This window comes from Bacillus sp. TE8-1, assembly GCF_008368855.1.
Taxonomy (GTDB): domain Bacteria; phylum Bacillota; class Bacilli; order Bacillales; family Bacillaceae_G; genus Bacillus_A; species Bacillus_A cereus.
The window spans coordinates 1-57,671 of sequence record NZ_QPET01000024.1 but is presented as its reverse complement, the minus strand read 5'-3'; the positions used below and the strand labels follow the sequence as shown (position 1 = coordinate 57,671).

Sequence of the window (57,671 nt, the reverse complement as noted above, 5' to 3'; positions counted from 1 at the left end):
TATATCGATGTTATGTTAAGTGAGATTTCACAAATGGAATCCATCACGAGTCAATTTATGGCGATGTCTAAGCCACAAGTATTATCTATCCAAACTTGTAACATACAAACTTTAATTGAAGAGGTAGTTACATTTATTTTACCGACTGCAATTATGCATAGCGTTCATATCATCATGGATCATTTTGATTACGTATATGATATTCAATGTGACGGTAACCAATTAAAACAAGTTTTTATAAACATATTAAAAAATGCGATAGAAGCAATGCCAAATGGCGGAAATATTTTCATCCAAACAAAACCATTAGAGAATAATTTCATCTTAATACGAATTATCGATGAAGGTTGTGGCATTCCAGAAGATCGTATCTCCCGTCTAGGCGAACCTTTTTATAGTTTAAAAGAAAAAGGCACAGGACTAGGATTAATGATGTGTTACAAAATAATTGAAGAACATCATGGTAAATTACACATTTCAAGCGAATTAAATAAAGGTACAATTGTTGATATTGAGCTACCACTTTCTTCATCTCACCTTGCAATTCAGTCTTAAATAAAAAAGAAGCATCTGCTAATCGTTAGCAGATGCTTCTTTTTTAAAATGCTTTGTCATACCACTCTTTTGCTTTTTCTACTTCACCCATCGTTAATTGATGCCCTCGATTTTCCCAATGCATTGTTACATTCGCATTTGCATTTTCTAATAGTACCTTCAATTCCTCTGACTCTGCTGATGAACAAATTGGGTCATTTGTCCCAGCAGCAATAAACACAGATTTCCCTGCTAAATTTGCTAATTGCATTCCTCTTCTAGGCACCATTGGGTGATGAAGCACAGCACCTTTTAATGCATTCTCATAATGGAATAATAAGCTTGCTGCGATATTTGCCCCATTCGAATAACCGATAGCTACAATGTTATTTCTATCGAATTTATATTCTTTAGCCGCTTCATCTAAAAATTCATTTAATTCCTTCGTACGGAAAATTAAATCCTCTTCATCAAAAATGCCCTCTGCTAATCGGCGGAAGAAACGCGGCATCCCATTCTCTAACACATTTCCCCTAACGCTTAATACCGACGCTTCCGGATCAACTATTTCTGCAAGTGGTAGTAAATCTAATTCATTACCACCTGTGCCATGAAGTAATAACAACACTGGTTTTGACGTATCTTTTCCTTTTTGAAAAACATGTTTCATCATAATCCTTTTCCCCCTTCAATCACTTTAATCTAAATTTCTCACTTCAAATGGTAAAAGCGTTTGTTCAATCTGTTTTCTATGTTGTTCATATTGTTCCGGTAACTTTAATTCCTCACCCATCGTCTCTAACGATTCATCATGAGCGAAACCAGGAGGATCTGTTGCAATTTCAAATAAGATTTCACCATGTTCTCTAAAATAAATCGCATTAAAATAATTTCGATCTTGTACAGGAGTTACGTGATATCCAAAACGCGACACATGCTCTTTCCAGTCTAGCTGATCAGCATCGTCACTCGCTCTCCAGGCAATATGATGAACTGTGCCAACGCCCATTTGGCCACGACCGATTGTTGATAATTTCAAATCAATAATATTTCCAATGTCAGCAGAAGAACGGAATCGAACAAATTCACCCTCTTCTCCAATTTTCTCAAGACCCATAATATGTTCTAACAATTCAGCAGTTTTTTGAGGCTGTGTAGATAAAAGAACAGCACCTCCAAACCCTTTAATTGCTACTTCTGGTGTAACTTCTCCAAAACTCCAATTATTTAATTCGCCTTTTTCTCTTTCAACTAATTCTATATGCAAACCATGCGGATCATCAAATTCTAAATACTGCTCTCCAAAACGAGTCATTTTTGTATACGAAACATCGAATTTTTCTAATCTATTTTCCCAAAACTCCATTGCACCTTTTGGTACAACGTAAGATGTAATTCCTACTTGACCATCTCCAATAATACCTTGACGAGCACCTGCCCATGGGAAAAACGTAATAATTGTTCCAGGCTTTCCTCCTTCATTTCCAAAATAAAGATGGTACGTACCTGGATCATCAAAATTCACTGTTTGTTTCACTAAACGTAACCCCAATACACCAGCATAAAAGTCTACATTTTCTTGTGGATGCCCTACAATCGCTGTAATATGATGGATTCCCGTTGTTTTCTTTTCCATTTCTTCCACTCCTTTTTTATTTCATTATAAAAATTCTTTTACATTTAAATTCATTATTCATTTTGTCCATGCTACAAAGTAAAATCCGTCATTATAATTTTATCTCGAATTCGAGATATTAATCACAAAATTACGTATCGGCGTCTAACCTATCGAATTATCTCGAACTTAAGATTTATTATAAGTTACTTATTTTTTATTGTCAATAAGTCCTTACTTTCATTTTACATGTAAAATGAGTAAACGCTATTCACCGTTTACTCTTTTTGCAAATCATTTCTTTTCTTCTTCCAGTACTGCTTCCATCTCATTAAATTCACGATGAACTGCCTTAACGGGTTCTTTCGTTAATAAACTTACAACGATAACAGTTAATAAACTACAGAAGAATCCCGGTACCATTTCATACATAGTCGCTTTTAAACTTGGAATTTGTACCCAAGTGATAACAACTAATGCACCGACAATCATCCCAGCAAGAACGCCCCATTTGTTCGTTCTCTTCCAATATAAACTTAATAAAATTGCTGGTCCAAATGCTGATCCAAATCCTGCCCAAGCATATCCAACAAGCGTTAAAATTGTATCACTCGGATGATACGCTAAAACAACTGCAATCATCGCTACAACTAATACTGACAGCCTACCGATAAATACAAGTTCTTTATCACTTGCGTTACGACGGAAAAATGTTTTATAGAAATCTTCCGTTACTGCACTTGAAATAACAAGTAATTGTGAGGAAATACTACTCATAATCGAAGCCAAAATAGCTGATAATAAAAATCCTGTAATATACGGATGGAATAAAATATTTGAGAATGTTACAAAGACCATTTCTGGGTCTTGTAATGTCGCATTATTTTTAGCATAATAGGCGATACCAATTAGACCAGTAAGCATTGCACCTATAATTGAGATCGTCATCCAACCGATACCGATTCTACGAGAAGTTTTTAAATCTTTAATAGAGGTAATTGCCATAAAGCGGACAATAATATGTGGTTGACCAAAATATCCAAGGCCCCATGCTAAAAATGAAATAATACCAAGTATTGTGGTCCCTTTAAACATATCTAAATGCGATGCATCGACTTGCTTAATCGTATTAAATGTTTCTGTTACACCACCGACATCCGTAAAAGCAACAATTGGCACTAGTACAAGCGCAATAAACATAATACAACCTTGCACAAAGTCCGTCCAACTTACGGCTAGAAAGCCACCAAATAGTGTATACGCAACAACGACACCTACTGTTACAAATAAACCAATTTTATAATCAAGGTTAAAAGAATTTTCAAACAAACGTCCACCTGAAACTAAACCAGCCGATGCATAAAATGTGAAAAATACTAAAATGACGATAGCGGAGACAAAACGAAGTATTTTCGTACGATCTTTAAACCGATTCTCTAAAAAGTCTGGAATCGTAATTGAATCATTTGCCACTTCTGTATACGTTCGTAAACGCGGGGCAATGATTAAATAGTTTGCATACGCACCTATTAATAAACCTATCGCAATCCATACACTTGATAATCCTGTTGCATACATCGCACCAGGTAATCCCATTAGCATCCAACCACTCATGTCAGAAGCACCAGCTGATAAAGCTGTAACTGCTGGGCCGAGTCCCCTCCCGCCTAACATATAATCTGATAAATCGGATGTCTTCTTATAAGACCAATATCCGATATACAACATACCTGCCATATAAATAGCAAGCGAAACCATAATTTCAATCTTCACCAAATCTCTCCCTTAGTCCATAAGCCATTCAAAATTTCGAAAAATGACTTTTTCTATTTTCTTGTTTTCGCTTATGGTTCCCTACCTTAACAAACATTTTTTGTTCTTTCAAGTGAACGAGCACTTTTCATTACATGTGAAAACCTTTATAAACGCCTTTATCCCAGTGGATTACAATGATTTTTCAAGAGATTAAAGTAATAATATTCTGAAAATTAAAGGGTGTTTTTTCACACCTTATTTTCATTCCTTTACCCGATAAATTTTAAAAACTAAAAGCCATACAAATGTATGACTTTTAGCTTATTGACGTCTCAAATTTTGCTTTCTCTACATATACTTTACGAAATTTCATATAGCATCCAATACGCCAAGGTACTATATAACAAACCGCAAGAGTGTAGAAAAGAATGCCGATTGACTTTGGATCTAGACCTTGTAAATGTCTTCTAAAATAAGCACGTAAAAGAACGATAACTAAAAATGTAGCAATAAAAGCGATACTTTTTTTTGCATAAATTTGACCATCTTCTCTGACTTCATACCCACTTAAAATAATAAGTGGAATTGACAATAACAGTCCGATCCCAGCAGCTATACCAATTTGCCAACCAGCAAGTTGTATCGGTGCTGCGTATAAAGAAAAACCTGGTAATAAGAAGAATAATGGCAATAGTAGTCGTCTTCCTTTATTATTAATTGGTCGATTCATAGAGCGCATGCGTCTAAATATAACGAGCCCTATGACGAGTAAAAAAATTGTAATACTGTACGAACCTTGCTGCAAGTGAATCTCTCCCTAAAAATAGTCATTTTTAAAAATACTTCCCTATTATACTCCTAATTTTTCCAAAAATATGATTATTCCTTAAAAAAATCTTACATATCAAATATACTTTTAGGTTTGATTTACTATAGGAAACAATTCCGAAAGAGGAACTACTCTCCCCACCTCGTCTTTAAAAACAATATGCTCTCTAGTTAAATGGCGCGGGCTCTTCACTCCCGCCGCTGCCGCTAATGAAAATAAACTATATCTCATACTAATAATATAATTCATGACTCGCCACTTCTTCTCATACGGATCTAACGCTTTTTGATAATGCGGATTCGTCGTGGCTACACCAGATGGACATTGGCCAGAATTACATTGAAGGGCCATAATACAGCCGCTTGCCATCATAAATCCGCGGGCTGAACTTACAGCATCCGCCCCAATCGCTAAAGCAATCGCCACTTTATCTGGTGTGATTAATTTACCCGATGCAAATACTTTAAACTTGTTACGAACACCATAATGGTTTGCTGTATCAATAAATGTAAGTAATGCTGGAATAAGCGGCAGTCCCATATAATCTGCCATCGATTTATACGTTGCCCCTGACCCGCCTTCTGAACCGTCGATTGTAATAAAATCTGGGTAAATGTTTAGTTCTTTCATTGTTTTTATTAAATCTTCCAAAGGCTCCTGCTGACCAATTACAATTTTCATTCCAACTGGTTTACCGCTGTTTTCTTGCAACTGTTGAATAAAACAAAGTGTATCCGCTGCATTCTTTAAAAATGAAAATCGATTCGGTGAATTAATCGTCTCTCCCTTTCGGACGTTGCGAACAGAAGCAATTTTCTCATTTACTTTTTGCCCCTCTAAATGACCACCACGTATTTTAGCACCTTGCCCAAATTTCAATTCGAATGCTCTAATATTACTTTCTTTCGCTTTCTCCATGAATTTTCCCATTGAAAAATTACCGTCTTCATCACGGTATCCAAATAACCCTGGACCAATTTGCGCAACGATATTCGCTCCTGTATGTAAATGTTCTGGAATAACGCCACCTTCACCCGTATTAATCCACGATCCGCCTGCCATTTTTGCTCCAAAACCACTCGCTAAAATATAATTTTCTCCAATCGCACCGTAAGAAGTCGCAGATGCACCAAACATGCCATGTAGCTTCCACGGATATTTACGGTTCTCACCGACTATAATTGCATCATCTTCTTCGTACAGCCAAAGATTCGTTGTATCCGCTGTCAATTTTTCTCTTCTTGAAAATAACCCTTCTTTATGAATCACGTACTTTTTACCTTCCCGCTCTTGCGTGAGATTCACACTTAATTCCTCAGTTAATATCGGAAATAATGTATTAGCAATATAATATCCAGAAGCTTCAAAATCTCGTTTTGATCCAAAACCAAGTATTTCAGAGCGATATTTCGCTAAAAACATAACACTTTGAAAATCATAACGTGAGAAAGGCTTTCCATCCGTATCATGATCAAACCAATATTGTCGAAATTCAGGCCCTATCTTTTCCAGTAAGTAGCGCATTCTTCCTAAGTACGGATGTAATTTTAAAATAGAATGGTGTGTTCGTTTTTTTATAAAAAATGTAATGATAAAAAAGACGATTAAAAGCAACATTAAAAATAGTAATATACTAATAATAACGAGTAGCGTTTCACTCATCCCGCTTCCCCCTATGAAATTCCATAATAAAAGGAGAACACTAGATGTGCTCTCCTTTTATCTTTATTCATACTAACGTAGCAAGATGCTCTTTCGCGTCATATTCAACTAAACTTTCAGCGTGTTTAATTCGATGAACAAAGTCTGGATTAGCAATTAACGGTCTTCCGAATGCCGCTACATCAATCGTTCCTTCTTGCAACGCTTCTTCGGCCTCTTTCGGATTTAAATTACCAACCCCAACAATCGTACCATCCCAATATTTTCTTACTAGTTGATGAAAATTCTTTCCGTCAGCAATCTCTTGGGTATAATTCATCGTTGAAGGATGGATCATCGTTAACCCAACCTCTTTAAACATATTTATGAACGTTTCAATTGCAAACTCAGGGTTTTCCCACATATAAGTAGGATTATCACCTTTGAAAGCAGAGAAACGAAGAAGTGTTTTATTAGCTCCAACAGCTTCTATTACAGCCGCCGTTACTTCTTTCATAAACGTTAACCTTTGTTTTAAATCACCGCCATATTTATCTGTTCGCTTATTCGCAAACTCATACGTAAATTGATCGATTAAATATCCGTGTGCACCGTGAATTTCTACTCCATCAAATCCAGCTTCGATCGCATTTTTCGCAGCTTGTGCGTATTGCCCGATCACTTCTTGTATTTCTTCTAACGTCATTGCTTCTGGCGTATCAAACGGTTTACGAAAGCGTGGAACATTTCCCTCTGCAGCGATAGCCGACGGTGCTTGTGGCATTTGACCACCAATTATTTCATGATGACTCATACGCCCAACATGCCATATTTGAGCAATAATCGTCCCGCCTTCTTTATGTACCGCCTCTGTAACAGGTTTCCAAGAATCGATTTGCTCTTGTGTATAAATACCTGGTACTCCTGGGTTTCCTTTTGCTCTCGGACTAATGACAATTCCTTCTGTAATAATTAGTCCAATTCCATCCGCAGCACGTTTTCTGTAGTACTCCACTACATCCGCACCAACTACTCCAGTCTCATTATCTGCAAAGCATCTTGTCATCGGTGCCATCGCTATACGATTACGAAGAGACCAAGCTCCAACTTGAATTGGATCAAACAACTTTGTTTCTTCAACGTTTTCAAAAAATCCCCCAGCATTTACATTTGTTCCTTCATAAATACTCGCTGCTTTATTACTTGAACTTGTCATTTTTCTTCCCCCTAAAAAATCTTACTATAATCGCATCATACTTACTTTTAGATAGTAACGTCAATTTTTACGACTTTACAATAAAAAATTCGAATATCCAAAAAAAAAAATGCTATAAATAATATTAAAAAGGTTTCCTTAGGAGGAAACCTTTTTTGTTGACCATATATGGCTGTCAATTCGTTTATCTCTTTAATAAAAAAAACACCTTATCAATAGAAGTAAAAATGGTTCAGTATTCTTCTAAAAATAATAACTTATATATACCTAAAACAATGAAAGCCCTACCTCTCTTTCATCCTTACGGCTCCTCGTCCGTGCCAGTGTGAATCAGGATTGCAAAAATCAAGTAACTATTTTATCGAAGTATTCAATTAAACTTCGAACATTCATAAATGAAATTAACAAATAAAAATGGATTTGATTGTAGTAATAACAATAGAGGTAATGCTCTAAAAGTGGTTTGAAAGAGTTGAATGTCTTTGAAATGATAAATTTTCTATAATTATGTTCCCAAAAAATTCAAGATCTTTTTTGGGATATAATACATTATTTGTAATGAACCTTAACAAAAGCTTTTTATCTGATTTTCTGTGATACCTTCAATTAATCCCAGTTCACTAATCAAAAATTCATATGCGTTATCTAACATCTTCTTTTCGCTTGCATTAAGTGCTTTTTCTTTCTGTATACGCATTAAATCACGCACAACTTCAGCACCTTCTTGCATTTTACCCGTCTTTATTTTATCAGTGTTCAATTTATACCTTTGTTTCCATGTAAGTAATCTATCTGATTCCCCATGTTGAAAAATATCCATTATGTGTGCTAATGCGGTTATATCCGTAACTGGACGTATATTCGAATTCAATATTCTCCCTGCTGGAATCATTAGTTCCATATTACTAGCCGACATTTTTATAACATAATACTGTTGTTTTTCTCCTGAGATTTCCTTCTCTTCTATGGCTTTAATTATACCTGCTCCCTGCATTGGATAAACAATGTTATCGCCAATTTGAAACAAATAATCCACCTCCATATATGGTAACCTTCTCAAGCTTAACATACTTTTAGTTTTTTAGCAAAATTTTTATTTTATCATAAAATTATTTTACACGTCAACACTTCAGAAGCAAGAAATTAAATTTACACAATACACTATAAAAATCGCAATTCCATTAACGGTTCCACACACATTCATTCTCTTTTAATACAAAAACACATCACTACATTTAAGTAGTGATGTGTTTTTGTTAAGGCATAAATAAAGATCTACTTTTCCGTCTATATACTAACTTGCTTACTAACCGTTTCCCTCGCTAAAAGAAAACTCATAATCACTTGCGCTGCTACTCTACTCGTCATATCTCTGAAATCAAGAGTTGGATCAATCTCTACTATATCCATCCCTTGAACGAGCGGTTCTTTACCAAGGAATTCAATCGCATCTAGTAAAGTCGTACTATCCATTCCACCAGGCCCAATTGCTGGACAACCTGGTGCGAATGCTTGATCTAGTACATCCATATCAAGAGAAATGTAAATAGAGGTCACGCCTTGCTTTCTTAATACTTCAATACTTTCTATAATAATATCTTTGATTTCTCGCTCTCGTACATCTTTCATTGTATAAACTGTCACACCGTGTTCTTTTGCATATTCATGGTACGCACGTGCATTAGAAAAATTACGAATTCCAATTTGAACAAGTTGTTTCCCTGTAATGACATCATTTTCTAGTAAACTACGGAATGGTGTACCATTTGACGGGCCTCCATCATCTAAATTACGTAAATCATGATGAGCATCAAATTGAATAATTCCGACCTTTCCTTTACTGTTTGCAAAACCTGTTATACTCGGAAAACTAATCGAGTGGTCACCGCCAAGAACGATTGGTATCATGTTCGGGTTTACTTTCGTTACATGACCAACTGTTTTCGCAATTCGTTTATGACTTTCTTTTATATCCGTCACATGCATCGTAATATCGCCGCAATCATATAAGACACTTTCTTTCATATCGTGTTTTTCTGTAATTGCATATGTGCTATATGCATCTAACATCGCACGAATTGTCTTTGGAGCAAAACTTGCTCCTGAATGACTAATAGATGGTTTAGAAAGGGGTGCTCCAATTAAAGCAGCACCGAATATTTCTACGCCTTCCTCCCAATCTTTAATCAGCTCACTCCATTTTGTCACTTCACGATCAATAAACTTTGCATTTTTCTTTAAATAGTGGCCGTGCTCCACGATTGTTCACCTCTTGTATATGCAATATTACCATTCTTCCATACTGTATTCACATGACTTACGCCGTAATGATACGGTACGTAAGCATAATTGTAAGCATCCCATAAAACTAAATCTGCCTTACGACCAACTCTAATTTTCCCAGCTACATCACCACGGTTAATAGCATATGATGAGTTAACCGTTACGGCATTCCAAACTTCTTCTGGTGTCATTTTCAGTTTTAGCATCGCAATGCTCATAATAAGCTGAATATTTTCAGTTGGACAGCTACCTGGGTTAAAGTCTGTAGCTAACGCAACTGCAACACCTTCATCAATCATTTTACGACCACGAGCAAAGCTTTCTTTATTTAAATAGAAAGTTGTTCCTGGTAATAATGTTGCTACTGTATTCGAGTTTGCAAGCATTTCAATCCCTTTATCAGAAGCTCCAACTAAATGGTCCGCTGATGCTGCACCGATTTCTGCCGCTGCTTCCGCACCACCAAGAGGGTCGATTTCATCTGCATGAATTTTCACATCAAAGCCAAGCTCTTTCGCTTTTAATAAAAATTCTTTTGATTCTTCCACAGAGAACACACCTGTTTCACAGAAAATATCAACGAACTCCGCTAATTGTTTCTCTTTCATTTCTGGTAATAAATCTAACATCCATTGTAAAAACTCTTTCGATCTACCTTTATATTCTTTCGGAACTGCATGAGCACCTAAAAATGTGGAAACTAAATCGACTGGATGCTCTTTTTGTAATTGTGCTGTTGCCTCTAATTGTTTCCATTCCGTCTCATCATCTAATCCATAACCACTCTTCGCTTCTACAGTAGTAACTCCGAAAGATAGCATACGGTCTAAATGGAATTTCGCTTTTTGAACAAGTTCTTCTTTCGACGCCTGTTTCGTTGCATTTACAGTTGCAAGTATGCCTCCGCCTTGTTCTAAAATTTCTAAGTACGGAACTCCTTGTAGTTTTAGTGCGATTTCATTTTCACGAGATCCACCAAATACAAGGTGAGTATGCGGGTCAACAAGACCAGGAGAAACCATTTTCCCGCCGCAATCAATAACTTCTCTCGCTTGTAATCCTTTCGCTTCTTCCGCTGTTCCAACGAAAGTAATTACACCATTTTCAATTCCAACCGCACCGTTTTCGATAACAGGAAGCGTGTTCATCGCTTCCCGTCTTAACAAGCCATCTTCTTGATCCATTGTTAGTAATTGACCGATATTTATTAGTAAAGTGTCCAGCATGTTTTCTCCTCCTTATTTCATCATCGGAATGTTAACGCCTTTTTCTTTCGCAGTTTCCACAGCTAAGTCATACCCTGCATCCACGTGACGAACAACACCCATACCAGGATCAGAAGTTAATACGCGCTCAATTCGTTTTGCTGCTGCTTCTGTTCCATCTGCAACGATAACCATTCCCGCATGAAGTGAATAACCCATACCAACGCCACCACCGTGGTGAACAGATACCCAGCTTGCACCGTTTACACTATTAATTAATGCATTTAAAATTGGCCAGTCAGCTACTGCATCACTACCGTCTTTCATCGCTTCTGTTTCACGGTTTGGAGATGCTACTGATCCGCAATCTAAATGGTCACGACCAATAACAATCGGTGCTGATAATTCACCATTTGCAACCATTTCATTAATGATGCGACCAAATTTCGCACGCTCACCGTAACCTAACCAACAAATACGTGATGGAAGTCCTTGGAACTCAACTTGTTGACGCGCCATACGAATCCAGTTACATAAATGTTCATTATCAGCGAACTCACGTAAAATTACTTCGTCTGTTTTATAAATATCTTCTGGATCACCAGAAAGTGCTACCCAGCGGAATGGCCCTTTTCCTTCACAGAATAATGGACGAATAAATGCTGGAACGAATCCTGGGAAATCGAAAGCATTTTTCAAACCTTCATCGAAAGCAACTTGGCGAATGTTATTTCCATAATCAAATGTAATTGCACCTTTTTCTTGCATCGCAAGCATCGCTTCCACATGTTTTGTCATACTTTCTTTTGATAATTGTACGTAACGTTCTGGATCTTTTTCACGAAGTTTCGCTGCTTCTTCTAATGTGTAACCTACTGGAATATAACCGTTTAATGGATCATGAGCAGATGTTTGATCTGTAACTAAATCTGGCGTAATATCACGCTTCACTAGTTCTGGTAAAATCTCTGCCGCATTTCCTAGCAAGCCAATTGAAATTGGTTCTTTCTTCTCTTTATACTCGTTCGCAACAGTTAATGCTTCTTCTAATGATTCTGTATACATGTCACAATATCTCTTTTCAATACGACGATCGATGCTGCGCTTATCAACATCAATAGCAATGACAACACCGCCGTTCATCGTTACAGCAAGAGGTTGTGCACCACCCATACCACCTAAACCAGCAGTAAGTGTTAATGTACCTTTTAATGAACCGTCGAAATGTTGACGAGCTGCTTCACCAAATGTTTCATATGTTCCTTGTAGAATCCCTTGTGTTCCAATGTAAATCCAGCTACCAGCTGTCATTTGTCCGTACATCATAAGACCTTTTTTCTCTAGTTCTCGGAAGTGATCCCAGTTTGCCCATTTTGGTACTAAGTTTGAGTTCGCTAACAGAACGCGAGGTGCATCTTCATGTGATTTAAAAATGGCAACTGGTTTTCCTGATTGAACAAGTAACGTTTCATCGCTTTCTAACGTTTTTAATGAATCTACAATCGCCTGATAGCTTTCCCAGTTACGAGCTGCACGGCCAATTCCGCCATACACAACTAATTCTTCTGGTTTTTCAGCAACTTCCGGATCTAAATTGTTCATTAACATACGAAGTGCAGCTTCTTGCACCCACCCTTTCGTTTGTAACTCTGTACCTCTTGGCGCGCGAATTGTTTGTTTTACTTTTTCCATTTCAATCTCTCCCTTTTCTCGTTTTATAGTGCTGCGTTTACATCCAATCTTTCTTTTATCGAATAATTCGTTTTTAACCAATGTGCAATATTTTCAATATCCGTTGAGAAGATGCGATCATTTGTAATAGATGGTACTTGCTGACGCCCTTGATGGTAGAAGCTCTTCGTCACTGTACTCATGTTTTCAATCCCGCGATATTCTGCCGCTTGCATCGCACAAATCATTTCAATTGAAAGAACACGTCTTACATTTTGAATAATTTGATGTGCATGACGTGAAGCGATTGTTCCCATACTTACGTGATCTTCTTGGTTAGCTGATGACGGGATTGAATCAACACTCGCCGGATGTGCTAACGTTTTATTTTCAGAAACTAGTGACGCTGCAGCATATTGCATAATCATTGCACCAGACTGAAGTCCTGGTTCTGGACTTAAAAATGGCGGTAAATCGTTTAACTGCGGATTTACTAAACGCTCAATACGACGCTCTGAAATGTTTGCAAGTTCTGCCATTCCTACTTTTAAGAAATCCATCGCAAATGCAATTGGTTGACCGTGGAAATTACCACCTGAAATTACTTTTTCCCCGCCATCAAAGATTAGCGGATTATCTGTCGCCGCATTCATTTCAATTTCTAATTTTTCTTTCACATAATTTAATACTTGCCAAGAAGCACCGTGTACTTGCGGGATACAACGAAGTGAATAGGCATCCTGTACACGTAGTTCTCCTTGTTTTGCTGTTAACTTACTATCATGAAGAATGTCACGAATTCTGCTTGCTACATCCACTTGCTCTTTATAACCACGTGCTTTATGAACATTTTCATCAAATGCATCAATAATGCCTTGTAACCCTTCAATTGTCATCGAAGCAATTAGTTCAGCTTGATACGCCGTTGCTTCTGCTTCTATATAAGAAAGAACTCCTTGTGCTGTCATCGCCTGCGTACCATTAATTAACGCAAGACCTTCTTTCGCTTCAAGTTCAATTGGCTCAAGCCCTTCTTCTGTAAGAGCAACCATTGCATGAACGCGTTTCCCTTTATAGAACACTTCACCTTCGCCTAATAATACGAGCGCAAGATGAGATAAAGGCGCTAAATCTCCACTTGCACCAAGTGAACCTTGTTGCGGAACGACTGGATGAATTTTACGATTTACAAACTCAAGAAGCATATTTACAACAAGCGGCCTTACGCCTGATACTCCTTTAAGCATCGTGTTCGCTCGTAAAATTAACATTCCGCGCGATACTTCTTCCGGGAATGGATCACCTATCCCACATGCATGTGACTGAATTAAATTATGTTGAAGTGCCTTTACATCATCTTTTTGGATAAGCACATCACTAAACTTTCCAAATCCAGTTGTAATACCGTAAACGACTTTTCCGTCCTCTACAATTTTCTCAACTACTTCGCGACACTCCGCTACCTTTTGCATACTAGTTGGACAAGCTGTTACACCTTCTCCTTCCAGTAATAACCTCTTCATTTCTTCAACTGTCAATGTATGTCCTGTTAACGTAATCATCATTTTTCCTCCTTAAAAAGGCAAAAGGGGACCTTATCTTTTTAAGACAGACTTCTGTCCTAAAAAAGTAAGGCCCCCTTCTAACTAATAGACTATGGGCAAATCATATGTGATTAATTCCTAAACCAATCGCCTCATGCTCAGATCCTTTTACAGGTGCACCAATCGTTCCATATAATGCAACAGCAACCCATTCGCCTTCTTTTTTCCCGTCGTATGGTGTACCGCGCACAATCGCAAAACGAAGTCCTACTGTACGAAGAACGTCTGCTAACTGAATTTGACCTCTCGTCACTCCGTACAAAGCTTCCATAATTGCATGATAAAGTGCATGTGTTTCTCTGTAAACGTCTGTTTCAATAACTTGGTTGCTTTTAGCCGCTGTTTCCATTGCTGCGACAACCTTTTGCGAATTCATCGAACCCACTTTCCCCGTACAATACTTCCAACCTTTTGGAATGGATAATACAGGACTTTCATTCTCATCCGCAAGTGCCAACAGCATGGCCATACGACCAATTCGATGTGTTCCTTGAAGAAGCATGTGACTCTCTCATTTCTTTTGAATTATTTGAATATTACTTAATTTAAGAATATATGAAAACGGTTAAATCGTCAATAGTTTAAAATCATATTCAAACATTTTTTTCATCCCCCTAATTTTGTGTACACAAATGATTTACACAAAATTTCCAGACGTGCTATAGTCTCACTAACAGATGCAAAGGGGCGAAATTTCAGTGAAAAAACGAAAAGATATTCATTTTCGAATTGAAGAGAAATTACTTGAAAGGTTTGAATCAGCACTCCATTACGAAGGTTTAAAGAAAACAGATGTATTAACACATGCAATCCAACAATTTTGCACAAAGGTGGAATGTGACAAAATGAATGATGTAAAACGTCAATATAACGTTAGCAACCATTTACAAACACGCATCGACACACATACACATTACGAAGAAAAACACGTAGATTTAGATAAGATCGTCATTGAACATTTACACCTTCAAGGGGATGAAAACATATTAGAGGTTGGGTGCGCTAGTGGAAAATTCCTTTCCCTTTTACAAACAAATGGTCATAAAGGCCCATTAACCGGGTTTGATCAATCCGAAGCTATGCTTGCTGAAGCTGCTAAAATAAATAACTTAATAGAATGGAAACGAGGGGACGCTAGTAAACTTCCTTTCGAAACAAATTGTTATGACCTAATAATTGCAAGACATATGTTATACCATGTGAAAGATGTTGAAAAAACAATTCAAGGCTTTTATAAAGTCATTCGTCCTGGCGGAACACTTTTAGCTACAACAAATTCTAAAGTTTCATTACCTCGTATAGTTGAAATGTGTAACAACATGCTTGACGCATTTGATCTACCGAAAACATCACCAGCAGTCTCTCCGTTTTGTTTAGAAAATGGTAAAGAGATAGTAGCATCTGCTTTTCCAACGGTTGAAGAAACAGTTATTCATAATGCGCTCGTTTTTCATCATGCTACCCCAATAGTAAACTATATTTCCAGCATGTTTCCATCGCTAAATATACCCGATAATATGTATCTTCAAGCCGAGATGAAAGAATGGCTAACAGAAGAAATCAACAAGGAATTATCGCTCCATAACGGTATATGGCGCGATCCAAAAACGTTAGTAATTTATCGGTGTAAAAAAGAAAAAAGCTAGCGTTTGCTAGCTTTTACACGTTTTCTCGTAAAAGTTTCTCCATTACTACATTACCTTTACCACAATAAAAATCTGTATTATGTTCGTCTGCCACTCCAAAATAAGAGGCAATTGCTATTCCAAATGGTACAAATGCATGCCCTTGTGCTGTAATAATATTTGAGTGTTGCACAACTTCTTCATACACGAAATTTTCTACTGGAAAACAATCGAATTTTTGATAATCTATAGTCGCAGTATAAGAAATCTCTTTAAATAACCCTGCTTTTGCTAGCGCATACGGTCCAGCACAAATTGCCGCCACTAATTTTTCTTGTTCATGAAATTGACGAATGATTGAAAAAAGAGGTTTTGCATCTTCCAACTGTACTTCTTCTCCACCTGGAATAAGTATCCCCTCATACTCATCTACACGTACTTCACTTACTTCTATATGTGGCTGCACTTGCAACCCAGTTTCACTTATAACCAATTCATTCGTTAAGCCCGCTGTAATGATTTCATATTTATTTTTCAGCAATGCCGTCGCTACTGTTATTTCAAACTCTGCAAATGTTGAGTATACAAATAAAAGTATTTTTTTCATAGCCCTCTCTCCTTTAACCAGTCCATAAAATATACCTCTAAATCGTCCACTGTTAATCTATTCGTGTCCACATAAGTTACAGGAAATTGTTTATACCAGTCTTTTTCAGTTTCTACTAATTTAAATTGCTCCTCAAATGTACTTCTGTTTCTTGTTCTATCATTATTTTTTCTATCATATAAATTACTTTCCGATACATCCAAATAAAAAATAGCATCCGAACGGCATTCTCTTAAGTTATATAATTCATCTTTCAATTCAATTTCTATATCCCACTCTTTCCCTATAACCATTGGGTAAAAAAGTGTATAAAATTCGATGTCTTCTGGCCCACGATCAAAAATCACGACTGAACCTTTTGCATTTTGAAAATCTTTTATTTTAGCTTCTATAAACATTTTTTAATTTGCTATAAACCCTTCTTTTGAATTCATATCCAACTTTAATCGCTTTCGCTTTTCTACAATTGGATAAGGATTTTCATATATAACTGAAAACCCACATCGCTCTAACCTTTTAGCCAATGTCGTTTTTCCGCTTGCCATCGGTCCTTGGAGTGAAATTACATATGCCATTCCTCTCATTCCCTTGCGCTTTAGTAAAACTATAATATACAGAATCTTGAAAACTATCAACAAAATATATATCATCTTGTTTCTTATTCTTATCTAACTTATAATGAAAAATAGAGATTATGACGGACGCATCAATAATGTAAGCTTGGAAATCCAAGCTTACATTATTTTTTGCTTTCCCTTTTCTAATAAAAAGAGTATACTAGATTAGAACGTATGTTCTTAATAATTACATACAGTAAGGAGATAGAACAATGGTATACGACACAAAAGCAATTTCTTGGAATGAATCTTTAAAACAACTTCAACGCCGCTATACAAACAAACAAGTTGACCGAAAAGAATTTGAGGATATTGAACTGATGGAATTCTTCCGCGATAACGACTACATTTCTTTACCTACACACATAAGCGGCCTATCAAAAACACGTTTTACTTCTTACTCTATTTTCACAACTGAAGATAAAGATCGTAAAGTTGGCACATTAATCATTGAATATGTAGAAGATGATAATAATAATTTACATGTGGAACAACTATACTTTGTTTAAATGATAACGCTTGGTCAAAATGACCAAGCGTTCTTGCTTTCTATGAATCTCACTGTATATAATATGAATAAAAGAAAACCGCTATCATTAAGGGGGGATATGCTTGCTCGAAGGATGGTTCAGTTGGTTCATTGTATTATGGACGGTTATTTTATTAGGGCTTATGTCTATCGGTGGATACTTTATGTTCAGAAAATTTTTAAAACGTTTACCAAAAGAAGACGGCATGTCCATTTTGGATTGGGAAGAACACTACATAAATAAAACGAGACATTTATGGGCTGACGAACAAAAACAATTGTTAGAAGAGCTTGTAAGTCCTGTTCCAGAACTATTTCGCGATGTTGCAAAATCAAAGATTGCTGGAAAAATCGGGGAACTTGCATTACAAGAAAATGCCTCTCAAATTACACAAGACTTAATTATTAAAGGATATATCATTGCCACACCAAAGCGTGATCATAAATTTTTAATTAAAAAACTACAAGAAAAAAAGATTGATTATTCTAACTATCGATCTTTACTCGCAAAGTAACTTCATATTATTTTCAATAAAAAAGACAGCGCCTTTGACGCTGTCTTTTTATTTGGTACATATACAGTTTTTAAGTTAGCTTCATATCTTTTTCATTATAAAAACCATCTTCTTTTTCCATTTCCTTCTGTAATTTCGTAAAGGAACGATACATTGCAATTCTCCATGACACAATCATCGCGAACGCAAGTAAAAAGAACATGCCACTAAGTTGTCCTAAATCAAGAGATTGGCTTAAGTATGTTTTAAATACAATCCGCACTACAAGTAATCCAATTAATATAAAAACAAAGGCTTTTGAACGCTTCAAATAAATCTCTTGTCCTCTAATTTCAAATTTAGATGTTTTAATAAGAAAAATAGAGAAAAACAAACCGACGCCAATTGCTTCTAACATTTCCGCTGGAGTTAATCGAAATTCAGGAAAAACATACATCAATGCTCCCGTGCTCATAAAAAATGGCGGAAGTATAATTTTTTTCAATGTTGCAGGTTTCTTAGCTGCTTTTAAACGAATAAACATCGCACCGACAGCCATACAAACAGCAACGATACTTGATAAAAGAACTATGTTCATATTTTCTCATCCTTTTTTGTGGCTATATGCAAAATATACTTTCATTATATGCTTTTCCGTTAGTATTTCCAACATTTTCGCAGAATAATACTAAAAACCGGTAAAACCACCAAATAAACTTGAGAAATATACGATAATTTTCGTCATCCAGTTAAAGTATAGGAAGACCCCCATAACAATCATAATATATCCTCCGACTTTCATGAAGGCCATACTATTTCTTTTAATCCAAGACATTTTCGTAATAAAGAATGACAGTACGAAAAACGGGATAGCAAATCCAAGTATGTAAGCAATCATGTAAATCATTGCTGATTCTGGGTTTGTTGCTGCTAATCCAATTACAGACACTAGAATTGGTCCGGTACATGGCGTCCACCCTGCTGCAAAGGCTAATCCAATTAGTACTGATCCAAAATAGCCACTTGGACGATTTTTAAATGTAAATTTACGGTCTTGCATTAAAAATTTCGGCTTAAACACCCCGACAATAATTAAGCCGAACACGATGATAAATATACCACCTAACTGTCTGATTAAATCTTTATAGTCAGTAAAGATTCCTCCAATAAAACTTGTACCAAATCCAATTGCAATAAATATAATTGAAAATCCAAGTAAGAAAAACGCTGTATGTATCATACTTCTTTTGCGAAGCATTGCATTTTCTTCTTTCAATTCAGAAACCGACATACCTGTTATGTACGATAAAAATGCCGGATAAAGCGGTAAGCAACATGGGGAAATAAATGATAAGAACCCGGCGCCAAACGCTAAAAAAATACTAATATCTTGCATCATTCCACTCCTCTCCCTAAATATTGTAACAAAAACACATAAAAATACTATGAACAATTCGTGAAATCACTTTTACAACGTGGCAATAAGAAAAAAGTACTTCCTCACAGTTTCTAATAAAACGTTTTCATTTCCTTCTATTATATAGAAAAAACTCAAATGGATTATGAAACTCCTTTAATTGTCATTACCATAACAAAGGTAACATAGTTTCTCAAATAATTAGCACGTTACGTCTATATACATATTGGTTTAAAAAATATTTTTTTCAAATGCTGGCTCTATACAATGCAAAGTTGATTTTATAATACTTCTACTATTAATAATTTCAAAATTATGCATAAATATCATACTTTTATTATTATTCTATAAAATGTCATACTTTTCTTTCATTTGACCCTTTATTTCTAATTTTGTATACTTCCCTCTAGTTATATATTTTCGATACGGAACAACTTCATATAGATGGGAGGAATTTTTCATGCTTCGTTATTCTCTTTTAGTTTTATTAGGAGCGTGTAGTTATGGAATTTTAGCTATTTTTGTTAAGCTTGCATATGCAGAAGGATTTTCACTTGGAGAGGTAATTGGCAGCCAATATTTGTTCGGTTGGATTATTTTGCTTGCTATTACACTTCTATTTTCTAGACATCGCGTTCCTTTAAAGCAAGCATTACTTTTATTCGTTGCAGGAACATCTGCAAGTTTTACCGGAATTTTTTATTATGCTTCATTAAAAACTGTACCAGCTTCTATTGCAATTATTCTTTTATTCCAATTTGTTTGGGTCGGAATTATCATTGAAGCAGTCGCAACAAAAACATTACCTTCAAGAGAAAAAGTTATTTCTGTTATTTTCTTACTTGTAGGGACATTTTTATCAAGTGGTTTACTTGAACAATCAGCAGGTGCTTTCGATACGACTGGGATCATTTTAGGTTTATTATCTGCTGTTACATTCGCAACATACATTTTCGTGAGCGGAAAAGTTGCTGTTGAAGTACCTTCATTACCGCGCGGTGTTCTCTTAATGACTGGTGCTTTAACTTTAGTCATGATTGTATTCCCACCAACATTTATTTTTAATGGTGCCATTTCTCAAGGTCTTTGGAAATACGGTTTAGGATTAGGAACATTTAGTATCGTAATTCCATCTATTGCCTTTACAATCGGTATTCCAAAAATCGGTTCTGGCTTAGCAACTATTCTTGGTGCAGCGGAACTACCAGTTACAACAATTATGTCCGTATTCGTTTTAAAAGAGGCTGTACTATCTTCACAATGGTTCGGTGTATCACTTATTTTAATCGGGATTGCAATCCCGCAAATTGCATACACAATGCGTGGACGTTATCGTAAACATCATACGCATAAAAAAGTCGCAGCATAAAGCGAAACTTTAATTAGTTGAACCAATCGGACTGCCCATTAATACGGGATAAACGAGAGAGGATTTTCATTTGAGAATCCTCTCTTTTATTGTTGTATACTTATGATAAATATTTTGCTGAAGAAAGAAGGCATACTACATGGTATCTATTTCAAATCAACTAAAAGAAAAACTTATTTCCATCCGTCGACATTTACATGAGTATCCAGAACTATCATATGAAGAGTTCGAAACAACAAAAGCAATAAAAAATTGGTTAGAAGAAAAAAACATTACTATCATTGACTCCAATTTAGAAACAGGAATTATCGCTGAAGTGTCTGGTAATAAAAACGGGCCAATTGTAGCAGTTCGTGCTGATATTGATGCCCTTCCTATTCAAGAAGAAACACATTTGTCCTATGCATCTAAAGTACGAGGAAAAATGCATGCTTGTGGACACGATTTTCATACAGCTGCCATTTTAGGTACTGCTTTCTTATTAAAAGAAAGAGAATCTTCCCTAAATGGAACGGTTCGCTTCATATTCCAACCAGCTGAAGAAAGTAGTAATGGCGCTTGCAAAGTTATTGATGCTGGACATTTACGTAATGTGCAAGCGATTTTCGGCATGCATAATAAACCTGATTTACCAGTAGGTACAATTGGCATTAAAGATGGTCCACTGATGGCTGGAGTTGATCGATTTGAAATTGAAATTCACGGAGTTGGTACACACGCGGCTGTACCAGATGCTGGCGTAGATCCTATTGTCGCATCCTCTCAAATTGTGATGGCACTGCAAACAATTGTAAGCCGAAATATAAGTTCATCTCATAATGCGGTTGTTAGTGTTACAAATATTCACGCAGGAAATACGTGGAACGTAATTCCTGAAAAAGCTACGTTAGAAGGAACGATTCGCACGTTCCAAGCTGAAACACGTGAAAAGATTCCAGCACTCATGGAGCGTATTATTAAAGGTGTATCTGATGCATTAGGTGTAAAAACGAAATTCCGTTTTTATTCAGGTCCTCCTGCTGTTCACAACGATAAAGCTCTTTCAGACTTATCTACTCAAGTTGCCACAAAGATGAATCTTAATATCATCTCGCCTAGTCTATCAATGGCTGGAGAAGATTTCTCATTTTACCAACAGGAAATACCAGGTTCATTCGTCTTTATGGGAACGAGCGGTACACATGAATGGCATCATCCTGCTTTTACAATTAATGAAGAGGCACTGCCTATAAGTGCAGAATACTTTGCTTTACTAGCCGAAAGAGCACTTAAACAATTCTCATAAAAAAAGCCGTTCAAAGTGCATCTCAGCACCCTGAACGGCTTTTCTTATTAAGTTAAATCACGTTTTAAAAACACAGTATATGAAATACATAAAAATACGAACAAATAAAGTAGCAACATACATGATGCAAACGGGAATGTTACTCCATCAATAAAACTTCCGTTCTTTGAAATACTATATAAATCTGTGTTTGCTGGCAATAAATATTTCGCCCAGTTATATCTAGTGGCTGCTAATAACGCAATATTGCCTGATAAAGCAAGGAATAGTGAAATACCAATTGCACCTCCACTAGATCTCGTTAACACAGAAATCATAAATGCAAACGATGCGTACACAACCGTTGGTAACCACGATAAAACATAATATTTACTTGCTTCTACAAAAATGTTTTGTTTTATTATATTTCCATCTTGGAAAATAAACTCACTCCATGCAGGCTGTTGGAATTTATAAATAACAAGTCCACATAAAGCGGAGAAGATCATATTAAATATAAATAATAAAGCTGCAAATATAACGATTGCTAAAAATTTTGCTGTTAAAATTTTAAAGCGACTCGCTGGTCGTATCGTTAAAAATTTATATGTTCCCCAGCTATATTCATTCGCAAAAATTGTACTTGCATACACGAGGATAAATGGGAGCAAAATTGGAAATACGATAAAACCTGTATCTCTCATGAAAGAAAGTGGAGAACTGCTTGCCGGTGCTGTATCCGTATCTAAATGCTTCATCTTAAGCTGGTATTCTTTTACAAGCTCATCCCCTGATTTTTCTGCTAAAATAGCTTCTTTTTTCATGCCAAGCTTTTTCTCAATTTCTACAGTTCGTTCTGTATAATCTACTTTCCATCCTTTTGTTTCCGGTTCAAAATACTTTACCGTAACCCATCCTAATCCGATTATTAATACTGCAATAACTGCAAATGGAATAATCGTTCGCTTCCGCTTAAATATTTTATACAGTTCGTTATATACTAAATTAAACAATATCTTTTCCCCCTGTTAATTCTAAAAATTGCTCTTCTAACGTTTTTCTTTCTTCATATACACGATACACTTGAATATTTTTCTCAAGCAATGTACGAATAACATTTGGGATTTCTTCATCTTTTACATTAATAAGTAATTCATTATCTTTTACTAAAACATCATGCCCTAATATTTCTGCTGCTTTATTCGCATCATCTACACGTATACGGATCGTCTCCATCTCTTCGCTTTGGCTATGCTGAATATTTTGCGTAGCCACATATTCCCCGTGCTGAATAATGATAACTCTGTCACACATTAATTCAACTTCTGAAAGTAAGTGACTTGATACAAGTACAGCTTTTCCTTGTTCATGTGCAATTTTTTTTATGTACATTCTCATTTCATGTATTCCACTAGGGTCTAATCCATTTGTCGGTTCATCTAGTATCAACACGTCTGGATCGTGAATAAGTGCCTGAGCGATTCCTAAACGTTGTCTCATGCCGAGGGAATACGCTTTTACTTTGCGATCAATTACTTGTCCCATCCCTAACAATTTCACTACTTCATCGATACGTTCTTCGGTCACATTACCATTCATTCGTCCGAAATATGTTAAATTTTCATAGCCGCTCAAAAAAGGATAAAATTCAGGTGTCTCAATTACCGCTCCAATTTTCGCAGCTGTTTTTTCGAATTGCTGTTTCACAGATTGACCATCAATCCATACTTCACCTTCTGTCATACGAATCATACCAACCATCATTCTCATTAAAGTCGTTTTTCCAGCACCGTTTGGTCCGAGTAAACCGACAACCTCGCCTTTTTTCACTTCAAAACTAATATTTTGTACAAGTGTCTTTGATCCGATTCGCTTCGTTAACCGATCGACTTTTACAATTGATTGTTCATTTGTCATTCTATACAACCTTTCCTTCCCATTCTTTGTCAGGTCTTTTCACTGTAACATGATTATTTTTATGTGTAAAATGGAAAAAGGCATGATTTCTCATGCCTTTTTCTTGAAATGCAACGAATTTTTATCTTGTAAACTTTGAACAAATCGAAAACATTGCACCATCGATAATAGAAGGATAACAATCATAATTATACTCACTACTACTATTGCATATATTGTAATCGGTGCACTATTTATCCCTTGTATTCCTGCTATTCTTATAAAGATAATCGTAAATAATTTTAAAAATAACATCCCATTAACTAATCCAAAAACAAACGCTGCTCCATAAATGAATAATTGCTCCTGACATAATAAACATAGTACATCATTTCTCTTCCTATTCTCTGCTACATAAGATTTAACTTCTTCTTTCCTCACTTGCAGAAGAGAATAAGTCATTTTATATGTAATAAACGTACATATGAAAATGACTACGATAAACAACGTGTAAAAACACATTTGAAATAAAAGCGTAGTCCCTAATTCCCCAGCAACTACTTCATTAAATTGTAGCGATATCATAAAAAACAAAATCATAGTACTCATAGCAATCCACATAAATTGCTTTATCCTTTTGGTAGCAAATGTTCTAATATTTTTTCTCGCTAACCGACATAAAGACATAAAATTCTTCCCCTACCTTATTACATACGCATTCTATACTACTAGTGTATAAAAATATGACATTTTAAACATCGCACTACAATCGGAATTTCTTCTAAGTCTTTAGTCCTAGAAAACGAAATGATAAAAAATCACATTTAGAATATAATTGTAAAAAGGAGGAGATTGCATGCGTATAAAATTACTATCAATCTTGTGTTTATTATTACTCCCAAGTTGTAGCCAAATAAAAAACAATGAAGTTGCCATTGTTGAGCCATACAAATTAACAAAAGAGCAAGCTTCTATTTTACAAATGACTCCTTTTCAAGAAGGAAATAGCATGTTTTATAACGTTACGCTTAAACATGATAAAGATGAAATAAATGCTACAATTGATTATTATAACAATGGTAAAAAAACAAAAGAAATTGCTAATATAGCTACCTCACATTTTTCAAAAAAGAAAGTAAAGCTTTCTTTTTTACCACCACATTTCCAATTCGATAAAGATATACAAGAAAAAAGGCAGTGGTATATGAATATTGAAGGTGATTCAACGCTTGTTCATGAAGAAGCACCACCAAGCGTAAATAGCTCCGCAACTACTACAATCCAATCTATAAAAAATTTAAAATACAATCAAAAAACAATTTTAGCTGCTGTAATCCAAACAAGTAAAGAAACTGTAAGCGTCCCTACAATTGACGAAGACAAAGGTATTGATTTACTCTTAAAAGAAAATGAACACGTTTATCTATTTAGTATCGAGCTAAAAAAAGAACAATAAAGCGGAAATGCAACTTAAGTTGCATTTCCGCTTTATTGTTTAACAAGGTGTACTTTTATAAATCTGAATTAACTCCATTTTCTGTTACTACTATTACTCATCTTCTACTTCTATTCTTTTCTTCTCTCTTGCAATTTTTAAAAACTCTAGTAGCTCTGGATTACTATTCATTTTTTTGTAAGCCACTGACATTTCTGCCACAAAATTAGAATCATATAATTCTTTATATACAACTTCTGTTTTATATAACTTATTTGCCGATACGGGTATTACTGTAATTCCAATCCCTGCTGCTACAAGCCCCATAACTGTTTGATACTCTGTTGCTTCTTGTACAATACGTGGACTAAATCCAACTTCTCTGCAAAGAGATAAAATTGTATCATACAAAGCTGGCCATACTGGTCTCGTAATAAATACAAACGGCTCATCTCGTAAATCTTCTATATGTATTTCATCTTTCTCTGCAAGTGGATGTGCCTTTGGTAAACATAAGGTGCAAGATAACCTTTGAATTGGCTCTAATTCTAATAATTGTGTTGGAATTGGTGGACGTAAAAAGCCAATATCAATACGGTTATCATGAAGTGCATGAACTTGATCTGGTGTTGACAATTCATGTAATGCAACAGACACTCTCGGAAATTTCTTTCTATATTCCCTAACAATTGATGGTAAAATATCATATATCGCCGCACCTACAAAACCAATTGAAAGTGATCCTACTTCTCCCCTTTGCGCACTTTGTGCAACTTCTACTGCTTTTTCAATTTGTTCAAACGCTTTTTTTACTTCTTTTAAAAACATTTCTCCTGCTTCTGTTAGTTCAACCTTTCTTTTCGTTCTTGAAAATAATGTAACTCCCATTTCTTTTTCTAATTGCTGTATTTGTTGACTAAGTGGTGGTTGTGTCATTTGTAAACGAGCAGCTGCCCGTCCAAAGTGTAACTCTTCTGCCACAACAACAAAATATTGCAAATGCCGTAATTCCATTTTTGGACACCCTTTTCACTTTCGATTAATATGTCTAATATATTAATAACATATAATTTATATATTAGACAAATATTTTGAATGAACGTATAGTAGAAATTGTTAATTCTTTTTTACAATTTTTATGTAAAAAAAGAAAGAGGTGGTTACTGTATGAAATGGTGGAAGTTAAGCGGACAAATTTTATTACTATTTTGTTTCGCTTGGACAGGTGAATGGATTGCAAAACAGGCACACCTCCCAGTTCCAGGAAGTATAATCGGTATTTTTTTATTATTAATTTCATTAAAATTTAACCTAGTTAAAAAAGAATGGATACAGGACGGAGCAGATTTTTTATTAAAAGAACTTATTTTATTTTTCATCCCTTCTGCAGTCGCTGTCATACGTTACAGAGATACACTAACACAATATGGAATCGATCTCATTTTAATTATTATGATTAGCACTCTTTGCGTTACCTTAGTTACAGGACTTTTAACAGAATTGCTACTAAAGCGGAAAGGATCAACGCAATGATCGGATTTCTTTGTTTACTATTAACACTATTCACATATTGGATATCAAAAAAAATGTATCAACGTTGGAATTGGAGTCTACTTTCTCCTCTTCTCGTCTGTCCCATTATTTTAATTGCTTTATTGCTCGGATTAGATACACCTTATGAAACATATGAATCTGGTGGTCACTGGTTAACTGAATTATTAAAGCCCGCAACAGTTGCTTTTGCATGGCCAATCTATAAATATTTTGATTTATTAAAGAAACATGGAATGGCTATCTTACTTAATGTCATTGTCGGTTCGTTTTTATCAGTCATTACTTCAGCACTACTAGCAAATTATTTTCAAATTGATTCATCACTAGAACATAGTTTAGCGCCACATATCGTAACAACACCAATCGCAATGGCTATTTCAGAAATGATTGGTGGTATGTCACAATTAACTGCTGTATTTGTCGTTTTAACTGCCTTAACAGGAGCATTGCTCGGTCCTTCTCTCATACGTATTTGCCGTATTAAAACAGCAATCGCAAAAGGTATTATGTTAGGAACGAGCGCAAATGGAACCGGTACATCAAAAGCATTCGAAATCGGTCCTGTGGAAGGAACAATTGCAAGTTTATCCATGCTTTTAACAGCAGGCGCTAGTTTAGTTATCGTTCCGCTTTTCTTGTCTTGGATACATTAAAGAAGCAAGTATTTACATACTTGCTTCTTTATCTATATATTGGCACAGCAATTCATAATCCTCTGGAAAAGCTAAACACAATTGTTCAACTTCATGTATCCCTTTCCAAGCAATTTCATGTATTAACTTATCAGGATCTTGGATTTTCATATTACCACCTATTTGTTTAACAAAATAATAATGGACATACACTGGAACACCGTATGTAATACCCTCTTTTTCATATATTTTATTTACCACTTCCACATTGTAACCTGTTTCTTCCCAAACTTCCCTGATACAACATTCTTCTAGTGTCTCTCCCTTTTCAAGTCCTCCACTTGGGACAGACCATCTTTTTTCTTCTCCCTCTTTGCCCTGCAGTACCATTAAAACTTCATTTCTTTCATTTACACATACCGCTGCACTACCTATCCATCTCTCCATAAACATCCCTCCCCTACTAAAATTCGCCCTCTTTTTTATTTTCCCCTTGAAAAAAAGAGGAAAATAATAAAACAATGACGAAAAATTACATCAACTTCATAGACAATCCTTTTTTAGAAATTAAAACTGGAAGGATGAAAATATGATTTCTAATTATGTTGTGGAATGTGTCTTTTGTGAAGAAAATCGAAAGGCTCGCCAAGCTATTGTCACAGTTCCCGCGACTACTCAGCTACTAGCCATTGAAAAAGTGCGTGCGGAATGCAAACGTCGCTTCGGAAAAACTGTATTATTACAAACAGAAATTAAAGAAAAAATTGTTTTTGAACAAAAAGAAAGCCGACCATAAATTGGTCAGCTTTCTTATCCGATCATATTTTCACATGAAGATTAGGGGCATCCTCTTTAAGGATCGGGATTTTCCCATTATGTACGTTCCATAATGGTCATCGAACAATATATTTCTATGCAATTAACTATTGAATAGAATAGGGCAAAACTTGTTCGCATTTTTAGAAAAGGGATAGGGATATAATTCAAGTAGTACTTCGAATACTCGAACTTTACACTCATAATATTAAAACAAATCCTTTTATATGGGAAATATGAATTACCTACATAATTCATTCGTAAAATATATTAATAGTTTGCTATATTAATTTTATCCCGCTATTTGTAAGCAGTAACCCCCTACTTATTATAATTTCACCTTATTCCATCAATAGCATACATCCAGCTAAAACCGGTGTCATAATCATCGAAAACCTCAAAAGCATTCGCGGTGCATAATTTGTAAACTTCGCGCCAATATATGCCCCTAACATGGTCCCAATTAATACTTGCAATAACAATATATAATCTAAATATCCTTCCGAACTATATCCTAGACCGCCTCCAATTGCAATCGGTAATATAACAAGCATTGTTGTCCCTACAGATTGCTGAATCGTTAATCCCAATAGAACCATTAATCCAAGCTGAATAAACGGTGCAGAACCAATCCCAAATGAACCAGCCATCATTCCAGTAACTAATCCAAGGCATATACATTTCAACAAGTAGTTCATGGAAAACTTTTTATGCTTATATAAAGATGACTGTTCTTTGTTTTGGAACATAATTAATTTAATAAACATAAAAATTGCCGATAAAAATAACATCCCAGCTGTAAACCAATGAAGAAGATGTGCTGGTATAAGTGAACCAAATTTAGAACCAATATAAGAGCCAATTGCGCCAAATCCCCCAACAATCCCGCCTATAATAAATGCTACATTACCTTCACGGTAATGACTGACAACACCTGATAATGTCGTAAACGCCATTGCAGTTAAAGATGTTGCAAGAGCAACATGAATAGGAATATGAAATACTAAAGTGAGTATCGCGATAATAAACCCAGCTCCTCCAGCTCCAACAAATCCTAATAAAATACCCATTACTAACATTGTTATAATAATTGCCACAGACTTTCCCTCCAGTAACACAATTATCCATCATATTTATCCTTACATACAAATAAAAAGCATCCTAGATGGATGCTTTTTATTTCAATGATATGTACTTAATCTTGATTAATCAAAATAACCGCTGGACCAGCTACTACTACTCCAGCTACTTCTATTTTTTCAAATTCCTTTACTGTAATAGATATAACTCCTTCTCTTTCCATCAATTCTTTACTCAGGACATCAGTCGGGATTGCTTTCACCGTCTTACCTCCTTTTCATTTATACAATATGATAAAGTGAAACTTTCATCAGTGGGGTTTTTGTCCGTACTTATTGATTATTAACCCTCACCAATCGGGCGAATAATCGCCCAATGCATCTATATATATGCATCACCTCCGCTTTCATTCCTTATTCCACTCAAAAACCTTCTCCCCCTTCCTTGACATATTGAAAAATAAAAAAGAAGCTATAACATATAGCTTCCCTCCACGTTTCTTTAATCTTTATGCACCGTATATTCCATGACTTTACCATCTCTATCAAATTGTAAAATAAGCTGTTCGCTATCTATTGGAATAAAGCCACGTTCAGTCCCAAGATAATACAAAGTGATAACTCCTTCTTCCCCACTTCTCGTTTCCGTTGGGGCTCCTAACAATTGTGTAATTTCTTCATTTGATTTCCCTATTAATTTATATTTTTGTAATAGATCATCTACCATATGTACCCGCTTATCTGCATGATTTAACCATCTATTTTGATTAAACTTTGATGTATATTCATTTACACTTAGTTGTACAGTGCACACTATTAATGGTATGAGTGCTACTATTAACCCCCCCAACATTTGCTTCTTTTCTTCATTACGATTTTTAGAAACATATAAAATAGCCCTTTGAATCATGACTAATAAAACAAATGGTATGAATACTACAAAAATGCTCCTTACACTTAAGGGTATATGGACCATATCAATGACGAATATAAATACAATGTACATTATTACTATATATAAACAAAAAGAGACATACAAAATGCCACGTAGCATAGCGTTCAGAAAGATCTCCCCTTTTAACTCACTATATAATTCATCCGGCTAATCATTTCTTGAATCTGTTCTAATTCTTGCACTGTATATACTACTTCCCCTGCTAATATTTCATTTTTAAAGAACGTTACAATTTGCTCCCGATCTTTTAATCTAGGTGTTTCCTCACTAGAAAGGTCTACTATTTCTTTTCCATTTTTATTATAAAAATATACAACTGGTTTTACTTTTTCTTTTATACTATTAGCCTGCATTTCTTTCAAACCACTGTATAAAATTTGAGATAGTTTCTTCGCCCTATATACTGGATTCCCTTCATTTTTCACTTGTATAGTTGACGAATCTTTACCTACTATATATTCAAATGTCTCTTCTTTTTCAACTTCTTGTTGATACTTACCCATTTCATCAATCATAAATGAATATATACCCGCATTTTCTTTCGTTAAACCATGAATTAATTTCTCTTCCCATTCTTTCGTCTCAAGTAGATAAATACCAGTTTTGCACAAGATGAGATGATGGATTCGATTATCGTTTATTTCACTATTATTTTTAATAAAAACATTCGGCATGATTTGAATTTCAGCATCTAATATGGTGCCTTGCTCTATGAATCCTCGTTTCATATAATGTAATGTTTCGTACGTATTCATTTCAGCGCCGTTTTTAGTATATTCTCGTAGATTTGCAATTAGTTTTTGAAACATATGTATTTCGTTATTATGTTTATTTTGCATTTCACTACGTTCTTTACTATGCTGCACAGCTAATTGATTTTTCATCATACGCATATTTTCAATTTCTCTATTTGCACTTACTTGTAAATCATTGTATTTTTTCTGTTCCATATTTTTTAAATTATTTTGTTGTTCTTTATGCTCTATCACCGTAGCTGCAATTTCATTTTTATACGTTTCAATCGCTTGTTTCTTTTCAAATTCTACTTGCTGACTCTCTGATTCTAACTGTTTATTTTTATAAAACAGCACAAATACTACAGCTAATAATATTAAAACCGCACCTATTAGCACATAATTCATATTTTTACCCCTTTATTTCATGTTCGATTATTTTTTTATAAATATATCTATTATAGTATACTATGGTTTCGATATAGACTTTGTAAAAGTTGTATATTTTTAATAAAAGGCACCTCTGACGGGGCACCTTTTATTTTCACTCTATTGTACACCATACTGAATATAACTTGGATCGTAGTATATCCATTGATTTGTCCCTAAGCAAAGCCATCCATCTTGCTTGCTCCATACTCGATACGATTCACCATGATGTAACTGTCTTATAACATTTCCATTTAATGATGGAGCATCACGCAAATTTACATTATCACCAGTAATAGTCGCCACATAATGTTTATACTGAATATAACTCGGATCATTATATACCCACTGATTTGTCCCTAAACAAAGCCATCCATCTTGTTCTCCCCAAACTTCATATGTTTCGCCACGATTCAATTGGCGAATTACACTAGACTGCAAAGATGGTCCACTTCTCAAATTCACATGATCTCCATTAATTATAGCAACCCCGTACACTGGAGTTGCATTATTAGGCGGGGAAACATTACCTCCACCACTTGCTCCATTCCCTTTTAAAGCTTCTAATGAAACTGCAGCTGATACATCACAATTTCCTACGCCTGAAATTTGTCCAGAATCTGTGTACTGCCACGCTGTCCACGCTGTCCATCCACCAGCATCAGCAGGCGGTGTACTCGAGTATTTAGCAATCCAAAGCGGTATATCACTTAATCCGCTAATTCCGAACTCATTAATATACCAAACTCCTGTATATAACATTACATCTTTTCCAGTAGCCTGTTTCACATAATTTATGAAGCTTCTTGCCCAATTCGATATAGCGTTACCAGTTAAATTACTGTTACTCGGATCTGTTGGTGATTCTAAATCCAGAACTGGCATTAAGTCTGTCTGGTTATTTTGTAATATACTCACAAAATATTTTGCCTCTGAAATTGCATCATTTTGTTCTGGGCGTGCAAAATGGTATGCACCAATTAATACATTCGCATTTCGTGCTGCTTGTACATTCTTAGTAAAAGTAGGATCAATGTAGTTTACACCTTCTGTCGCTTTTGCATACGCTGCTGGAATTCCAGATGCCTTCACTGCATTCCAATCAATATTCCCTTCCCAATGAGACACATCAATAAACGTAACATTTGAACTTGATCTGTTTTGCATATAAAATCTCCTATCATTTTTTTACTTCGTATACATACAATATGTACAAGTTTCATAAGAGGACACGACATTTATGCTATAGAAACAAAGAGTAAACATATTTTGTATACAAAATAAAAAAGACCTTGTATTACAAGGCCTTTTGCAAACTCACTTTATTTTGTAGCAAATACATATTATAATACAAACCTTGCTCACTTAATAATTCTTGATGTGTCCCTCTCTCTATTATCTCTCCATCATGCATCACAAAAATTTGATCCGCATCTTGAATTGTAGATAACCTATGCGCAATGGCTATCGTCGTTCTACCTTTTCGCATTTGTTGCAACGCTGTTTGAATAGCCTCTTCTGTTTCTGTATCGATATTAGCTGTTGCTTCATCTAATACTAATACTTTCGGATTCGTTGCTATCGTTCTAGCAAAAGCAATTAATTGTCGTTGACCGCTTGAAAATGCTGCACCTCTTTCTACTACTTCTGTTTCATACTGTTTTGGTAACTTTTCAATAAACGTATTCGCTTGCACAAATCGAGCAGCTTCTTTTACTTCTTCATCCGTAATTTCTTCATTATACATACGAATATTTTGCTTTACATTTCCAGCAAATAAAAATGCATCTTGCAATACGAGTCCTATTTTCTTTCTAATTTCTCGTTCTTCAAATTTTTCTAAATCTACACCGTCTATTACAATATTTCCTGACTTAATATTATAAAATCGCATTAACAAATTCATAATCGTACTTTTTCCGCTACCAGTATGCCCAACAAAAGCAACCGTTTGCCCTTGTTTCACGTGAAATGATACATTTTTTAAAACGTCACGCTTTCCATCATATGAAAAAGTAACATTTTTAAATTCAATATCTCCATCCACGATTTGAAGATTCTCATTGCCTTTTTGAACCGGTGCTAAATCTTTCTCGTCCATTAAATGAAATACACGTGATGACGAAACAAGTGCCTGTTGGAAGAAGGACAATTTCATCATCATCTCATTTACAGGTTGGAAGAAACGATGTATATAGTTAACAAAAGCATATAAAACTCCTACTTCAACAGGACTCTTTAAAGCATCAATCCCAAATAAACCTAGTACTAACGCAATAGCTACAATATGTACTAAATCCGTAGCTGGTCGTAAAAGTAATGCGTCTAACTTCAAAGTACGTCGCCCTGCACTATAATGTTTATTATTCACTTCTTCAAACTCTTTTCTCATACGTTTTTCTTGTCTGAACACTTGAACAATATTCATTCCTTGTATGGACTCGTTCAACTTTGCATTTAACACGCTTAGTTGATTACGTACTTCTAAATAAAAAGCTGCACTTTTCCGGCGATATAATACCATAATCGCAAACATTATCGGAATTAATACGAGAGAAAATAGCGCTAATTTTACATCTAATAAAAACATCGCTACTAAAATACCTACTAAAAAGACTACATTTTTTACAAATGTTGATAATACACTGACATAAAAATCTTTAATCGCTTCCGTATCATTTGTTATACGCGATACAAGTGTACCAATCGGCGTACGATCAAAGAAACTTAATGACAGTTTTTGAACATGTTCATATACTTCAACTCGCATATCTTGAACAATCTTAAAAGCAATGTTCTGAAAGTACAATAGATTTAAATACGTAAATAGTACTTTTAATAAATGAGCAACTATGTAAATTACAAATAAAGTAACGAGCGCTGATCGTTCAAAATCCCGCGGTACTAGGTGTTCATCGAGGAATTGTTTAATTAAAAAAGGACCCATCATTTCCGTTACTGTCGCACCAACTAAAAAGATAAATGCTAAAGATAGTAACCCTTTATATGGCTTCATATAGGAAAGCAATCTACTTAAATCACTTCGCTTCTTCTCTACCATCATACGCCTCCTTTCTCGACTAAAGCTTCTAATTGCTGGCTTTCATACATTTCCTTATACCAGCCGTTTTCCTTCATTAATTCCTCATGTGTACCTCTTTGTACAATTCTACCTTCATCAACAACAAGAATAAGATTGGCATGCTGAATTGCACTTAATCGGTGTGCAGTAATAATCGTCGTTTTCCCTGCTCTCTCCCTCTTTAAGGCACTTAAAATCGTCTCTTCTGTTTTTGCATCTACCGCTGATAAACAATCATCCAAAATTAAAATTTCAGCATTTGTTAATAAAGCACGAGCAATAGAGATTCGCTGTTTTTGACCACCAGATAACGAAACACCTCTTTCCCCTACTACTGTTTCATATCCTTCTGAAAATTGGAGGATGTCATTATGAATACAAGCAATCTCTGCAGCTTTGGTAATTTCATTATATGTAGCATCCGCCTTTCCAAAGGCAATATTCTCACCAATACTTGCTGAAAATAAAAAATGATCTTGCGGCACGTATGAAATGGCAGAACGGACACCATGAAGTGTTATATCTCGAATATCTCGCTCCCCAATTTTTAATTCACCATTAAAATGATCATACTCACGGATTAAACATTTTAATAAAGTCGTTTTCCCTGCGCCTGTACGTCCTACAACTCCTAGCGTTTCGCCCTTCTTCAAATCAAAGTGAATATCGTTTAAATGTAACAATTCATTTTTCTTATACGAAAATGAATCAACGGCAAACGAAACATTACCGCTCGCTATTGTATGTACAGCATTTTCGCTATTTACTACATCTGATTTTTGTGAAAGAATTTTTTCTACACGGTCATATGAAGCACGCCCACGCTCCATAATATTGAATAACCATCCAAACGCTAACATTGGCCAAACGAGGGTACCTAAATATGTCGTAAATGTAACGAGATCACCTACTGTTAATTCACCTCTTACAACTAATACTGATCCGTAACATACTGCGATTAAAAAAGAAAATCCAACGATAAGAGAGATTGTCGGATCAAATAACGAATCAATACGTGCAACTAACACATTTTTATGTACAACATCTTCTGATTTTCTTCGAAACGCCTGTAAATCTTCTTTCTCTTGTCCAAGCGAGCGAATCACTTTCATTCCACTCATACTCTCTTGCACTTTATCATTGATTTCCGAAAACGATTGCTGTGCTTTATGAAACCTTTTATGTAATAAAGTTCCATAATAATTTGTCGAAATAGCTACAATCGGCATTGGAATTAAACTTAATAATGTTAACTTCCAACTAATTGTAAAACCCATCGCTACGAGTACACATCCTCCGACAGCTAATGAGTCAACAAGCGTCAAAACACCTGCTCCAGCAGTTTGCTGGATCGCTTGAATATCATTGGTCGCATGTGCCATTAAATCACCTGTTCGATTTGACTGATAGAAAGATGGACTCATCTTTGTAAAATGTTCATACAAATTTTTTCGTAATTGGCGAGCTAATTTTAATGAAGACCCGAAAATCATAATACGCCATATGTAACGTAATATGTACATCGTAATACCTACAATTACTAATAGTACAACCCATTTTAGTAACTTATCGGTCGTCAATGTTCCATCATTAATTTCATCTACAACGATTCCAATTACTTTTGGTGCTACAAGTTCTAAAAGTGCAACGCCAAACAATAAAATAATTCCAGTTATGTACGCTCGTTTTTCTTGTTTAAAAAACCACGCTAAATTCATAAACACTTTCATTTTTTTCCTCCTCCCTTAAAATGAGCGATGTTTTCAGTTTACCAAAAATACAGAATTTTTAAAAGTTTTAAAAACTATAACTAACAAAAAGAAAGACACTCTTAGCGAGTGTCTTTTAGCGCTTATTTCATTTGTTGCTTGTTCATTGCGCTCATCATTTGATTGATTTTCTTTTGGGAAGGTTTTTGTCCCATTTGCATCATCATCATTTTTAACATTTGTTCGTTAATTGGTGGATTTTTTTGTAAGTAATTCATCATGTATTTGCGGGCAATGAAAAATCCTAACGCCACGCCTGCTACTAGTGCTACTACGCCCACTAGAATACCTAACCAAATTGGCATATATTTTCCTCCTTCATGTTGTCTACCTTACAGTGTACTAAAACCTTTTCAATAAGACAAGATACAATTCGACATTTTTTACACATATGTTCGTACTTGTTTTAGAGGATTCAGCCATCCGTACTTTGTATTTTCATAATCCATAGCTAAAAATGTTAATTCACACTTTCTTAACACCTCAAAGAACGTCGTTTCCATAGAGACATTTCCAGAGGTATTCATACGAATATAGTGCGGTTTCACCATTATTTCGCCGTACTCCGCTCCCGTATAAAGTGTATGTGTATGATGTGTTCTATCATATTTACCAAGAACGCGCAAAGCTTGTTCTAATTTATGATGAATTTTCATTACTTGCAATGGCATCGTTATATACATCATTTGCTTATATAACACTTTTTTCTCCGAAAGGGACCCAGATTCTGAAAATCGAGCAAATAAATCAAAAAACAAATATTCACGACCAAAATAAGCTTTCGCAATATCCTCTTGAATTAAATACAATTCATACGTTTTCATTTTTCCACTCCCAATCTGGACAACCTTTTCTCTTCATTATATATAAGAAAATTTGCAATGATTGTCTGACTGCGGAGAGATAAAAAACTTTTTCTGTCGAAAAAACTCATTTACATAGAAAAACCTCTCCATGCTGGAGAGATTTTTCTAAAATCATTAAAGCATTTCTTTTACTTTACGAACAACGTTCTCTACAGTAAATCCATACTCTTCCATAATCTTCTCACCAGGAGCAGAAGCACCGAATGTATCGATACCTAACACATCTCCTTCAAGACCTACGTAACGGTGCCATCCGAATGTAGCACCCATTTCGATTGCGAAACGTTTTGTTACTGCTTTTGGTAATACAGATTCTTTGTACTCTGCAGTTTGAGCTTCGAAGCGATCCATAGATGGCATGCTGACAACAGCTGCGTCAACGCCGTCTACTGCTAATGCTTTTTGAGCTTCAACAGCTAGGCTTACTTCAGATCCAGTTGCAAGTAAGATTACATCAGCCGTTTCTTTCTTGCTTGCAGAAACTACATATGCACCTTTTGCTACTTTTTCATACGTATCATCTTTTGCACCTTCTAATGTTGGAAGGTCTTGACGAGTTAATACTAAAGCAGTTGGTTTGTTTGTAGATTCTAAAGCTAGTCTCCAAGCTGCAACAGATTCGTTACCATCAGCAGGACGAATAACAGAAACGTTTGGCATTGCACGAAGCGCTGCTAATTGCTCGATTGGTTCATGTGTTGGACCATCTTCACCAACAGCGATACTGTCATGTGTGAATACATACGTTACTGGCAATTGCATTAATGCTGCAAGGCGAATTGCTGGACGTAAGTAATCAGAGAATACGAAGAACGTACCACCGTAAGTTTTTAAACCACCATGTAGTGCAATACCGTTCATTGCTGCACCCATTGCGAACTCACGTACACCGTACCAAATGTTTTTACCGCTGTAATCATCTCTTGTAAAGTCTTTTTCGTTATTCATGTATGTTTTGTTAGAACCAGCAAGGTCAGCAGATCCACCGAAGAATGATGGTACAGACTCTGCAATTGCATTAATTACAGCACCAGAAGAATTACGAGTTGCTGCTTTTGATCCTAATTCATAAGTCGGTAAGTTTTGCTCCCAACCTTCTGGAAGTTGACCGTTCATTGCTGCTTGGAATTCGTTTGCTAATTCTGGGTATGCTTGTGCATATTCACCTAGCATCGTGTTCCACTCAGCTTGCGCAGTTTCACCAACATCTTGTACTGTTTTACGGAAGTTGTCATATACTTCTTCTGCTACGTGGAAGTCTTGCTCAGCAGTCCAAGCATATGCTTCTTTCGTTAATTTTGTTTCTTCTACACCAAGTGGAGAACCATGTGAAGCTGATTTTCCTGATTTGTTTGGAGAACCGAAACCAATTGTCGTTCTTACTTCAATTAGCGTTGGGCGTTTTTCGTCAGCTTTCGCTTCTTCAATTGCTTTCGCGATTGCTTCAATATCGTTTCCATCCTCAACACGGATTACTTGCCATCCGTATGCTTTGTAACGATCTTCTACACTTTCAGAGAATGAACGATTTAAATCGCCATCTAATGAAATATCGTTTGAATCGTAAAGCACAACAAGACGACCTAATTGTAAATGAGCAGCTAATGAAGATGCTTCAGCAGAAACGCCCTCCATTAAATCTCCATCACCACAAATAGCGTATGTATAATGATCTACTACATTATACGCATCACGGTTATATTTAGCAGCTAAATGTCTTTCAGCCATTGCCATACCTACAGCAGTTGCAATACCTTGTCCAAGTGGACCAGTCGTTGCATCTACACCAGCTGTATGACCGTACTCAGGATGTCCTGGAGTTTTGCTTCCCCATTGACGGAAGTTCTTTAAGTCATCCATTGTTACATCATAACCAGATAGGTGAAGTAGACTGTATAATAACATTGAACCATGACCTGCAGATAATACGAAACGATCACGGTTAAACCACGTTGGGTTATTTGGATTGTGTTTCATAAATTGAGTCCATAATGTATAAGCCATTGGTGCTGCACCCATTGGCATTCCTGGGTGACCAGAGTTTGCTTTTTCAATCGCATCGATGGATAATGTGCGAATCGTGTTGATAGAAAGTTGTTCGATTGAATGTGACATGCTATTCTTCCCTTCGCTTATATTAGTAAACGTTTTATACATTTATATGATAGCTTCCCACGCAAGATTATACAACATGTATCGACAAATATGTTGATATTTTTTTGATTTTTTATAAAAAAATCAATGTTTCCGGGAATGTATGGGCATTCAATATGACATACTTTTTCATTATTTTTATTTTAAAAAGAAAGGGAATTATCTGTATATTTATACAAATTCCTTCTATACTTACTTTTTTAAATAAGTTTTTAAAAACATAAAAAAGCATCTAACTTCGATGCTTTTCAAATAAGTTAAACAATCCGTTTCCGAATCGAGCTTGAAATCAAATCAATTATAATTACCATTAAAATAATACCTAATAAAATAATACCAACACGAGACCAATTCCGTGAACTCAGCGCAAAAATTAAAGGTGTACCAATCCCTCCTGCTCCAATAACCCCTAAAATTGCAGCGGATCGTACATTAATTTCAAATCTGTATAACGTATACGATAGAAAATCTGGTAACACTTGCGGTAACACCGCATACCAAAGTATTTGAAAACGATTTGCTCCTGTTGCTAGTAACGCTTCCGTCGGTCCTTTATCTATGTTTTCAATTCCTTCTGAATATAGTTTTCCTAACATTCCAATAGAATGCAATCCTAAGGCTAATACTCCTGCAAAAGAGCCTGGACCAACAGCTTTTATAAATAAAAGAGCCATAACTAATTCAGGAAACGTACGAACAAAACTAAGTACAATTTTCCCAGATCCTGAAGTTAATTTTCCACTACTCATATTCGTTGCCGCCCAAAAGGCAAACGGAACAGATAAAAATGCAGAAATAAATGTACCTAATATCGCAATTGCCAACGTATCAATTAATCCATGTAATAAATCTTCACCATCTGGCAAAGATACATACGACCAGTCTGGACTCAATATCCCTGTCATAATTGCTTTTGTAATTTCTCCCGCCGTTTCCTTTATTCCCTCTAGCGGTACTCCTGAAAAAGCCCATATATAAACAAATGTAAGTGCTATAAAAATAAACGAGCGATACACACTCGGTTTCTTCGGTTTTGGTACGATTATCGTCGTTTTACTCATTATAATTTCTCCCGCAACAATGTACTTACATAATCAATTACCAATACAACAACAAGAGTATAGATGATAATAGATGCAGTTTGTTGATATTGTAAAAATCCAAGTGTACGATCATAATATAGTCCAATACCACCTGCTCCTACTAAACCTAGGACAGCCGCTGCCCGTACATTCACCTCAAATGTATATAGTACATAGGAAACAAAGTGTGCTTTTACTTGTGGAATGACTCCATAAACAATCCATTGCACCTTATTAGCCCCTACAGCTGTCATCGCTTCTAGTGGGCCAGGGTCAATTGATTCAATTGATTCATACAACAATTTCGCCACGAGCCCAATTGAGAAAAAAGTAAGAGCTAAAATACCCGGAAGTGGTCCTATTCCAAAAATAGCTACGAAAATTGCCGCTAATAATAAATCTGGTATCGTTCGAATAAAATTTAAAATCAATCGAGCTGGACTGTATAAAAATGTACTAGTAAACACATTACTTGCCGCAAACAGTGCAAGTGGAATAGCTAAAATCGCTCCTAAAGTCGTCCCAATAATCGCCATACGTATTGTATCTAGCATTGCTGTTGTAATAACTTGAAAATAACTCCAATCTGGCGGCACCATTTCTTTTAACAAATCCATTATATTAGGAAAACCAACTACTAGCTTTGAAAATGATGCGTCGACCTGTATACTACTTCCCCACAACAGTAAAATGACTAGAATAAACGTTAACATATGTTTTAACTTACTCGGCGGCTTCGGTATCGACTTCGAATATATCGTCACATCATTCATTTAGCTACCACCTCTAACAATTCACTTTTCTGTGCTACGTCACCATAAATTTCAGCAAACTTTTCATCCGTTGCTGCTTCTACTAAACCATCAAAAACAATTTCACCTGCATGTAATCCAATAATACGCGTCGCATATTGCCTAGCTAAAGCAATAGAATGTAAGTTTACAATTGTTGTAATTCCAAAATCTTCATTAATTTTCTTTAAATCATCTAATACTTGCTTTGTTGTTAGCGGATCTAACGACGCAACAGGTTCATCTGCCAATATGATTTTTGCTTCTTGCGCCAATGCTCTAGCTATCGATACACGTTGTTGTTGTCCTCCTGATAATTCATCAGCACGTGCATATGCTTTTTCTAAAATATTCACTCTTTTTAACGCTTGAAATGCGAGCTCCACATCCTCTTTCGGAAACAAACCTAACGTTGTACGCAATGTCGAATGATATCCAACACGGCCAGCTAATACATTCTTCAATACTGTTGATCGCTTTACAAGGTTAAAACTTTGAAAGATCATACCAATATCCCGGCGCATACGTCGTAAATCTTTTCCTTTTGCAGCAGTAATAGACTCACATTCAATCATGATTTCGCCTTCTGTAATCTCATGAAGACGATTTACCGATTTTAGAAGTGTAGACTTTCCAGCTCCGGACAGCCCTACCATTACAACAAACTCACCTTTTTGAATTTTCAAGTTTATATTATTCAATCCTTTTGTACCATTTGGATACACTTTGGAGACATTTCGAAATTCTATCACACATCTTACCTACCTTCTATGTATTCAAAACGGCAAACTAACTGAAAACATTCCCTTTCAGCTAGCTGCCATTTCCATATGTATTATTGCGTTTTTACTTTCTTCCCATATTCACGAACGATGTCAAATTTACTATCATCAGATTTAACATATCCTTCATGTGAATATACTTCTTTAATGATTTTGTGACCTTCCTCATTTTTTCCAATTTCAATGAAAGCATCCTGTAATTTCTTGCTCCACTCTTCATCTAAATCAGAACGTACCGAAATCGTATCGTTTGGAATTTTCTCCGTAAATTTCACTATTTTCGTTTGCTCGAATATATTCGGATAATCTTTTTTTACAATATTACGAGCATCTTGGAATACAACAGCTGCATCTACGTCACCATTTAAAAGAGCAATAAGCGACTGATCGTGACCTTTTAATGTAACAGGTTTCACATCTTTTAACGGATCAATTCCCTCTTTTAATAGAACAGCTGCAGGCCATACATACCCTGCTGATGATGTTACATCTTGATAACCAATCTTTTTACCTTTTAAATCTTTTACACTATTTATATTAGAGTCTTTTTTAACAACAAACTCAGATTTATAATAATCTACTAAATCTTTTGTAGGAGCTCCTGTTTCATCCTCTACTCCAAAACGTTGTGCTTGTAAAATTACATTTGCAGCCTTCTTTTCATGTGCTAATACGTACGCTGTTGGCGGTAAAAATCCTACATCTACTTGTTTAGATGCCATCGCTTCTACAATTGTATTGTAGTTCGTTGAAATACTAACTTTTACTGGAATATTTAACTTATCACTTAATAGCTTCTCAAGCGGTTTTGCCTTCGCCTCTAACGTATCTGCATTTTGAGAAGGAACAAATTGAACATTTAAAGTCTTCGGTACATACCCTTTTTTCGTATCTTCATTTTTACTTGCACTTGATTCCTTCGTTCCACAGCCACTTAATAATCCCGCTGCTAGTACAACTGTTGTGCTCATTGCAAAAACTTTTTTCAACATATTAATGCCTCCATTTTTCATTGTTATAAAATAACCTTTCATAAACATGAAGAAATATATCACATATTTTTACAAATAATTGATTATTTACAGAATCTTTACACATTCTATACACTCACATTAAAATTCTCTTCACATATTTGATATGATGAATTGGAAGATAACAATAGAAAAGGTGAGTCATATTGGAACAAAATCAAACTGTAACTTTAAACATCTTATTAACAAGCGATATACATGGCACTGTTTATCCTATTCACTACCAAGATAACTCCCCAGCAGAACTTGGTTTAGCTAAAATTTCTACTCTTATAAAAAAAGAACGTTCCCAAAATACAAACGTTCTTTTAATTGATAATGGCGACTTTATTCAAGGAACACCATTTACTTATCATTATGTTACATACGAAAAAAACAAAAAAAACCCAATGTCCTTATTAGCGAATTACTTACAGTATGACGCTGCAATTATCGGCAATCATGAGTTTAATTACGGGATGGATATATTAAATAATGCTGTGACTACTGCGAACTTCCCGTACCTATCAGCAAACATTTTAGATAAAAACATAAAGAAGCCTTATTTCGGAAAACCTTATATAATCAAACAGATTGAATCCAATATAAAAATTGCTATTTTAGGGGTGACAACGCACTACATTACCAATTGGGAACAACCCCATCACATTAAAGACTTACAATTTGAAGATGCATTAGAAACAACGAAAAAGTGGGTTTCTTACATTCGCAAACATGAGAAACCAGATTTACTAGTCGTAGCGTATCACGGGGGAGTTGAACGAGATTTACAAACCGGGGTACCGACTGAAGTTTTAACAGGAGAAAACCAAGGATATGCAATGTGCCATGAAATTGAAGACATAGATATTTTATTAACAGGCCACCAGCACCGGGAAATTGCTCACACAATGGCTAACGGTGTAACAATTTTACAGACCGGATGTAATGGAAACTCAGTTGGAAAAGTAAAAATAACATTCGAAAAAACAAAACATAAATGGGTTAAAAAAGAGAGTTCTTCTGAATTATTATCTGTACAAGGAGTTGAGGCTGACCAAGATGTACTTTCATTGGTAGCCGATTACGAAGAGAAAACACAAAAGTGGCTTGATCAACCTATTGGAATCATTCAGGGGGATATGCAAATTTCAGATGCTATGCAAACTCGTTTGCATGATCATCCTTTTATCGAATTCATAAATAAAATACAGATGGATATAGCTAATGTATCAATTTCTTGTACAAGTTTGTTCCATAATACATCTCCAGGTTTCCCGGAACATGTAACAATGCGTGACATCGTTTCTAATTATATTTATCCGAACACATTAAAAGTAATTAGACTAACTGGAGCGGACATAAAAAATGCTCTTGAACTCTCTGCTTCTTATTTCACATTAAAAACAGATGGATCCATCACCGTAAGTCCTACCTACATAGAACCAAAGCCACAACATTATAATTATGATATGTGGGAAGGGATTTCATACGTATTAAACATTTCAAAACCAATTGGTGAAAGAGTAGAATCTTTACAGCATAACAGTGCTCCTCTTAATATGAATGAAGAATATGACGTTGTAATGAATAATTATCGTGCAAGTGGCGGGGGAAATTTCTTTATGTTTCAAAACAAACCGGTAGTAAAAGATATCCCCACAGATATGTCTGAACTTATCGCTAATTATATATTGGAACATAAAACGATAGAAGCAACAGTTAATAACAACTGGAAAGTTATTAAATAACGATTTTTACATATAAAAAAGATGGGCTTCGCCCATCTTTTAATTTAATCTTGCATTATCTTGCTTTTTTAAAGCTTTTAATTTCGTCGGTGTAACATCTGTACCTTCTTCGTTAACAACTTTAATACCTTTAAGTTCGTTTAACATATTTTGACGAAATCCTTTTAAATATTGTTCACGTAGCGATTGACGCTCACGTTGCTCTTCTTCAGTTAAACCTTCAGCTTTTGCTTTTTTCGCTAAGAAGTTAATGCGTTCAACGAGTTCGTGATTAATCATCTCGAATCCCCCTTCTAATCAAAACTGATTATTATCATACAATAGTTACTCTTCTTTATCAAGCAATTGCTTCGTATACTCTACATATCTACGATGTACAGTCGCCTTTGAAACATTATGACCAAATCCACGTAATGTTGCTGCAATTTCTTCAAACGTGAGTTCACTTTTTCGCAAACGTACAATTTCCTCAATTGGCACTTCTTTTTTCTCTCTTCCTACACTTAAATGACGATTTTTTAAATTTTTTTCTGGACGATAACCTTTTTCTACTGCACGTTGCATACCTCGTTTAATTTTCAAATTATGAATCTTTCTTTGATATTCTTCAACAATACCAATAATATCTAATACCATTGAATCAGAATCCGACAATTGTAATTCACCATTATGTGTATGCGTATATACTTTTATGCCTTCTTTATGTAAACAATGCATTAACGCGATCTTCGCATTTCCTCTACCAAGACGCGTTTCATCTTGTATAAGTAACACATCAATTTGTTCGTCTCGAATTGTATCCAACACCTCTAATATACCGTCACGTTCAATTGTATATCCACTAGCCTGCTCTTCAATCACCTTAGTAACATTCATTTGATAGCGCTCAGCTAAATGCAATAATTCATCTTTTTGACGTAATAATGATGTTTCTTGCGCTTCTTTCGTTGTACTCACACGTGCATAAATAATTGCATTCATTTTGAACCCCTCTTTCTCCCTATTATTTCCCTATAGTGTAACATAAATCCGCCATTTGTTCGAACTTATGTTTGTAGAATGTTTTTTCACATGTTATACTTATTAATAAGAAAAATGAAAGAAAACGAGGTGTTAGAAAACATGGAAAAGTTAACGAAACGCCAGCAAGACATTCTCGACTTTATTAAGCTAAAAGTACAAGAAAAAGGATATCCACCTTCCGTACGTGAAATTGGTCAAGCAGTCGGCCTCGCTTCTAGTTCTACAGTGCACGGACATTTATCACGATTAGAAGAAAAAGGATACATTCGACGCGATCCAACAAAACCACGTGCCATTGAAATTTTAGGTGAAGACCGAATGGATACGGAAACACAATCTGTTATTCAAGTTCCAATTGTCGGAAAAGTCACTGCTGGTTTACCAATTACAGCGGTCGAAAGCGTAGAAGAACATTTCCCACTTCCAGCTAGTATTGTTGCTGGAGCAGACCAAGTGTTCATGTTACGTATTTCTGGAGATAGTATGATTGAAGCTGGTATTTTCGATGGAGATTTAGTTGTTGTTCGCCAACAGCAGTCTGCATATAATGGTGAAATTGTAGTCGCTTTAACAGAGGATAACGAAGCAACAGTTAAACGTTTCTATAAAGAAAAAGACCATTTCCGTCTACAACCAGAAAACTCTTCATTAGAACCTATCATTTTAAAACAAGTGTCAGTTATCGGGAAAGTAATTGGCGTATATCGTGATTTACATTAAAAATAACAAAAAGAAGATAATTACCTTATTTATATACGGTAATTATCTTCTTTTTGTATTTTGATAGATTTCCATGCATTCTATTTCTTATTAACGAGTTTCAATCGTCACATCTCCCGCAGCCGTTTTACCGCTAATCTTTTTACTACCATTTCCAATTGTTACATTTTTATTTTCTTCATTAAAAATCGTTACATCTCCCGCAGCACTTTGCCCAGTAATTACCGCATCTTGTGGTTTTTCCGATAAAGTAATATCTATATCTCCCGCAGTTGAACTTGCTTCTAGATTATATTTAGAATCATGATCTTGAATATTTATTTCCCCACTTGTTGTTTTTGCGGTCACTTTCCCTAATACCTTCTTAAAGTTCACCTCACCAGCTTTTGTCGATCCCTCCACATTCTTAGCCGTTACTTGTTTCAACTCTACTTCTCCAGCAAGTGTTCTAACACTTACGCTATCACTTTTCACATCACTCATTTCGATTTGTCCAGCAGATGAATTTACTTTTACATCTTGGTAAGAGCGTTCGGGCACAAGTAGAGTCAATTTAGACGTTTGAAACCTAAAATCGTAAAAAGAAAAATCAAATGAAGCACCTTTTTCTCTTTCCCCAATAATTTTTAATGTGTCACCATCTTCTGCGATACGAATCTCTTGTTTACGTACATCTCCCGATTGCTTTACATAAAAAGAAGAGTCAGGAGATTTTTGAACAATAATATCCCCGGCATCTAACTTAACTTCTATATTTTTTAATGTTTTGTTTTTAATTACATTTTCTTTATCGCCTTTTTCAGCAGTTTGTACTGCTTTTTCATATGTTTGGGAAATTCCTATTACTCCAATAACGATACAAGCGATAGCGATTAAAAATAGTTTTTTCATCATTTACTCTCCTTTTATCATTTTGAAGTTCCATATTACATATCGTACACACAATCTCTTAAACCACTTTGTACTATAAAAAGCGATAATACATAACAATAAACCTACTCCAACAAACGTTATACTAACGAAAAGATCCAACCATATAAAAGTACCCATAAATACTTTTCCAATAACGAAAAGTGGTGTTACTACACTAGCAATACCACCGATCCAAAAAGAAAATATAAAAGCAATAATTGCGACTAACGGGCCTAACACAATAATAAAATTAAACAAACTAAGTCCAATCGCTGCCATAACAGCTCTTGTCACATTTGAAGTCGATGGATTTTTTTTCATTTCATCGAAGCGATACATCGCAAGTAATTCTTTCGCGATTACTTTCGGAGAACCAAGGCCCTGTATTATTTCCGATTCAGTTTTCCCCTCTTCTAGTCCAAACTGAAAGTGCTCTTCATAATCCAATAAAATATCTTGCCTCTCTTCCTCTGGTAACTTTCTAAGATAACTTGATAATTCTTTAAGAAACCCTTCTTTACTCATCCCATTCCACCCCTTCAATAATTTCTTGTACCCCTTTCGCAAAATCACGCCATTCTGTTACTAACAAATGAAATTGCGTCTCCCCTTGCTCTGTTAATTGATAATATTTACGAGGTGGCCCTTCCGTAGATTCCTTTAAATACGTTTGAAAATACCCTTCTTTCGTCAAACGACGTAATAAAGGGTATACTGATCCTTCCGATATTAAAAATTTATTAGAAATTTGCTGAACAAGTTCATAACCGTAACTATCTTTACGTTTTACAAGTGCTAATACACAAAGTTCAAGCACACCTTTTTTAAATTGAACGTTCAAGTGCCATCCTCCTTTCCTATCTTAGTACTGTTCAATACACGGTACCTGTTTTATCCATAATATACCACTTAGTATTGTTTATTGCAAGGTACTAAACTATATTTATTCCCTAAATTTAGAAAATGAACTAACGAAATCCTGAATAAGACTGCGTTATAACTAAGCATCATTACGTTAATATCATTGAGTGATAATCTGATTCACAAGCCACAAACTTATAGCCTTGCAGATGAGGACATAAAAATCATCGCTCGCGTTGTACAGGCAGTAAAGAATTATTAAGTTATAGCACAAGTGATTTAAAAAAGATAAAATCAATTCTTTTGAAAAGATTTTCTTAGTAACATGATTCAAAATAACCAAAAACAATCCATTATCTAGTAGTTAATATATCCAATAACTTCACTAAAAAAGCCCTGATACCGTAGTATCAAGGCTTTTTTAGTTCATAAATTATATAAAACTTACGTTTATCTGATAATGTTTTTCTATGATATCACTACTTGTTATTAATTATTGGCTTTTATGTGGTTGTTTTTCATTTTGCAACCACATAAAATTGTAATAATAGGGAATTAAAAAACCCTTGATACGAGTTGTATCAAGGGTTCAAGCCTCTTAGTATAGAGACATATATTGATCGCGTTCCCATTGGTGAACTTGTGTTCTAAAGATATCCCACTCAATCTCTTTCGCTTCGATGAAGTGCTCAAGTAAGTGTTCTCCTAGTGCACCGCATACTACTTCATTAGATTGTAATGTAACTAATGCTTGCGCTAATGTTGCTGGTAAGTCAACGATACCTGCTTCTTCGCGCTCTTCTTTTGTCATTACATAGATGTTACGATCTACTGCTGCTGGTGGAGTTAATTTGTTTTTAATTCCATCAAGACCTGCAGCTAATAATGTAGCCATTACTAAATATGGGTTTGCAGCTGGGTCAACACTACGCACTTCTACGCGTGTACTAATACCACGAGATGCAGGGATACGTACTAACGGACTACGGTTTTGTGCAGACCATGCTACGTAACAAGGCGCTTCATATCCAGGTACTAGACGTTTATATGAGTTTACAGTTGGGTTTGCTATCGCTGTAAATGCTGGTGCATGTTTTAAAATACCTGCGATGAAGTGACGAGCATCATCACTTAATTGTAAGTCACCGTTTGCATCAAAGAATACGTTCTCACCATTTTTAAATAATGATAAGTTACAGTGCATACCTGAACCGTTCACACCGTATAGCGGTTTTGGCATAAACGTTGCGTGTAAACCATGTTTACGAGCAATTGTTTTTACAACAAGTTTGAATGTTTGAATGTCATCACATGAGCGAATTGCATTTGCATATTTAAAGTCAATTTCGTGCTGTCCTGGAGCAACCTCATGGTGAGATGCTTCAATTTCAAATCCCATTTCTTCAAGTTCAAGAACGATATCACGACGACAGTTTTCCCCTAGATCCATCGGCGCAAGGTCGAAGTATCCACCGTTATCGTTTAGTTCTAATGTTGGATTTCCTTTTTCATCAACCTTAAATAGGAAGAATTCTGGCTCTGGTCCAAGATTGAAGTCTGAAAATCCTAAAGCTTCCATTTCTTTTAACACACGTTTTAAGTTGTTACGTGGGTCTCCATCAAATGGAGTGCCATCTGCATTGTAAATATCACAGATTAGTCGAGCTACTTTACCTTTTTCAGCTGTCCAAGGGAAAATTACCCAAGTGTCTAAATCAGGATATAAATACATATCAGACTCTTCAATACGTACGAAACCTTCAATCGAAGATCCATCAAACATCATTTTGTTATCAAGAGCTTTCGTTAATTGTCTCACTGGAATCTCTACGTTTTTAATTACCCCTAAAAGGTCCGTAAATTGTAAACGGATATACTTTACATTCTCTTCTTTCGCCAAACGGAAAATATCTTCTTTTGTGTATCTAGACATTATAAATTCCTCCTTAGTCCCTCTAATCGCCTTCAGAATCAGTTATCTTTAGTGAAAAAATCTTGAAATGTCACCTTGTCGCAATGAAGTTCGATTGAATCTACCTGTATGTTGTAGTTCATCTCGAAGTATTTTGCGAAGCTCAGTTTTTGAAATTTCTTTCGTTTCTTCTTTTACTTTCACTGCTTCTGTTTGATTTTCTTTCATTAGTAACACTTGTTTAATACCAGCCATATTCAGGCCTTGATCTAACAAATCTTTAATTTCTAACAACTTATCTACATCGTTAAATGAAAATAATCTACGATTCCCCTTTGTACGGGTTGGAGAAACAAGATTATGCTCTTCATAGTAGCGAATTTGACGTGCAGACAATTGTGTTAAATCCATAACAATACCAATAGGAAACAGCGGGGCAGAACGTCTATCTTCTTTCATTTTTCAGTTCCTCCTTCGCCTTAACTGCTTCTCATTTTATACCATGTTATGTTTAGTGTCAATAGATGTTAGCTTTTCTTACATGATTTTTTATAATTTTTTTATGAATTTTTTCATTCTTTTTTCTAATCGCATAAATCATTACTTTTATACGAAAAAAGCTGCCAAAATCGACAGCTTCCCATTAAGAAATTATTAATAAATTCTTTTCAATCAATTCGTCAATCGCAGAACAAATCGCAATTTTAACATGCGAATACGTTAAGCCACCTTGCACATACGCAACATACGGTGGTCTAATTGGACCATCAGCAGACAATTCAATACTTGCACCTTGAATAAACGTTCCCGCCGCCATGATTACATCATCTTCATAACCTGGCATATAGTTTGCATACGGAGTAAAATGCGAATTAATTGGAGATGCATATTGAATCGCTTGGCAGAAGGCAATCATACGGTCTTTATCATCAAATTGAACCGATTGAATTAAGTCTGTTCTTGGCGCATTCCACGCTGGTGACGTGTTCATTCCTAACTTTTCTAAAAACGCAGCTGTAAAAATTGCACCTTTCAGCGCTTGTCCTGCAACATGTGGCGCTAAGAAGAACCCTTGATACATTTCTTGCAGACTGTATAAAGACGCTCCAGCTTCCGCACCAATTCCCGGAGACGTTAAACGATATGCACACGCTTCAACATACTGTTCTTTCCCGACAATATAACCACCAGTTTTAACAATTCCGCCGCCCGGGTTTTTAATAAGCGAACCCGCCATTAAATCTGCACCAACATGACATGGCTCTTGCTCTTCAATAAACTCGCCATAACAGTTATCTACAAACACAACAACATCAGGTTTAATTTCTTTAACAAACGCGATCATCTCTTTAATTTGAGAAATAGTAAACGATGGACGAGTAGCATAACCTTTCGAACGCTGAATACCGATCATTTTCGTATTATTATGAATCGCCGCTGCAACAGCCTCAAAATCAACAAGCCCAGCACTAGTTAGCGGAACTGCATTGTAACCGATATTATATTCTTTAAATGAACCTACACCTTTCCCACGTACACCAACAATTTCCTCTAACGTATCATACGGTTTCCCAGTGATATACAATAACTCATCTCCCGGGCGTAAAATACCAAATAACGCTGTAGAGATAGCGTGAGTACCTGAAATAATTTGCGGACGAACAAGTCCAGCTTCCGCCCCAAATACATCAGCATACACTTTTTCTAACGTATCACGGCCAATATCATCATAACCATAACCTGTTGTCGGGATAAAATGCGAGTCACTAATTTTATGTTTCCGAAAACTTTCTAATACACGAAACTGATTGCTTTCAATCACTTCATCCGCACGTTTATGTACTTCTGTAATCTGACTCTCTACTTCTTTTACAATTGGAGCAATTTTTTCTCCATTTTTCAAACGATCAAACATTTTTATTTTCTCCTTCTTCCACTAAAAATCTCTTTAATTGCACATTAAGCGATGAATGAGTAAAAATATACCCTGCACAATCATATACAAATTTATCTTCTAGAAACTCCATCTTTGCTAATAGAGTTTCCGTCTTTAAAAGCGTTAACAACTTACCTTCACTCGGAGGGATTTCCACTCGATAACAATCCATTTCTTTCTTCATCTTCGTTTCTATCGCTTCTTTTATACGCAATAAATCACTTTCTTCAAAAGCACTAGTCATTAAGAAATCACTTTTCGGAAACGGAATAAAGTTTTGATGTAATTCATCTTTTTTATTATATAACGTAATAATAGGAATATGGTTAATTTCAAGTTCTGATAATAATCGTTTTACTGTTTTTTCATGCCCTATGTAGTTAGGATCCGCGGAATCAACTACATGTAAAATGACATCTGCTTCCCCCGCTTCTTCCAGTGTCGAACGAAAAGCAGCGATTAATGAAGTGGGTAAATCTTGTATAAAACCAACAGTATCAGTTAGTAATACTGTATAACCAGAAGGTAACGGCATCTTCCTCGTCGTTGGGTCTAATGTTGCAAACAGAAGGTTTTCTTCAAACGTATCAGCTTCCGTTAATCTATTAAACAGTGTCGATTTCCCTGCATTTGTATACCCTATTAACGAAACTTGAAATACTTTATTATCTTTTCTTCTCTCACGATATCTTTTTCGATGTTCCACAACAACTGCAAGTTGTTTCTTTATTTCATCAATACGGGATCGAATATGACGACGATCCGTCTCTAATTTCGTCTCACCTGGTCCTCTCGTTCCAATACCACCACCAAGACGCGATAAGGACAATCCTTGCCCCATAAGACGCGGCATTGTATATTGCAACTGAGCTAATTCTACTTGAAGCTTACCTTCCCTCGACTTCGCACGTTGCGCAAAAATATCCAGTATTAGTTGCGTTCGATCAATTACTCTCGCATTTAATACTGAGGATAAATTCCGAATTTGACTCGGCGTTAATTCATTATTAAATACAATAACATCCGGCTCTAATTCTTCAGTTAACATTGTAAGCTCTTCTAATTTCCCTTTACCTATGTAAGTTGCCGGATGAAACTTTGGTCGTTTTTGCGTTGTTGACACTAACAATTCTGCTCGTGCAGTCTTCGCTAGTGATGCAAGCTCTTTCATGGAATGCATAAATTTTTCATCATCATCTTGTGGCAATTGACAGCCTACTAATATGACTTTTTCTTTTTCTTCCATCAAATATGTTCACTCATCCTTTTCGAAATTTAAACCTTCTAATATAATAGCAGAGGAAGCACATTTCATCTAGTTAGCGGGGGAGAAAATTCATGGCATGGGAGATTTTTAGCATCATAGGCACAATCGCTTTCGCACTAAGCGGAGCCATTGTTGCAATGGAAGAGGATTATGATATTTTCGGGGTGTATATTTTAGGAATGGCAACCGCATTTGGGGGAGGTGCCCTTCGTAATTTATTAATCGGTTATCCGATTGTCGCGTTTTGGCAACAAGACATGTTATTCCAAATCGCACTTTTATCAATGACTATTATTTTTCTTTTTCCAAATAAGTTAATTAGACATTGGAAAAAGTGGGAAAATATCACTGACGCTATCGGCTTATCAGCATTTGCTGTACAAGGAGCATTATATGCCCAAAAATTAAATTTACCAATTAGCGCCACAATTGTAGCAGCTGTTTTAACTGGTATTGGCGGCGGTATCATTCGCGATCTTTTAGCCCGCAGGAAACCTCTCGTTCTTCGAGCTGAAGTATATGCCTTTTGGACAATTTTAGCAGGTTTTTTAATTGGCGCTCAAATTATTGTTAGCGATTGGGCTCTTTACATTTTATTCATTTTAATTGTTTGCTTCCGCATGGTTTCTATTCATTACAAATGGCATTTACCACACAGACGTATCGAAACGAAAGAACGTTCAATCCATAAATAGCAATCTAACCTCTTTACATATCGTAAAGAGGTTTTTCTTTTCTAACGATTTTTTCTTTATATAATGTTTATACTAATTTTTAAAGTGAGGTGAATACAAATGACAAACCACGTTAATAAAGGAGCTCAAAAAAGCTCAGTAAATCAATTTGGACACGATCCTAATTCAGCACACGAAAAGAGCGCTAAAATGGAACACTTCCATAAAGTACACCAAGAAAAAGAAAAAAAAGAGTAAACGAACTTATACACAAAAATCGACGCACAGTTTATGTACTGTGCGTCTCCTCTTCGAGCATCAAATCCATACTCGATATTCCAATTAAATCATTTTTATCATAGGCATCTTCTTGCAACAACCGCATCGCCTGTGTACGAATTGATTTTTCAACAATATTCCGTACATACCGCCCATTACTAAACGATGTAATTTGCGACGAATACTTTACAGCATGTAAATGATCCCTAAATTTCCATTCAGCCTCTTTCGATAACTGATATTCACGATCTTCATACATTCTTTTCCCAATTTCCAACAACTGATTTACCGAGTAATCCGCAAATTCAATAATAAATGGAAAACGAGATTGCAGCCCTGGATTTAATGAAAGAAAGTGATTCATCTCTCTTGAATATCCAGCTAAAATCAATACAAAACCATGTTGTTTATCTTCCATATGTTTTACAAGCGTATCAATTGCTTCTTTTCCAAAGTCCTTCTCTCCTCCTCGAGCTAAAGAATACGCCTCATCAATAAACAAAATACCTCCCATTGCTTTTTTTATTAAGTCTCTTGTTTTTTGAGCTGTATGGCCGATGTACTCTCCTACAAGATCAGCACGTTCAGCTTCAACCAAGTGGCCTTTCGATAGAATATTCATCTCAAACAGCAATTTCCCTATCATTCTAGCAACAGTTGTCTTCCCTGTACCTGGATTCCCTTTAAACAGCATATGAAGTACTTGCTTCTCTGACTTCAATCCCTTCTCTTGTCTTTTTTTATTCACATAAATCCAAGCATATATTTCTTTTATTATCTTTTTTATATCATCCATCCCAACAAGCTTCCCCATCTCTTCTTCAATTCTCTGCAGCATTTCATGTTTAATTGCAGTTTCATTTGAAATTACCGTTTTATTTTCTGCGGCTGGCAAAGAAATTTTCTTTCGATGGTTTAACACAATATTAATTTGATTGTTGTTTTTCTTTCGCATCGATTGTTCCATACAATCACCTCATTTTATCCACTCACCAAATATTATTATTCCTGTCCCCCTTGTAAATGCCTATTTTCAGAAAAGTTTGCTATAATATAAGAAATAATTAAGGTGGTGGGACTATGGAGACAACGGAATTCCATGATACAATACAAGCCTTTTCTATTTTTTTATTGAATAAAGGCCGAAAACCCTCAACTATTAAACGTTATGTTTATGACGTTGAAGACTTCGGACATTGGTTAGAAAAAAACAAAAAGCTCCCTTCCAGTAATATATGGGCTACACTTTGTACAAAAGACTACGAAGATTACTTTTCCGATTTAAAAACGAATCGACATTACTCAGAAAAAACGATGCATCGTGTATTTATTGTACTAAATAGAATGCATCATTTTCTAAACATTCCTAATCCATTGAAAAATATGGAGATATCTATTCAACCAGACCGTACACTTCGTAACGAAGATTTCATTTCACCTGATGAAGAAAAAAGGTTAAAGTATATAGTCACTTCATTAGAAGGACTTTCAGAAAAACAACTTCCTGTGCGCCCCTTATTAATGGATCGCAATATTGCTATTTTAAATCTATTGATTGACTACGGTTTATCCTTACAGGAACTTACAGCATTAACAATGCATCACGTTCACTTTGAAACTAACACATTATCAATCCCAGCAACCGCAGGTGTAGAAAGAACAATTACATTAGCAAAAGAAGACAAAAAACAACTATATAATTATTACAAAAGCATCCCGGAACCAGTTCGTCCTAAATACCATAGTGATGATCCATTATTTGTCGCATTCGATTTTAACCGTGGAACATACAGGTGGGTATATGAAAATGATGCACCAAAGGCATTAACGGAAATTGCTATACAAAAAATGATTCGCCTCGAAGTGGCTAGAGCCAATTTACGTAAAGGAATTTCAGGACAACATTTTCGTAACACCTATATTTTAAACTTAATAAAAAAAGAAACTCCTGAATCAGAAATTATAAAACTCGCTGGATTCAAATCAAAAATTTCATTAAAGCGATATTATCAATACGCAGAAAATAGAAAAAACGCCTTATTGTAAGGCGTTTTTTCTATTTTTTCTTTAAACAAACGATTTTACTATGACCATTTAACTAATTTCTGCATCTACTATGATGAGTTTCGTTCACATTTTCGTGAGAAAGGAGAGATTTAATGTCTCGTTATAACGACAATCAAAACAAATTCTCCAAACCATGCTTTCCAAGTAGCGCCGGACGAATCCCAAATACTCCATCAATCCCAATTACTAAAGCTCAACTTAGAACATTTCGTGCGATTATTATTGATTTAACAAAAATAATCCCAACACTTTTCGCAAATCCATCTCCCCAAAATATTGAAGATCTAATCGATACATTGAACCTACTGAGTAAATTTATTTGTTCACTAGACGCTACTTCCTCCCTGAAAGCACAAGGGTTAGCTATCATTAAAAACTTAATAACTATATTAAGAAATCCAACCTTTGTAGCAAGCGCTGTATTTATTGAGCTTCAAAATCTCATTAACTATTTACTATACATTACAAAATTATTCCGAATTGACCCTTGCACACTTCAAGAGCTCCTTAAATTAATAGCAGCATTACAAACTGCTCTAGTTAATTCCGCTTCGTTTATTCAAGGACCTACCGGACCTACTGGACCAGCAGGCGCTACTGGTGCTACCGGTGCCACTGGACCTCGAGGTAACACGGGCGCTACCGGCGCTACTGGACCTCAAGGTAACACGGGTGCTACTGGTGCTACCGGTGCCACTGGACCTCGAGGTAACACGGGCGCTACCGGCGCTACTGGACCTCAAGGTAACACAGGTGCTACCGGCGCCACTGGGCCTCGAGGTAACACGGGCGCTACCGGCGCTACTGGTGCTACCGGACCTCAAGGTAACACGGGTGCTACTGGTGCTACCGGCGCCACTGGGCCTCGAGGTAACACGGGCGCTACCGGCGCTACTGGACCTCAGGGTAACACGGGTGCTACCGGTGC

The 57,671-nt window shown here is 35.7% G+C and carries 60 protein-coding genes and 3 pseudogenes (1 of these 63 running past the window's edge); 17 read left to right on the top strand and 46 right to left on the bottom strand.

Annotation, left to right across the window (positions count from 1 at the left end; translation table 11 throughout):
- On the top strand, nucleotides 1-555 hold the final stretch of the coding sequence (locus DN404_RS22330) for a BA3702 family sensor histidine kinase (protein WP_149149872.1). The gene continues 978 nt to the left of window position 1, outside the view; 555 of the gene's 1,533 nt are visible here — the last part of the coding sequence; the start codon falls outside the window, past its left edge; it ends in the stop codon at nucleotides 553-555.
- A gap of 43 nt (nucleotides 556-598) precedes the next feature.
- Here DN404_RS22330 and DN404_RS22325 read toward each other — a convergent pair whose 3' ends face one another.
- The 12 genes from DN404_RS22325 to hutP form a co-directional block, all read right to left on the bottom strand.
- Complete coding sequence (locus tag DN404_RS22325; RefSeq protein WP_000975488.1) at nucleotides 599-1,207, bottom strand: alpha/beta hydrolase; 609 nt, start codon at nucleotides 1,205-1,207, stop codon at nucleotides 599-601.
- A 24-nt stretch (nucleotides 1,208-1,231) separates the two neighbouring features.
- Nucleotides 1,232-2,170 (bottom strand): ring-cleaving dioxygenase, encoded by a 939-nt coding sequence (locus DN404_RS22320; protein WP_000412754.1) that lies wholly within the window; start codon nucleotides 2,168-2,170, stop codon nucleotides 1,232-1,234.
- Nucleotides 2,171-2,443: 273 nt separating this feature from the next.
- Nucleotides 2,444-3,922: a sodium/proline symporter PutP gene (gene putP / locus DN404_RS22315; protein WP_000687591.1), complete on the bottom strand. Its 1,479-nt coding sequence runs from the start codon at nucleotides 3,920-3,922 to the stop codon at nucleotides 2,444-2,446.
- Nucleotides 3,923-4,220: 298 nt separating this feature from the next.
- Nucleotides 4,221-4,709 (bottom strand): cytochrome c biogenesis protein CcdC, encoded by a 489-nt coding sequence (locus tag DN404_RS22310; RefSeq protein WP_001183922.1) that lies wholly within the window; start codon nucleotides 4,707-4,709, stop codon nucleotides 4,221-4,223.
- A gap of 111 nt (nucleotides 4,710-4,820) precedes the next feature.
- Entirely contained in the window at nucleotides 4,821-6,395 is a 1,575-nt protein-coding gene (locus DN404_RS22305; RefSeq protein ID WP_006927376.1) for an FMN-binding glutamate synthase family protein, read from the bottom strand.
- 67 nt (nucleotides 6,396-6,462) lie between these two features.
- Nucleotides 6,463-7,590, bottom strand: coding sequence for an alkene reductase (locus DN404_RS22300; protein ID WP_000204582.1), 1,128 nt, complete (start codon nucleotides 7,588-7,590; stop codon nucleotides 6,463-6,465).
- Between the two features lie 565 nt (nucleotides 7,591-8,155).
- A complete protein-coding gene (locus DN404_RS22295; RefSeq protein ID WP_170317877.1) occupies nucleotides 8,156-8,617 on the bottom strand; it encodes a CarD family transcriptional regulator in 462 nt (153 codons plus the stop codon).
- Nucleotides 8,618-8,877: 260 nt separating this feature from the next.
- Nucleotides 8,878-9,849, bottom strand: a complete 972-nt coding sequence (hutG, locus tag DN404_RS22290) for a formimidoylglutamase (protein ID WP_149215476.1) — start codon at nucleotides 9,847-9,849, stop codon at nucleotides 8,878-8,880.
- Nucleotides 9,828-11,099, bottom strand: a complete 1,272-nt coding sequence (gene hutI, locus DN404_RS22285) for an imidazolonepropionase (RefSeq protein WP_000887539.1) — start codon at nucleotides 11,097-11,099, stop codon at nucleotides 9,828-9,830. Before hutI ends, hutG begins: the two co-directional genes overlap by 22 nt.
- 12 nt (nucleotides 11,100-11,111) lie before the next feature.
- The gene (gene hutU / locus DN404_RS22280; protein WP_000416711.1) at nucleotides 11,112-12,770 is read right to left on the bottom strand and encodes a urocanate hydratase; all 1,659 of its coding nucleotides are present in this window, start codon (nucleotides 12,768-12,770) and stop codon (nucleotides 11,112-11,114) included.
- Nucleotides 12,771-12,793: 23 nt separating this feature from the next.
- Nucleotides 12,794-14,311 carry a histidine ammonia-lyase gene (hutH, locus tag DN404_RS22275; protein ID WP_149215475.1) on the bottom strand — a complete coding sequence of 506 codons (1,518 nt, stop codon included), beginning with the start codon at nucleotides 14,309-14,311 and terminating at the stop codon, nucleotides 12,794-12,796.
- A gap of 103 nt (nucleotides 14,312-14,414) precedes the next feature.
- Nucleotides 14,415-14,855 (bottom strand): hut operon transcriptional regulator HutP, encoded by a 441-nt coding sequence (gene hutP / locus DN404_RS22270; RefSeq protein ID WP_000926516.1) that lies wholly within the window; start codon nucleotides 14,853-14,855, stop codon nucleotides 14,415-14,417.
- Between the two features lie 196 nt (nucleotides 14,856-15,051).
- On the opposite strand from hutP, the gene DN404_RS22265 reads away from it, so the two are divergent.
- Nucleotides 15,052-15,999, top strand: coding sequence for a class I SAM-dependent methyltransferase (locus DN404_RS22265; RefSeq protein WP_149215474.1), 948 nt, complete (start codon nucleotides 15,052-15,054; stop codon nucleotides 15,997-15,999).
- Nucleotides 16,000-16,012: 13 nt separating this feature from the next.
- Here the strand turns inward: DN404_RS22265 and DN404_RS22260 are convergent, their stop codons facing one another.
- Together DN404_RS22260 and DN404_RS22255 are read right to left on the bottom strand one after the other, a co-directional pair.
- The gene (locus tag DN404_RS22260; RefSeq protein ID WP_098906052.1) at nucleotides 16,013-16,585 is read right to left on the bottom strand and encodes a DJ-1/PfpI family protein; all 573 of its coding nucleotides are present in this window, start codon (nucleotides 16,583-16,585) and stop codon (nucleotides 16,013-16,015) included.
- A pseudogene (locus tag DN404_RS22255) lies at nucleotides 16,582-17,160 on the bottom strand (AAA family ATPase). Before DN404_RS22255 ends, DN404_RS22260 begins: the two are co-directional and overlap by 4 nt.
- Before the next feature lie 254 nt (nucleotides 17,161-17,414).
- Between DN404_RS22255 and DN404_RS22245 the strand changes: the two are divergent.
- Together DN404_RS22245 and DN404_RS22240 are read left to right on the top strand one after the other, a co-directional pair.
- A complete protein-coding gene (locus DN404_RS22245) occupies nucleotides 17,415-17,711 on the top strand; it encodes a hypothetical protein (RefSeq protein ID WP_000262401.1) in 297 nt (98 codons plus the stop codon).
- Nucleotides 17,712-17,814: 103 nt separating this feature from the next.
- A complete protein-coding gene (locus tag DN404_RS22240; protein ID WP_000889373.1) occupies nucleotides 17,815-18,246 on the top strand; it encodes a DUF2621 domain-containing protein in 432 nt (143 codons plus the stop codon).
- A 70-nt stretch (nucleotides 18,247-18,316) separates the two neighbouring features.
- On the opposite strand, the gene DN404_RS22235 is transcribed toward DN404_RS22240, so the two are convergent.
- The 3 genes and pseudogenes from DN404_RS22235 to DN404_RS31350 form a co-directional block, all read right to left on the bottom strand.
- Nucleotides 18,317-18,823, bottom strand: coding sequence for a CcdC family protein (locus tag DN404_RS22235; RefSeq protein ID WP_001028439.1), 507 nt, complete (start codon nucleotides 18,821-18,823; stop codon nucleotides 18,317-18,319).
- Between the two features lie 90 nt (nucleotides 18,824-18,913).
- Nucleotides 18,914-19,621 carry a cytochrome c-type biogenesis protein CcdA gene (gene ccdA, locus DN404_RS22230; RefSeq protein WP_001152676.1) on the bottom strand — a complete coding sequence of 236 codons (708 nt, stop codon included), beginning with the start codon at nucleotides 19,619-19,621 and terminating at the stop codon, nucleotides 18,914-18,916.
- 16 nt (nucleotides 19,622-19,637) lie between these two features.
- Nucleotides 19,638-19,786 (bottom strand): annotated as a pseudogene (locus DN404_RS31350) (peptidase T).
- Between the two features lie 316 nt (nucleotides 19,787-20,102).
- Between DN404_RS31350 and DN404_RS22220 the strand changes: the two are divergent.
- Together DN404_RS22220 and DN404_RS22215 are read left to right on the top strand one after the other, a co-directional pair.
- Nucleotides 20,103-21,011 (top strand): EamA family transporter, encoded by a 909-nt coding sequence (locus DN404_RS22220; protein WP_149215472.1) that lies wholly within the window; start codon nucleotides 20,103-20,105, stop codon nucleotides 21,009-21,011.
- Nucleotides 21,012-21,150: 139 nt separating this feature from the next.
- A complete protein-coding gene (locus tag DN404_RS22215) occupies nucleotides 21,151-22,296 on the top strand; it encodes a M20 peptidase aminoacylase family protein (protein ID WP_000253674.1) in 1,146 nt (381 codons plus the stop codon).
- 47 nt (nucleotides 22,297-22,343) lie between these two features.
- Here the strand turns inward: DN404_RS22215 and DN404_RS22210 are convergent, their stop codons facing one another.
- From DN404_RS22210 to DN404_RS22200, 3 genes are all read right to left on the bottom strand, one after another.
- Complete coding sequence (locus tag DN404_RS22210) at nucleotides 22,344-23,288, bottom strand: ABC transporter permease (RefSeq protein ID WP_000482759.1); 945 nt, start codon at nucleotides 23,286-23,288, stop codon at nucleotides 22,344-22,346.
- Nucleotides 23,281-24,192, bottom strand: coding sequence for an ABC transporter ATP-binding protein (locus DN404_RS22205; RefSeq protein ID WP_000180622.1), 912 nt, complete (start codon nucleotides 24,190-24,192; stop codon nucleotides 23,281-23,283). The genes DN404_RS22210 and DN404_RS22205 overlap by 8 nt, the downstream gene beginning before the upstream one ends.
- A 90-nt stretch (nucleotides 24,193-24,282) precedes the next feature.
- Nucleotides 24,283-24,858, bottom strand: a complete 576-nt coding sequence (locus DN404_RS22200) for an FtsX-like permease family protein (protein WP_046392952.1) — start codon at nucleotides 24,856-24,858, stop codon at nucleotides 24,283-24,285.
- 169 nt (nucleotides 24,859-25,027) lie between these two features.
- Here DN404_RS22200 and DN404_RS22195 point away from each other — a divergent pair, with 169 nt between their 5' ends.
- Nucleotides 25,028-25,627, top strand: coding sequence for a hypothetical protein (locus DN404_RS22195; RefSeq protein WP_016123238.1), 600 nt, complete (start codon nucleotides 25,028-25,030; stop codon nucleotides 25,625-25,627).
- Between the two features lie 93 nt (nucleotides 25,628-25,720).
- Here DN404_RS22195 and alsR read toward each other — a convergent pair whose 3' ends face one another.
- A complete protein-coding gene (gene alsR, locus DN404_RS22190) occupies nucleotides 25,721-26,620 on the bottom strand; it encodes an acetoin biosynthesis transcriptional regulator AlsR (RefSeq protein WP_000423234.1) in 900 nt (299 codons plus the stop codon).
- A 153-nt stretch (nucleotides 26,621-26,773) separates the two neighbouring features.
- On the opposite strand from alsR, the gene DN404_RS22185 reads away from it, so the two are divergent.
- Together DN404_RS22185 and DN404_RS22180 are read left to right on the top strand one after the other, a co-directional pair.
- Entirely contained in the window at nucleotides 26,774-27,139 is a 366-nt protein-coding gene (locus DN404_RS22185; RefSeq protein ID WP_000872365.1) for a CidA/LrgA family holin-like protein, read from the top strand.
- Entirely contained in the window at nucleotides 27,136-27,813 is a 678-nt protein-coding gene (locus DN404_RS22180; protein ID WP_000578954.1) for an LrgB family protein, read from the top strand. Before DN404_RS22185 ends, DN404_RS22180 begins: the two co-directional genes overlap by 4 nt.
- A gap of 12 nt (nucleotides 27,814-27,825) precedes the next feature.
- Here the strand turns inward: DN404_RS22180 and DN404_RS22175 are convergent, their stop codons facing one another.
- Nucleotides 27,826-28,239, bottom strand: coding sequence for an NUDIX hydrolase (locus DN404_RS22175; RefSeq protein ID WP_016123240.1), 414 nt, complete (start codon nucleotides 28,237-28,239; stop codon nucleotides 27,826-27,828).
- A 142-nt stretch (nucleotides 28,240-28,381) separates the two neighbouring features.
- On the opposite strand from DN404_RS22175, the gene DN404_RS22170 reads away from it, so the two are divergent.
- The gene (locus DN404_RS22170) at nucleotides 28,382-28,588 is read left to right on the top strand and encodes a DUF3903 domain-containing protein (protein ID WP_000625222.1); all 207 of its coding nucleotides are present in this window, start codon (nucleotides 28,382-28,384) and stop codon (nucleotides 28,586-28,588) included.
- Nucleotides 28,589-28,949: 361 nt separating this feature from the next.
- On the opposite strand, the gene DN404_RS22165 is transcribed toward DN404_RS22170, so the two are convergent.
- The 14 genes from DN404_RS22165 to DN404_RS22100 form a co-directional block, all read right to left on the bottom strand.
- Nucleotides 28,950-29,705, bottom strand: a complete 756-nt coding sequence (locus tag DN404_RS22165; RefSeq protein WP_149215471.1) for a sulfite exporter TauE/SafE family protein — start codon at nucleotides 29,703-29,705, stop codon at nucleotides 28,950-28,952.
- A gap of 98 nt (nucleotides 29,706-29,803) precedes the next feature.
- Nucleotides 29,804-29,950: a BC1881 family protein gene (locus DN404_RS22160; protein ID WP_000644411.1), complete on the bottom strand. Its 147-nt coding sequence runs from the start codon at nucleotides 29,948-29,950 to the stop codon at nucleotides 29,804-29,806.
- A gap of 239 nt (nucleotides 29,951-30,189) precedes the next feature.
- Nucleotides 30,190-30,741, bottom strand: coding sequence for a hypothetical protein (locus tag DN404_RS22155; protein ID WP_149215470.1), 552 nt, complete (start codon nucleotides 30,739-30,741; stop codon nucleotides 30,190-30,192).
- Between the two features lie 23 nt (nucleotides 30,742-30,764).
- Nucleotides 30,765-31,784: an NERD domain-containing protein gene (locus DN404_RS22150; protein ID WP_149215469.1), complete on the bottom strand. Its 1,020-nt coding sequence runs from the start codon at nucleotides 31,782-31,784 to the stop codon at nucleotides 30,765-30,767.
- Between the two features lie 141 nt (nucleotides 31,785-31,925).
- Nucleotides 31,926-32,972 (bottom strand): GH25 family lysozyme, encoded by a 1,047-nt coding sequence (locus DN404_RS22145; protein WP_044306944.1) that lies wholly within the window; start codon nucleotides 32,970-32,972, stop codon nucleotides 31,926-31,928.
- Between the two features lie 130 nt (nucleotides 32,973-33,102).
- Entirely contained in the window at nucleotides 33,103-34,866 is a 1,764-nt protein-coding gene (locus tag DN404_RS22140) for an ABC transporter ATP-binding protein (protein WP_149215468.1), read from the bottom strand.
- Complete coding sequence (locus DN404_RS22135) at nucleotides 34,866-36,617, bottom strand: ABC transporter ATP-binding protein (RefSeq protein WP_006920021.1); 1,752 nt, start codon at nucleotides 36,615-36,617, stop codon at nucleotides 34,866-34,868. Before DN404_RS22135 ends, DN404_RS22140 begins: the two co-directional genes overlap by 1 nt.
- Before the next feature lie 122 nt (nucleotides 36,618-36,739).
- On the bottom strand, nucleotides 36,740-36,961 hold the full coding sequence (locus DN404_RS22130; RefSeq protein ID WP_001123317.1) for a YneF family protein: 222 nt from the start codon (nucleotides 36,959-36,961) through the stop codon (nucleotides 36,740-36,742).
- Nucleotides 36,962-37,039: 78 nt separating this feature from the next.
- On the bottom strand, nucleotides 37,040-37,480 hold the full coding sequence (gene sirA, locus DN404_RS22125) for a sporulation inhibitor of replication protein SirA (RefSeq protein WP_000860645.1): 441 nt from the start codon (nucleotides 37,478-37,480) through the stop codon (nucleotides 37,040-37,042).
- 156 nt (nucleotides 37,481-37,636) lie between these two features.
- Nucleotides 37,637-39,637: a transketolase gene (gene tkt / locus DN404_RS22120; protein ID WP_000019766.1), complete on the bottom strand. Its 2,001-nt coding sequence runs from the start codon at nucleotides 39,635-39,637 to the stop codon at nucleotides 37,637-37,639.
- A gap of 296 nt (nucleotides 39,638-39,933) precedes the next feature.
- Entirely contained in the window at nucleotides 39,934-40,737 is an 804-nt protein-coding gene (phnE, locus tag DN404_RS22115) for a phosphonate ABC transporter, permease protein PhnE (protein ID WP_000047893.1), read from the bottom strand.
- Nucleotides 40,737-41,531, bottom strand: a complete 795-nt coding sequence (phnE, locus tag DN404_RS22110) for a phosphonate ABC transporter, permease protein PhnE (RefSeq protein WP_001000764.1) — start codon at nucleotides 41,529-41,531, stop codon at nucleotides 40,737-40,739. The genes phnE (DN404_RS22115) and phnE (DN404_RS22110) overlap by 1 nt, the downstream gene beginning before the upstream one ends.
- On the bottom strand, nucleotides 41,528-42,301 hold the full coding sequence (gene phnC, locus DN404_RS22105; RefSeq protein ID WP_149215467.1) for a phosphonate ABC transporter ATP-binding protein: 774 nt from the start codon (nucleotides 42,299-42,301) through the stop codon (nucleotides 41,528-41,530). Before phnC ends, phnE (DN404_RS22110) begins: the two co-directional genes overlap by 4 nt.
- An 83-nt stretch (nucleotides 42,302-42,384) precedes the next feature.
- Entirely contained in the window at nucleotides 42,385-43,323 is a 939-nt protein-coding gene (locus DN404_RS22100; protein ID WP_000915065.1) for a phosphate/phosphite/phosphonate ABC transporter substrate-binding protein, read from the bottom strand.
- A 185-nt stretch (nucleotides 43,324-43,508) separates the two neighbouring features.
- Here DN404_RS22100 and DN404_RS22095 point away from each other — a divergent pair, with 185 nt between their 5' ends.
- Nucleotides 43,509-45,092, top strand: coding sequence for a bifunctional metallophosphatase/5'-nucleotidase (locus DN404_RS22095; RefSeq protein WP_006920043.1), 1,584 nt, complete (start codon nucleotides 43,509-43,511; stop codon nucleotides 45,090-45,092).
- A gap of 39 nt (nucleotides 45,093-45,131) precedes the next feature.
- On the opposite strand, the gene DN404_RS22090 is transcribed toward DN404_RS22095, so the two are convergent.
- Nucleotides 45,132-45,371 carry a DUF896 domain-containing protein gene (locus DN404_RS22090; RefSeq protein WP_000607016.1) on the bottom strand — a complete coding sequence of 80 codons (240 nt, stop codon included), beginning with the start codon at nucleotides 45,369-45,371 and terminating at the stop codon, nucleotides 45,132-45,134.
- Nucleotides 45,372-45,416: 45 nt separating this feature from the next.
- Nucleotides 45,417-46,073, bottom strand: a complete 657-nt coding sequence (locus DN404_RS22085) for a YneB family resolvase-like protein (RefSeq protein ID WP_000991469.1) — start codon at nucleotides 46,071-46,073, stop codon at nucleotides 45,417-45,419.
- A 141-nt stretch (nucleotides 46,074-46,214) separates the two neighbouring features.
- Here DN404_RS22085 and lexA point away from each other — a divergent pair, with 141 nt between their 5' ends.
- Nucleotides 46,215-46,835, top strand: a complete 621-nt coding sequence (lexA, locus tag DN404_RS22080) for a transcriptional repressor LexA (protein WP_000413738.1) — start codon at nucleotides 46,215-46,217, stop codon at nucleotides 46,833-46,835.
- 90 nt (nucleotides 46,836-46,925) lie between these two features.
- On the opposite strand, the gene DN404_RS22075 is transcribed toward lexA, so the two are convergent.
- The 3 genes from DN404_RS22075 to DN404_RS22065 are packed head-to-tail and all read right to left on the bottom strand — an operon-like array spanning nucleotide 46,926 to nucleotide 48,588.
- Nucleotides 46,926-47,729, bottom strand: coding sequence for a DUF4097 family beta strand repeat-containing protein (locus tag DN404_RS22075; RefSeq protein ID WP_006920048.1), 804 nt, complete (start codon nucleotides 47,727-47,729; stop codon nucleotides 46,926-46,928).
- Nucleotides 47,730-48,272, bottom strand: a complete 543-nt coding sequence (locus tag DN404_RS22070) for a DUF1700 domain-containing protein (protein ID WP_000031384.1) — start codon at nucleotides 48,270-48,272, stop codon at nucleotides 47,730-47,732.
- A complete protein-coding gene (locus tag DN404_RS22065) occupies nucleotides 48,265-48,588 on the bottom strand; it encodes a PadR family transcriptional regulator (RefSeq protein ID WP_001102628.1) in 324 nt (107 codons plus the stop codon). Before DN404_RS22065 ends, DN404_RS22070 begins: the two co-directional genes overlap by 8 nt.
- Before the next feature lie 162 nt (nucleotides 48,589-48,750).
- On the opposite strand from DN404_RS22065, the pseudogene DN404_RS31345 reads away from it, so the two are divergent.
- Nucleotides 48,751-48,870: pseudogene (locus DN404_RS31345) on the top strand (LexA family protein); the annotation flags it as partial.
- A 336-nt stretch (nucleotides 48,871-49,206) separates the two neighbouring features.
- On the opposite strand, the gene glnA reads toward DN404_RS31345, so the two are convergent.
- From glnA to hflX, 4 genes are all read right to left on the bottom strand, one after another.
- Entirely contained in the window at nucleotides 49,207-50,541 is a 1,335-nt protein-coding gene (gene glnA, locus DN404_RS22060; RefSeq protein ID WP_000092763.1) for a type I glutamate--ammonia ligase, read from the bottom strand.
- Between the two features lie 48 nt (nucleotides 50,542-50,589).
- Nucleotides 50,590-50,979 (bottom strand): transcriptional repressor GlnR, encoded by a 390-nt coding sequence (gene glnR / locus DN404_RS22055; RefSeq protein ID WP_000656783.1) that lies wholly within the window; start codon nucleotides 50,977-50,979, stop codon nucleotides 50,590-50,592.
- 184 nt (nucleotides 50,980-51,163) lie between these two features.
- A complete protein-coding gene (locus DN404_RS22050; protein WP_000460304.1) occupies nucleotides 51,164-52,435 on the bottom strand; it encodes a methionine gamma-lyase family protein in 1,272 nt (423 codons plus the stop codon).
- The gene (hflX, locus tag DN404_RS22045) at nucleotides 52,428-53,702 is read right to left on the bottom strand and encodes a GTPase HflX (RefSeq protein WP_000391407.1); all 1,275 of its coding nucleotides are present in this window, start codon (nucleotides 53,700-53,702) and stop codon (nucleotides 52,428-52,430) included. The genes DN404_RS22050 and hflX overlap by 8 nt, the downstream gene beginning before the upstream one ends.
- Nucleotides 53,703-53,794: 92 nt before the next feature.
- Between hflX and DN404_RS22040 the strand changes: the two genes are divergently transcribed.
- Complete coding sequence (locus tag DN404_RS22040; protein WP_000312266.1) at nucleotides 53,795-54,418, top strand: trimeric intracellular cation channel family protein; 624 nt, start codon at nucleotides 53,795-53,797, stop codon at nucleotides 54,416-54,418.
- Between the two features lie 99 nt (nucleotides 54,419-54,517).
- Nucleotides 54,518-54,655 carry a hypothetical protein gene (locus DN404_RS30635; protein WP_000181503.1) on the top strand — a complete coding sequence of 46 codons (138 nt, stop codon included), beginning with the start codon at nucleotides 54,518-54,520 and terminating at the stop codon, nucleotides 54,653-54,655.
- A gap of 31 nt (nucleotides 54,656-54,686) precedes the next feature.
- Here the strand turns inward: DN404_RS30635 and spoVK are convergent, their stop codons facing one another.
- Complete coding sequence (gene spoVK, locus DN404_RS22035) at nucleotides 54,687-55,643, bottom strand: stage V sporulation protein K (protein ID WP_000438174.1); 957 nt, start codon at nucleotides 55,641-55,643, stop codon at nucleotides 54,687-54,689.
- A gap of 113 nt (nucleotides 55,644-55,756) precedes the next feature.
- On the opposite strand from spoVK, the gene DN404_RS22030 reads away from it, so the two are divergent.
- Together DN404_RS22030 and DN404_RS22025 are read left to right on the top strand one after the other, a co-directional pair.
- On the top strand, nucleotides 55,757-56,722 hold the full coding sequence (locus tag DN404_RS22030) for a tyrosine-type recombinase/integrase (protein ID WP_000450326.1): 966 nt from the start codon (nucleotides 55,757-55,759) through the stop codon (nucleotides 56,720-56,722).
- Between the two features lie 113 nt (nucleotides 56,723-56,835).
- On the top strand, nucleotides 56,836-57,671 hold an 836-nt coding region (locus DN404_RS22025; RefSeq protein ID WP_149215466.1), incomplete at its 3' end, for a collagen-like repeat preface domain-containing protein.

What these genes read in the sequence shown, in the direction of transcription:
- phnE (WP_000047893.1), bottom strand. Translation starts at nt 40,737, where the DNA reads ATGAGTAAAACGACGATAATCGTACCAAAACCGAAGAAACCGAGTGTG.
- hutI (WP_000887539.1), bottom strand. Translation starts at nt 11,099, where the DNA reads ATGCTGGACACTTTACTAATAAATATCGGTCAATTACTAACAATGGAT.
- DN404_RS22145 (WP_044306944.1), bottom strand. Translation starts at nt 32,972, where the DNA reads ATGCAAAACAGATCAAGTTCAAATGTTACGTTTATTGATGTGTCTCAT.
- DN404_RS22220 (WP_149215472.1), top strand. Translation starts at nt 20,103, where the DNA reads ATGCTTCGTTATTCTCTTTTAGTTTTATTAGGAGCGTGTAGTTATGGA.
- DN404_RS22180 (WP_000578954.1), top strand. Translation starts at nt 27,136, where the DNA reads ATGATCGGATTTCTTTGTTTACTATTAACACTATTCACATATTGGATA.
- hutU (WP_000416711.1), bottom strand. Translation starts at nt 12,770, where the DNA reads ATGGAAAAAGTAAAACAAACAATTCGCGCGCCAAGAGGTACAGAGTTA.
- DN404_RS22325 (WP_000975488.1), bottom strand. Translation starts at nt 1,207, where the DNA reads ATGATGAAACATGTTTTTCAAAAAGGAAAAGATACGTCAAAACCAGTG.
- glnA (WP_000092763.1), bottom strand. Translation starts at nt 50,541, where the DNA reads ATGTCTAGATACACAAAAGAAGATATTTTCCGTTTGGCGAAAGAAGAG.
- lexA (WP_000413738.1), top strand. Translation starts at nt 46,215, where the DNA reads ATGGAAAAGTTAACGAAACGCCAGCAAGACATTCTCGACTTTATTAAG.
- hutP (WP_000926516.1), bottom strand. Translation starts at nt 14,855, where the DNA reads ATGCTTCTTCAAGGAACACATCGAATTGGTCGTATGGCCATGCTGTTG.
- DN404_RS22075 (WP_006920048.1), bottom strand. Translation starts at nt 47,729, where the DNA reads ATGATGAAAAAACTATTTTTAATCGCTATCGCTTGTATCGTTATTGGA.
- DN404_RS22235 (WP_001028439.1), bottom strand. Translation starts at nt 18,823, where the DNA reads ATGAACATAGTTCTTTTATCAAGTATCGTTGCTGTTTGTATGGCTGTC.
- DN404_RS22040 (WP_000312266.1), top strand. Translation starts at nt 53,795, where the DNA reads ATGGCATGGGAGATTTTTAGCATCATAGGCACAATCGCTTTCGCACTA.
- DN404_RS22195 (WP_016123238.1), top strand. Translation starts at nt 25,028, where the DNA reads ATGCGTATAAAATTACTATCAATCTTGTGTTTATTATTACTCCCAAGT.
- DN404_RS22050 (WP_000460304.1), bottom strand. Translation starts at nt 52,435, where the DNA reads ATGTTTGATCGTTTGAAAAATGGAGAAAAAATTGCTCCAATTGTAAAA.
- DN404_RS22150 (WP_149215469.1), bottom strand. Translation starts at nt 31,784, where the DNA reads ATGAATTATGTGCTAATAGGTGCGGTTTTAATATTATTAGCTGTAGTA.
- alsR (WP_000423234.1), bottom strand. Translation starts at nt 26,620, where the DNA reads ATGGAATTACGGCATTTGCAATATTTTGTTGTTGTGGCAGAAGAGTTA.
- DN404_RS22215 (WP_000253674.1), top strand. Translation starts at nt 21,151, where the DNA reads ATGGTATCTATTTCAAATCAACTAAAAGAAAAACTTATTTCCATCCGT.
- DN404_RS22305 (WP_006927376.1), bottom strand. Translation starts at nt 6,395, where the DNA reads ATGAGTGAAACGCTACTCGTTATTATTAGTATATTACTATTTTTAATG.
- spoVK (WP_000438174.1), bottom strand. Translation starts at nt 55,643, where the DNA reads ATGGAACAATCGATGCGAAAGAAAAACAACAATCAAATTAATATTGTG.
- DN404_RS30635 (WP_000181503.1), top strand. Translation starts at nt 54,518, where the DNA reads ATGACAAACCACGTTAATAAAGGAGCTCAAAAAAGCTCAGTAAATCAA.
- hutH (WP_149215475.1), bottom strand. Translation starts at nt 14,311, where the DNA reads ATGATTACGTTAACAGGACATACATTGACAGTTGAAGAAATGAAGAGG.
- DN404_RS22070 (WP_000031384.1), bottom strand. Translation starts at nt 48,272, where the DNA reads ATGAGTAAAGAAGGGTTTCTTAAAGAATTATCAAGTTATCTTAGAAAG.
- DN404_RS22300 (WP_000204582.1), bottom strand. Translation starts at nt 7,590, where the DNA reads ATGACAAGTTCAAGTAATAAAGCAGCGAGTATTTATGAAGGAACAAAT.
- DN404_RS22030 (WP_000450326.1), top strand. Translation starts at nt 55,757, where the DNA reads ATGGAGACAACGGAATTCCATGATACAATACAAGCCTTTTCTATTTTT.
- DN404_RS22175 (WP_016123240.1), bottom strand. Translation starts at nt 28,239, where the DNA reads ATGGAGAGATGGATAGGTAGTGCAGCGGTATGTGTAAATGAAAGAAAT.
- DN404_RS22320 (WP_000412754.1), bottom strand. Translation starts at nt 2,170, where the DNA reads ATGGAAAAGAAAACAACGGGAATCCATCATATTACAGCGATTGTAGGG.
- DN404_RS22100 (WP_000915065.1), bottom strand. Translation starts at nt 43,323, where the DNA reads ATGTTGAAAAAAGTTTTTGCAATGAGCACAACAGTTGTACTAGCAGCG.
- DN404_RS22260 (WP_098906052.1), bottom strand. Translation starts at nt 16,585, where the DNA reads ATGAAAAAAATACTTTTATTTGTATACTCAACATTTGCAGAGTTTGAA.
- DN404_RS22140 (WP_149215468.1), bottom strand. Translation starts at nt 34,866, where the DNA reads ATGGTAGAGAAGAAGCGAAGTGATTTAAGTAGATTGCTTTCCTATATG.
- sirA (WP_000860645.1), bottom strand. Translation starts at nt 37,480, where the DNA reads ATGAAAACGTATGAATTGTATTTAATTCAAGAGGATATTGCGAAAGCT.
- DN404_RS22130 (WP_001123317.1), bottom strand. Translation starts at nt 36,961, where the DNA reads ATGCCAATTTGGTTAGGTATTCTAGTGGGCGTAGTAGCACTAGTAGCA.
- DN404_RS22245 (WP_000262401.1), top strand. Translation starts at nt 17,415, where the DNA reads ATGGTATACGACACAAAAGCAATTTCTTGGAATGAATCTTTAAAACAA.
- DN404_RS22200 (WP_046392952.1), bottom strand. Translation starts at nt 24,858, where the DNA reads ATGTCTTTATGTCGGTTAGCGAGAAAAAATATTAGAACATTTGCTACC.
- DN404_RS22205 (WP_000180622.1), bottom strand. Translation starts at nt 24,192, where the DNA reads ATGACAAATGAACAATCAATTGTAAAAGTCGATCGGTTAACGAAGCGA.
- glnR (WP_000656783.1), bottom strand. Translation starts at nt 50,979, where the DNA reads ATGAAAGAAGATAGACGTTCTGCCCCGCTGTTTCCTATTGGTATTGTT.
- DN404_RS22170 (WP_000625222.1), top strand. Translation starts at nt 28,382, where the DNA reads ATGATTTCTAATTATGTTGTGGAATGTGTCTTTTGTGAAGAAAATCGA.
- ccdA (WP_001152676.1), bottom strand. Translation starts at nt 19,621, where the DNA reads ATGCAAGATATTAGTATTTTTTTAGCGTTTGGCGCCGGGTTCTTATCA.
- phnE (WP_001000764.1), bottom strand. Translation starts at nt 41,531, where the DNA reads ATGAATGATGTGACGATATATTCGAAGTCGATACCGAAGCCGCCGAGT.
- DN404_RS22185 (WP_000872365.1), top strand. Translation starts at nt 26,774, where the DNA reads ATGAAATGGTGGAAGTTAAGCGGACAAATTTTATTACTATTTTGTTTC.
- DN404_RS22155 (WP_149215470.1), bottom strand. Translation starts at nt 30,741, where the DNA reads ATGCTACGTGGCATTTTGTATGTCTCTTTTTGTTTATATATAGTAATA.
- DN404_RS22135 (WP_006920021.1), bottom strand. Translation starts at nt 36,617, where the DNA reads ATGAAAGTGTTTATGAATTTAGCGTGGTTTTTTAAACAAGAAAAACGA.
- hflX (WP_000391407.1), bottom strand. Translation starts at nt 53,702, where the DNA reads ATGGAAGAAAAAGAAAAAGTCATATTAGTAGGCTGTCAATTGCCACAA.
- DN404_RS22090 (WP_000607016.1), bottom strand. Translation starts at nt 45,371, where the DNA reads ATGATTAATCACGAACTCGTTGAACGCATTAACTTCTTAGCGAAAAAA.
- DN404_RS22085 (WP_000991469.1), bottom strand. Translation starts at nt 46,073, where the DNA reads ATGAATGCAATTATTTATGCACGTGTGAGTACAACGAAAGAAGCGCAA.
- tkt (WP_000019766.1), bottom strand. Translation starts at nt 39,637, where the DNA reads ATGTCACATTCAATCGAACAACTTTCTATCAACACGATTCGCACATTA.